The sequence below is a fragment of the Martinezella rhizogenes genome (assembly GCF_007002745.1).
GTDB classification, from domain to species: Bacteria; Pseudomonadota; Alphaproteobacteria; order Rhizobiales; family Rhizobiaceae; genus Agrobacterium; species Agrobacterium cucumeris.
Genome location: NZ_SGNY01000003.1, coordinates 1 through 57,086, shown reverse-complemented (window position 1 = coordinate 57,086; position 57,086 = coordinate 1). Strand labels below are relative to the sequence as shown.

Sequence of the window (57,086 nt, the reverse complement as noted above, 5' to 3'; positions counted from 1 at the left end):
CTGGCGCTGATATCATGCAGCGCCCGCGCCACCACCTCCTTGCCCGCACCGGTATCGCCGACGATCAGCGTATCGGCGTCCGTCGCGCCGATGGCACGGATGCGATACCGCAGATCGACCATGACCTGGGTTCGGCCCGGCAAACGTGTTTCGAGATCGTCATGTTTGCCGGCCACCGCCTTCAGGCGGCGGTTTTCCAGCACCAGCGCCCGCCGGTCATTGGCTCTCTTGATGATGCCGGCGAGATATTGCGGCGTGAACGGCTTTTCGATGAAGTCATAGGCGCCATTGCGCATGGCATTGACCGCCAGCTGCACATCGCCGTGTCCGGTCATGAGGATGACAGGTATTTCCGGGTCAAGCTCCCGCACCTTCTGTAAAAGCGTCATGCCATCCATGCCCGGCATGCGGATATCGCTGACCACGACGCCGTCGAAGCTGTAACCGATGAGTTCGAGCGCATGTTCGGCGCTCGCCAGCATGGTCACGGCGAAACCGGAAAGCTCCAGCGCCTGTGCGGTGGAGAAACGCAGCTCCTCCTCGTCATCGATCAACAGAACCCTCGACATGGTCATTCGGCGGCCACCTCCATACGATAGACGGCGGCCGGTAATTCGATCTCGAACTCTGCGCCGCCATCGGCATGGTTTCGCACACGCAACTGGCCGCCGAAATCCTTGATGATGTTGTAGGAGATGGAGAGGCCAAGGCCGAGACCGCGCCCTACACCCTTGGTGGTGAAGAAGGGATCGAAGATGCGTTCAGAAATCGCCGGCGGCACGCCGGGGCCGCGATCGCGAATGAAAATCGACACTGTCTGGTCATGCTGCACAGCCTGCAGGGAAATGCGGCGATCCTCGCGCCCTTCCACGGCATCGGCAGCATTGGAAATGATGTTGACGAGCACCTGCTGCAGCCGCACTGAGCCGGCCTTCACCGCAAGCGGCACCGGGCCAAGATCGACATCCAGCACCGCATTGGCAGCCTTCAATCGCGCACCGACGATTTCCAGCGTATCGCGAAGCACGGCCTCCAGACCGACCGCCGCCATTTTTTCGTTGGGCTTGCGGGCGAAATTCCTCAAGTGTTTGCTGATGGACGCCATACGATCGATGAGGCCCGAAATGCGTCTGAGATTTTCCGTCACATCGTCCAGACGCCCGCGCTCCACCAGAAGGGAGGCGTTTTCTGCATAGTTCTTGGCGGCGGCAAGCGGCTGGTTAAACTCGTGCGACAGAGCCGCCGACATCTGACCGAGTGCGGCAAGTTTACCCGCCTGTACCAGATCATTCTGCATCTTGCGCAATTGCTTCTCGGTCTGACGGCGTTCGGCGATCTCGTGCTTGATCTCCTGGTTGACCCGGGCGAGATCGGCGGTGCGTTCCTCTACCCGGCGCTCCAGCTCCGCCTGCGCCTCGGCCTGATGCGTCAGGCGCTCACGCAGACGCCGTCGCCTCTGCAGGATCGCGGCGATGAGAGCGGCGGCAAGGCAAAGGCACAGGATGATGGCGATCATCGCCGTCTTGACCTGTGTTCTGACTGAACCCGTATCCATCAGCACGCTGACGGTCCAGCCGGCATCCGGCATCGGCTGGGAAAGGACCATATATTCCCTCTCCCCGTCATTCTGGGTGATCGTCATCAGTTGATGGGAGCCGAAATTGCCGTTTTTCAGCGGCAGCTCCTTCAGTGCAGCATTTGCGTATCGACGGGAGGCCTCCGTGCGCGCCAACCTTTCGGGTGTCAGCGGCATCAAGCCGGAATAGAGCCATTGCGGCGTTCCGGTCATGAAAATGATGCCTTCCGGATCGGAAACGAGAATACGGTTCTCGCCATCACCGAAGGAGGCCTCTATGCCTTCGATATCGACCTTGAAGACGATGACGCCCTTGATCTCCTCATTAAAGAGAATGGGGGCGGAAAAATAATAACCGCGCTTGAAGGAGGTCGTGCCAAGCGCGAAGAATCGCGACTGGAAGCCCTTGGCAGCATCCTGAAAATAGGGGCGATAGCTGAAATTCTCGCCAACGAAGCTGGTCGGTCCATCATAATTGCTGGCCGCGACGGTCTCGCCGTCCAGCGTGATGATGTAGATATCGGAGGATTCCAGCAGGGTGTTGATGGATTTGAGATAGACATTGGCACGCTGGCGCAGCGCCTCATCCTTCGGATGCGCGACCAGTTCCTCAATGTCGTCGTGGTCGGCAATCAGGGCTGGCAGCGGCTCGTAACGGCTCAAGAGCCCGCCGAGGGCCGACACCGCCAGCCGCAGAGTGGTACGCCCCTGATCGGAGACTTCGCCGAAATAGCTTTCCGCGATAATGCCGCCACCCCTTGTCACGGCACCATAACCGAGGCCGAGGCTGAGAAATATCAGCAAAATCCAGCGATATTTCACCGAAGCTCCTCTCCCACATCAGGCTCCCGCTAACTCCCACAGGGAGTGTAGGAGGTGTTATCTTATTTTCCAAGTGACCCGCCTTTGACTGACATCACCTTCAGAAAACAAAAAACCGGCCACGAGGGCCGGTTTTTTGCAAATAAGATTTCAGAAAAGCTTATGCGCTTTCCTTCGGCGTCAGAACCTGACGGCCACGATACATACCGGTCTTCAGATCGATATGGTGCGGGCGGCGCAGTTCGCCGGAGTTCTTGTCTTCAACGTAGGTTGCAGACTTGAGACCGTCAGCCGAGCGGCGCATGCCGCGCTTGGACGGGCTTGTTTTTCTTTTTGGTACAGCCATTTTTGTTACTCCACTTTAGCGGCGAAACAACGGAACCGGCCAGAACCAAAGGCCGAATGTCGGGTGTCTCGATATCGGAAATTTGGCGCGCTTATACATGCCCAAACGGGCTTTGACCAGCCCTGACGCGCATTTTTTCCGATTCAGCGGAATTGGTGCAACGGGCCGCCGTCAGGCGTAGCAAATCATGCCTCACCTCTTATCAAAAACGACAAGCTCCTTGAAGTGGTTCATATCCTTGAATTCACAGAAAGCCGGTGGGCGCATCTCGATGACCGGCGCTGCCGCACGCAGTTCTTCCAGTTCCTCATCGAGCATCGCCTGCCAGCGCGGCAGGCATTCCGGATCGAACCAGCGCGTGATGTAAGACAGCGTAATATGGAACTCATAACTTTCATGGTTGGGATGCCGGTAACCGAAGGCTTCGGCAAACGCATCGCGCCACAACGCAACGATCCGGTTGTCTTGCGCGGTCACACCCTGCATCACCAGTCCTGTGGGCTTGAGGCCAGTCACCTGCATCCTGAAAACCGGAAGGGTGGGAAAGGCCGAAAGACGGTCGCGATAATAGTCCGTCATTGTGTCAATCGGCGTATCGAGCGGCATGTTCTCCGGCCAATAGGGCAGAGCGCGCCGAAATTCGATGATGCCCTGAAACACCGTCATATGCAGGCTGGAAACCGGTGTGAAGGCAAGCTGCGATGCCTCGGGCATATCCAGAAAGCGCTGGCGCGTCCTGATGATCGCGCTTTCGCCCTGCGATCCTTCGACGAGATGGCAAACCACCGTGTTGCCCGGCTCGGGCAGAAATTCGCCGTCCAAATTATAACGGCTGCCAAGATGGCGCGGTGGCATATCGTGGCTGCTGGCGGAGAAATATTCCAGATCTTTCGAGACGAGCGGGGCGTGCATCGGGGAACTCCTTGTGAGAGGCTTCCCCTAATCTGCGCACGCAACAAACCAATGACATTGACCGATCAGATGGCCGGTCAATGCGCCTCGTCCCAATTCTCCGCAGCACGCGCATCCACCTGCAACGGCACCTTCATGGAAATGGCCGGCATGGCCGCGTTTTCCATGACGGAGACGACGACGGGCAGGGTTTTTTCGATTTCCGCTTCTTCGACTTCGAAGATGAGTTCGTCATGCACCTGCAAAAGCATGCGGGCAGAGAGCTTCTCCGCTTCCAGTGCCGGCTCTATACGGACCATCGCGCGGCGAATGATATCAGCGGCAGAACCCTGGATCGGGGCATTGATGGCCGCCCGTTCGTTGAAGGCTTTCACCGAAGGGTTGGAAGAGCGGATTTCCGGATAATGCGCCCGGCGGCCGAAAATCGTTTCGACATAGCCGTTTTCGCGGGCGAAAGCCTTGGTCGCTTCCATGTAATCGCGAATGCCGGGAAACCGCTCGAAATATTTCTTGATATATTCGCCCGCCTCCGAGCGGGCGATACTCAGCTGGTTGGCGAGACCGAAAGCCGAAATACCGTAGATGATGCCGAAATTGATGGCCTTGGCGCGGCGGCGCACTTCCGACGGCATGCCTTCCACCGGCACGCCAAACATTTCCGATGCGGTCATTGCATGGATGTCGATGCCGTTTTCAAAGGCGTTGCGCAGTTGCGGAATATCGGCGACGTGAGCCAGCACGCGCAGCTCGATCTGGCTATAGTCAGCGGACAGAAGCTTGTGACCGGGCGTGGAGATGAAGGCCGTGCGAATCTTGCGACCCTCCGCCGTGCGCACCGGGATATTCTGAAGGTTCGGCTCCGAGGACGACAGACGCCCCGTGGTGGTGGAAGCGAGCGCGTAGGAGGTATGCACCCGTTTCGTCTCGGGATGGATGTATCCCGGCAGCGCATCCGTATAGGTCGATTTCAGCTTCGTCAGCTGCCGCCAGTCAACGATCTTGCGTGGCAGCTCTGCACCTTCCGCTGCCAGATCTTCCAGAACCTGCGCCGATGTCGACCATTGGCCGGTCTTGGTCTTGGAGCCGCCGGGCAAGCCCATCTTGCCGAACAGAATATCGCCGAGCTGCTTTGGTGATCCGACGTTGAAACGCTCGCCCGCCAGCTCGTAGATTTCCTCTTCGAAGGCGGCAGCCTTCTGCGCCAGTTCACCGGAAAGGCGCGACAGGATCTGCCGGTCAACGGTGATGCCGCGTTCCTCCATATGCGCCAGAACCGGCACCAGAGGGCGCTCCAGCCGCTCGTAAACACTGGTCAGCCGCTCGGCGGCGAGCCGGGGTTTCAGGGCCATCCAGAGGCGCAGAGTGACATCCGCGTCTTCCCCGGCGTAAGCCGTCGCCTTGTCGATGTCGACGAAATCGAAGGTGACGCTCGACTTGCCCGATCCCGCTACATCCTTGTAGGCAATCGGCGTGTGGCCGAGCCAGCGTTCGGACAGCGAATCCATGCCATGCGTGGCCTTGCCAGCCTCGAGAACATAAGAAATCAGCATGGTATCGTCAAAGCTCTGCATCACGACGCCATGGCGTTTCATCAGCAGATAGTCATATTTGAGGTTCTGGGCGATTTTCAGAACCGCCGGGTCCTCAAGCAGGCTTTTCAAACGCGCCAGCGCCTCGGCAAATGGCACCTGCCCTTCGGCAAGCTTGATACCATCGCTGAAAAGATCGCCGCCGGAGCCGGTCTTGTGCGTCAAAGGAACATAGGCAGCGCGGATGTCGGTGCCCGAGGCGTCCTTGCCATTGTCGGCGATGGCCAGCGAAAAACCGACAAGTTCCGCCTGCATCGGATCAAGCGAAGTCGTTTCCGTGTCGAAGGCGACGACGCCGGTCTCACGGGCTGCAGCAATCCAGCGGTCCAGTTCTGCAAGGTCTCTGATCGTCGTATAAGCGGTCGTATCGATCTTGGCGGCTGAAAAAAGCGCCTGACGCGCGGCGGCGAGATCGGCAGGCGCGCTGCCATCTCCAGTCAGCTTTCTCGCCGAAACAGAGGGCGAAGCCGAGGCGGCAGTTGCGTTGGCGGCCACGTCACCAATGGCGACGGCCGAAGCAGGCGCATCAAGATCGGGACCATGGGCATCCGCCCCCCACTGCACCGGCACATTGGCGGGGTCGATGGTAGAGGCGTCGCTGTCGGTCGCTTCGGCAACGCGGCGGGTCAGCGTCGTGAATTCCATCGCCTTCAGGAAAGCGATGAGTTTCGGGCCGTTCTGCGGTTCAAGCACCAGCGCCTCAAGAGACTGCTCCAGCGGCACATCGGTTCTAAGCGCCACGAGCTGCCTGGAAAGACGGGCAAGATCAGCGTTGGCGATGATGTTTTCCCGGCGCTTCTGCTGCTTGATTTCGCCCGCCCGCGCCAGCAGCGTATCGAGATCGCCATATTCCTCCAGCAATTGCGCCGCCGTCTTCGGCCCGATGCCGGGAATGCCGGGCACATTGTCGGTGGAATCGCCGGTCATCGCCTGCAGGTCGATCATCTTTTCCGGGCCAACGCCCCATTTTTCGATGACGTCAGGGATGCCGATCTGCTTGTCCTTCATGGCATCGTACATATGCACATTGGCCGTGACGAGCTGCATCAGATCCTTGTCGGAAGAGATGATCGTAACATCGGCGCCGATCGCCTCCGCCTGGCGGGCATAGGTGGCGATGATATCATCCGCCTCGAAGCCTTCGGTCTCGATGCAGGGAAGGTTGAAGGCGCGTGTCGCCTCGCGGATCAGGCCGAATTGCGGAACCAGATCTTCAGGCGGCGCGGAACGGTTGGCTTTGTAGAGATCATAAAGTTCATTGCGGAATGTTTTCGACGAATAGTCGAAAATAACGGCGAAGTGTGTTGGTGTGACGCCGACATCGGTGTTGCGCGCATCCTTCAAGAGCTTCCACAACATGTTGCAGAAGCCGGAGACGGCGTTGACCGGCAGCCCGTCCGACTTGCGGTTCAGCGGCGGAATGGCATGGAAGGCCCGGAAAATGAAACCGGAGCCGTCAACGAGGAAGAGATGATCGCCTTTTTTCATGGCGATATGGATAGCGCGGGGCCGTTTTGGCGTCCACCGAAACTTCGCACAACACACCGCAAAGCACTGGAAACGAGGCGGCCCGAAAAGCGCTGAGAATTCACCCGAACGTTACCGATTTGTAATCAGCTCCTCCCTTGAAAAGCCGTATTTGGAGACACATTTCATAAGGGACGGCGCCTGATCACGCCGTAGTCTGATAGCTGGCTCGTCCCCCGCCGCGTCAGACCGGACAAAGGCCTTTCCCCCTCTCCGGGCCTTTGTCCTCCAATATGACCGCCATGGCCGATCCCTCCCGGCCATGGCGGTTTTATTTTGTGCCGGATTCCGGGCTGGCGCAAACATATCATACGATATATATCGCGCTATCGAATTGCCGGAATGTGCCGGCGGAAATGCTCTACGGACGGAAGAATGGGATTTTCCCGGGACGAATCGGCAATTTATCTCGCCACGAAAATGGCGCGGGAATTCACCATGGCGCTGCAAAAAAGAGCCGCTGCCCTTGGTTTTTCCCCCGGGCAATTCCCCATCCTGATCGAGCTATGGCATGAGGAAGGCCTGACGCAGCGGCAATTGCTCGATAGAATCGACGTCGAGCAGGCAACGCTTGCCAATACGCTCTCACGTATGGAGCGCGACGGGCTGATCATCCGCAAATCCCATCCCAGCGACCGCCGCGCCCAGATCATCGAGCTGACCCAGCGCGGCAGGGATCTGGAGGCGAATGCCATTGCGGCCTCCGAGGCCACCGAAGAGACGCTGCTTAAGGATTTCCGCCGCTTCGAAAGACAGCTTCTGCTGGAATATATGCGCCGGGCGATCGAAAGCGCAAAAAAAGCGAAATAGCATTCGCAACTTGAAACCGCTGCTCATCTGCTCTGAGACCTGTCATCGCCGAGGGTCCGGGGTTTTGTTTATGCGTAATTTCGGATGTAAAACCGCTTCGCAGTTTTCCTGAACTGCTCTATCGTTCCGGCGGCTGCACGTTTGGCGATTCACGACACGTCAGCCCCTTGTTCCCACGCGATGCGCGATGCCCGGATGCCTCGTCCATCGCGGGGTCACGACAGACATGACAGGATCAGCGATGACAGACGTTTCCCCCATTCTTTCCACCGCCGACGACAATCTTACATCCAGCCTCGAGCGGCTGTTCGAACTGGTGCGCATTCCGTCGATTTCCACGGACCCCGCCTATAAGGCAGAATGCCGCAAGGCGGCGGAATGGCTGGTCAGAACGCTTTCCTCACTGGGCTTTGAGGCTTCCGTTCGCGATACGGCCGGTCATCCGATGGTGGTGGCGCATCACGATGCAGCCACCAAGGACGCACCACATGTGCTTTTTTACGGGCATTACGATGTGCAGCCGATCGATCCGCTCAATCTCTGGGAAAATGATCCATTCGAGCCGGCGATCAAGGATATCGGCGCTGGCCGTCAGGTGATTACCGGCCGTGGAACGGCTGACGACAAGGGCCAGCTGATGACCTTCGTGGAAGCCTGCCGGGCTTACAAAGCCGTCAATGGCGGCCTGCCGGTGCGTGTCACCATCCTCTTTGAAGGCGAAGAGGAATCCGGCTCCCCCTCGCTGAAGCCGTTCCTCGAAGCCAATGCAGATGAGCTGAAGGCCGATTATGCGCTGGTCTGCGATACAAGCATGTGGGATCGCGATACGCCCGCCATTGCCGCCGCCCTTCGCGGCCTCGTCGGTGAAGAAATCGTCATCACCGCAGCTGACCGTGATCTGCATTCCGGCCTGTTCGGCGGTGCGGCGGCAAATCCGATCCACATTCTCACCGATATTTTGGCCGGCCTGCATGACGAAACCGGCCGTGTCACACTTTCCGGCTTCTATGACGGCGTGGAGGAAACCCCTGCCAACATCAAGGCCTCCTGGGAAACGCTGGGGCGCACGGCGGAAGCCTTCCTCGGTGAAGTCGGCCTGTCGGTTCCCTCGGGCGAAAAAGGCCGCACCGTGCTGGAGCAGACCTGGGCGCGACCGACGGCGGAAGTCAACGGCATTATCGGCGGCTATACCGGCGACGGCTTCAAAACCGTGATCGCCGCAAAAGCTTCCGCCAAGGTGTCTTTCCGTCTGGTTGGCGAGCAAAACCCCGCAGCCATTCGCGAGAGCTTCCGGGCTTATGTACGCTCGAAAATCCCGGCGGATTGCTCGGTGGAGTTTCATGAGCATGGCGCATCGCCAGCCATCCAGCTTTCCTACGATTCACCCGTGCTGACCAAGGCCAAAAACGCCCTTTCGGACGAGTGGCCAAATCCCGCCGTCGTCATCGGCATGGGCGGCTCGATCCCGATCGTCGGTGATTTCCAGAAGATGCTGGGCATGGATTCGCTGCTTGTCGGCTTCGGCCTCACCGACGACCGCATTCATTCGCCCAATGAAAAATACGACCTGCAGTCCTTCCACAAGGGCATCCGCTCCTGGGTCCGCATTCTCGACGCGCTGGCGGCAAAATAACCAAGAAAAGAGGAGGCGTCGGCTACCCGGCTCCTCCTCCTTTTTTCTGCTTTTGGCCATTTTACGTTTTGGCGCTCAAAAACAAAAAGGCCGGGCAAGCCCGACCTTTCCATCCGTTTTTCGTCAATGCCAGTACATCCGTGGTCAAAGCGTTCAACGGTCTGATGCTTCAGAGCGCGTCGATCATGTCGACGCTGCTTTCACCGTCAGGATCAGCTGTTTCGGTTAATCTTTGGTTAACGCGATCACAGCGGCATTGTCAAAATGCCCGCCCGACAGTTTTCATCCGAAACACTGTTGAACCCTATATTGGTATGCGATCCGTTCTTTTCAAGGCCAGCCCCTTCAGGACCGTCGTCCAAAAGAAAAAGGCCGGAAAAATCCGGCCTTTCCATTTATCTCAATGACCCGTGAGGGCCAAAGCGCTTATCAGGAAACGACGAGTTCGCCTGCGGACATCTTGCCCGAGCGGCGATCCTGCATCAGCTCGTAGGAGAGCTTCTGACCGTCGTTGAGGGCGGTCAGACCAGCGCGCTCAACAGCGGAGATGTGCACGAATACGTCCTGCGAACCGTCGTCAGGCTGAATGAAGCCGTAGCCCTTGGTTGCGTTGAACCACTTTACTGTACCAGTCGCCATAACGATTTCCTTCCGTTGGCAAATTGTATTTGCACTGCGCGCAGTGCGGTCTTGGGTCGAATTTGAAGGAAAGATCGTCGTGTGCACCCAAAAAGGCGCCGAAGCTCTGGTCGTCAAACAAATATCGATGGGCGAACACCTAGGTTGGCAGGGGCTAAAAGTCAAGTTTCTTTGAAAAACGGTGTGATCTTTGTGAAGCGCGGCCAAACCGAAGCCGCTGAAAACAGGGCTTTAAACAGCAAAAACCCGGCGCGGGAGGAGGTGCGCCGGGTTCTTGAAACTGACTGACAATTGGGAGGAGGAGTATTGTCAGTCCAATCGGGCGACGCTGGGAGGAGGAGTGCGTCGCTTCGATGGTTTGAACATACAGGATATCAGCTCAAAAAACAGACACTTCATCGCAGCGCAGCATTGCACAAAATGCATAGCTATCTCCTGGCGTCTTGAAGCTCCCTCGCTTACCGCCTAATAAATACGCATGACTATCGAATCCGTGAGAGCCTTCTTCACCGAGAAATTGCCGGAAGTGACCGTTATCGAAACGGAAGCCAGTTCGGCGACCGTCGCGCTGGCTGCCGAAGCGCATGGCGTCGAGCCGGACCAGATTGCCAAAACAATCTGCCTGAAGGCCGGCGATACCATTCTTCTCGTCGTCACCGCCGGTACGAAGCGGCTCGACAACCGGAAATTCCGTGATCATTTCGGCGTCAAGCCGCGCATGCTGGGGCCGGAAGACGTGGTTGCAGTGACCAGCCATCCCATCGGCGGTGTGTGCCCTTTCGGGCTGCCCTCACCTCTGCCGGTGTTCTGCGACATATCGCTGAAAAACTATGACGAGGTGGTGCCGGCAGCCGGTGCCACCAATGCGGCGGTGCGGATTTCGCCCGATGCCATGGCTGAATTGACGGGAGCGGAATGGGTCGACGTCTGCCAATGACGGCGATTTGATCCCGTCTGGGCTTAACCCCGCCTTAAATTGCCGCATTTAAACTCTTCATCCTGGATTAAGGATCGCGCTGGCATAGAAGCCTGAAGGTCATATGGATGCGCGGTCTCGTGAATTAAGGAGCAATTTCGGCTGGATGGCAGGCAAGGGCAAATCACGTGATCGGGTAGAACCTTCTTTCGGGGATTTCCACGAGTCCGGCGATGACCTGCGCCTCGACGCCAGCGAACGCATCAGCGGAACCGCAAAACAGCCCGCCAGAAAACCGAAGGCCACCACCGGTCGCGCCAAATCGCAGAAAAAAGAAAAGCGCTCACGCAATTCTTCCGGCCGCGGCGCGACGGGCATTGTCCGCTCCCTCTTTTACTGGTGCATCGTGCTCGGTATCTGGGGCGGTATCGGCGTTGCCGGCCTTGTCCTTTATTATGGCGCACGCATGCCAAGCGCCAGCAGCTGGTCCATTCCCGAACGCCCGCCGAATGTGAAGATCGTTTCGGTCAATGGCAGCGTGCTTGCCAATCGCGGCACGACAGGCGGCGAGGCGCTCGCGCTGGAAGACATGTCGCCTTATATTCCCCAGGCCGTCATGGCGATCGAGGATCGGCGGTTTTATTCGCATTTCGGTATCGATCCGCTGGGTCTCGGCCGTGCAATCGTGACGAATGTGCTGACGGGGCGAACAGTGCAAGGCGGCTCGACGCTGACGCAGCAGCTGGCGAAAAACCTGTTCCTCTCTCCCGACCGGACGCTGGAGCGCAAGGTTCAGGAAGTGCTTTTGTCGTTCTGGCTGGAGCATGAATTTACCAAGGACCAGATTCTCGCGATGTATCTCAATCGCGTCTATTTCGGGTCCAATGCCTATGGCGTCGAGGCGGCTTCCCGGCGCTACTTCAACAAATCCGCGCGCGACGTCAATCTGGGCGAAGCGGCAATGCTTGCCGGGCTTCTGAAGGCCCCGTCGCGCCTTTCACCCGCACGTGATCCGCAGGCAGCGGAAGAGCGGGCGCAGGTCGTGCTGCAATCCATGCGCGATGTCGGCTTCATCACGGACGATGAAATCAAGACTGCCATGTCGCAGCCGCCAACCAAGGCGAAACGTTTCTGGTCCGGCGCCGAACATTACGCCGCCGATATGGTTCTGGAGGAAGTGCGCAGCCTGGTTGGCGAGGTCAAGCAGGACATCGTCGTCGATACGACCATCGACCCCAATCTTGAACGCGACGCCGAAAAGGCGCTGACCCATATATTGCAGGGTGATGGCAAGAAGCAGGGCGCTTCGCAGGCGGCGCTGGTCTCCATCGATGGCACGGGCGCGATCCGGGCCGTCGTCGGCGGGGCTGATTATGCCGAAAGCCAGTTCAACCGTGCCGCCAAGGCGAAACGCCAACCCGGTTCGGCCTTCAAACCCTTTGTTTATGTGGCCGCGCTCGAATCGGGGCTTACCCCTTACACCATTCGCAACGACGCACCGGTCCGCATCGGCAACTGGACCCCGGAAAATTACGAGAAGAAATTCCGTGGCGAAGTGACACTCGCCACAGCACTCGCCAATTCGCTGAACACGATAGCCGCACAGCTGGTGATGGAAGTTGGCCCTGACCGGGTGACGCAGGTGGCGCATCGCATGGGCATCGAATCGGAGCTGCAGAACAATGCCTCCATCGCACTCGGCACTTCGGAAGTGTCACTGATGGAGCTGACCGCTTCCTACGCACCTTTCATGAATGGCGGCTACAAGGCGACTCCGCATATCGTCAAGCGTATCACCGATGCCGATGGCAAGGTGCTTTACGAAAACAAATACGACAACCCGCCGCGTGTACTGAGCGAGGAAATCGCCGCAACCATGAACAGTATGCTGTCGCGCGTCATTACCGAAGGCACAGGCAAGGCTGCACGCCTGCAAGGCTGGCAGGCAGCGGGAAAATCCGGCACCACTCAATCCTTTCGCGACGCACTTTTTGTCGGCTACACAAGCAATCTGACCACGGGCGTCTGGTTTGGCAATGACGACGGCACCTCGATGAAAAAGGTTACCGGTGGCGGTCTTCCGGCAAGAGCCTGGAAGGATTTCATGACCGCCGCCCATTCCGGGCTTTCGCCTTCGCCACTCTTCGGCCTTGGCGCAGGTGCCGTGCCGCCGCTTGGGGAAATGCAGCAACCGGCGCCCGAAAACGCGCCCTCTTCCATCGGCGACATCATTTCCAATGCGCTGGGCGGCGGAACAACGGACCCCCGCGCCTATCCCGATGCACCCGCTTCGCCGAACCCGAATCAGCCGGGCATGGCCATGCCGCCGGCGAACATCCCCTCCCGCGACATCGAACCCGGCTATCAGGCCGGCAATGGACCTGTGCCGCCAGCGGATATAGGCGGTCAATCCCCTGCGACATCCGGGCCGAAACAGACGACCCTGCTCGACATTCTGATGGGAAATTGACCCCGCATCGGGTATGAGCCGGCCGGTTTAATGACCGATAGTAGGTTCGGCAGCCATAGGCTCACTTTCCGCAAAGTCCCCGTTTTTCCAGAGGCTTGGTGCTTCAAATCCGCATCCATGAGCGGAGACGCCCTAAAGCCGCAACATATGCGTGCACCAGCATTAACCCTAGATTGCCTTTTGCGCCGAGGCGGCTACATTTCGGGTGACTTTTTACGGTAAATGAATTATTAATTGTTCATATAAATTAATTTTCTTGTTTCAAAATAACTTTTCAGGGTTCCATATTATGCTGGGTACTAAAGGCTCATCGCATGCCGTTTTTTACGGTGCTCCCTATCCTGCGGCCGCCAGTTTCGAAACGGCGGAAATGCAGACTTCCTTTTTAGAAAAAAACCCATCTGCGTTGCAGCGCGGCCAGTTCGCGCTCAAAAGAACAATCGACATTGCAGGGGCGTCCATCGCCCTTGTCGCGCTGGCACCCGTATTGCTGACGGTTGCGGCGCTGGTGAAGTTGGACAGCAAGGGGCCAGTCCTGTTCTCACAAATCCGCTGGGGCATGAACGGGCGAAAAATCCGCGTCTTTAAATTTCGCTCCATGCGGACCGAACTTGGCGACGCCACCGGCGTGGCACAAACGGTGAAGAACGACCCGCGCATAACCCGTATCGGCGCCGTTCTCCGCCGCACCAACATCGATGAATTGCCACAGCTTATCAATGTGCTGAAAGGCGATATGTCGCTTGTCGGCCCGCGCTGCCATGCCATCGGCATGCTGGCGGCCGGCCGACCTTATGAAGAGCTGGTTCCTCATTATCATATGCGGCACCAGATGCGGCCGGGCATTACCGGCCTTGCACAGATGCGCGGGCTGCGCGGCCCGACGGATCGTAGTGACAAGGCGCGGGCACGGATTGTTTCCGATCTCTATTACGTCGACAATTTTTCGGTCTGGCTGGACATCAGGATCATGGTCGGAACCGTGATTTCCGAATTGCGTGGCGGCAAGGGCTTCTGATCGTTTAAGAACTGCCATGCCACAGAATGAAAAAGCCCGGCATCGCTGCCGGGCTTTTTTGTATGAATCAGATTTGCTCAGTTCGTCGGCGCGGGAGCAGCTGCCGGATCCGGCAGCGGTGCCGGGTTTGCCGACAGCGTACGCAGATAAGCGATCAGATCGGCTCTCTCCGTTTCTTTCTTCACACCCGCAAAACCCATGGCCGTTCCGGGAACGTGTTTCTTCGGAGCTTCGAGAAAGAAGCTGAGATGATCGTAATCCCAATGCACGGAACCGCCCTTGGAGAAATCCTTCATGCCTGCGGAATAGCTGAAACCTTCGTGGCTGGCGATCGGCCGGTTGACGATATCGAAGAGATTGGGGCCGACCTTGTTTGCACCACCACTCTCTCCGGTATGACAGCTCGTACACTTCTTGAAGACCGTTTCGCCCTTGGCGGCATCGGCGTTCGCAAGCAATTGCGCGATTGGCGTCGCTGCGGCAGCCGTTTCTCCACCGGCTGCTTCACCGCCGCTTTCTGCAGCAGCAATGGCGTAACCTTCCTTCTCGGGCGTAGGCGCATGAAAAATGCCCTCAGAAGCAATTGACACCGACATCAGGACAAAAACCGTACCCAGCAACGCCCCAACGCCCATATTTACATAAGAATTCATCTATATGCGCTCCCTCGCATCCGCTCCATATAACCGGGCATCTTGAAATTACTCGAAAGCTATGGCTTTTGCACAGCCTGCGCAACTTGAATAATGGTCCCCACTCCGTGACGTTTTGACACTTTTCGGACGGGATTTGAAGGGTGTCGGATGAAGAATCGGGATTTCGAGAAAGCTGTCGTCCTCATACCGGCGCGGATGGCATCCACACGCCTGCCGGGCAAACCGCTTGCGGATATTGGCGGCAAGCCGATGATCGTTCAGGTGGCGTTGCGTGCACGAGAAGCGGGTGCCGAACGAATCGTCGTTGCTGTCGATGACGAACAGGTTTTTTCGGCGGTTCAAAATGCCGGTTTCGACGTGATGATGACCCGGGACGACCACCAGTCCGGTTCGGATCGCATCTTCGAAGCGCTGCAAAAGGCCGATCCTCACGGCAACGCCGAATACGTCATCAATGTCCAGGGCGATCTGCCGACCATCGAGGCGGAGACGATCCGCGCCTCTCTGCGCCCGCTGGAGAACCCCGCCGTCGATATCGCCACGCTGACGGTGGAAATCACTGACGAAGACGAAAAAACCAATCCGAACGTCGTGAAAGTCGTGGGCAGCCCGCTCTCCGAAACTCGGCTGCGCGCCCTTTATTTTACGCGTGCGACCGCGCCTTCTGGCGACGGCCCGCTTTATCACCATATCGGGCTTTACACCTATCGCCGCGCCGCACTTGAGACATTCGTGAGCCTTCCGCCCTCGCCGCTGGAAAAGCGCGAGCGGCTGGAACAGCTACGGGCGCTGGAAGCCGGCATGCGCATCGATGCGGAAATCGTCCGCTCCGTGCCGCTCGGCGTCGACACGCCGCACGACCTCGAAAAAGCCCGCAGCATTCTTGCAAGCAGAACTCTCTAACGGATAATGTCATGACCTTGAGCACAAATCGCATTGCCTTTCAGGGCGAATTCGGCGCGAATTCCGACATGGCCTGCCGTGACATGTTCCCGGATATGGAGCCTCTGCCGTGCCCGACGTTCGAGGATGCCTTCAACGCCATTGAAAATGGCGAAGCCGATCTCGGCATGATCCCGATCGAAAATACGCTGGCCGGCCGTGTCGCCGATATTCACCATCTGCTGCCGGAATCGCGTCTGCATATCATCGGTGAATATTTCATGCCGATCCGCTTCCAGCTGATGGTCATGCCGGGTGTAAAAAAAGACGAGATTCGCACCGTCCACAGCCACATTCATGCGCTTGGCCAGTGCCGCAAGATCATCCGCTCCAACGGCTGGAAACCGGTTATCGCCGGCGATACCGCGGGTGCGGCCAAGCAGGTTTCGGAAAAGGGTGACCGCAGCATGGCAGCGCTCGCACCACGCCTTGCGGCTGATCTCTATGGTCTCGATATTCTGGCCGAAAATGTCGAGGATTCGGAAAACAACGTCACCCGTTTCGTCGTGCTGTCGCGTGATGAAAACTGGGCCAAACGCCAGTCTGACGACAAATCTACCGACGAAATCATCGTCACCACCTTTGTTTTCAACGTCCGCAACATTCCGGCCGCGCTCTACAAGGCCATGGGCGGCTTTGCGACGAACGGCATCAACATGACGAAGCTGGAGAGCTATCAGCTCGGTGGAAAATTCGTCGCGACGCAGTTCTATGCCGATATCGAAGGCCATCCGGATGACGAGCCGGTACGGCATGCGCTGGACGAGTTGCGCTTCTTCTCAGAAAAAGTCCGTATTCTCGGCGTCTACAAGGGCCACGCAATGCGCGGCAAGCTCAACCAGAGCTGAGCCTGCCGCAACGCGGTTCATTTCGTCCATTCCACCCAGTCGCGCATCAGCCGGTGCGCGATGGCGCCGCCCGGAGGGGCGGAAAAGCCTTCGCCCGGCGCCGTCTCCAGCATCGCGGCCACCTCGGTGCGTGTAAACCACCGGCAATCCTCCAGTTCGATCTCGTCACGGGCGATATCGAAAGAGAGCGCTTCGGCATAACAGCCGATCATCAGCGTATGCGGCATCGGCCAGGGCTGGGAGGCGTGATAGCGCACGCGGCCGATGTCGACACCGGATTCCTCATGCGTTTCGCGGCGGACGGCCTGCTCGATGGTTTCACCCGGTTCAACGAAGCCGGCGAGGCAGGAATACATGCCCGGCGCAAAATGGGCGCCACGACCAAGCAGGCAAAGATCACGCTCGATATCGATCGTCATCATGATGACGACAGGATCGGTTCGCGGAAAAATAGTGTGGTTGCAGGCGGCGCAGATCCGCTTGTAGCCGCCGATTCGGAGCTCCATGCTCCCGCCGCACTTCCCACAAAAGCGATTGTCGCCATTCCAGTGCGTGAGACTGACAGCCTGAGCAACTTCACTGAGCAATTCCTCATCGAGCAGATGATCGCGGTAAAGCGTACGGGCGTCGGCGAGCTTGTAATGGCTCGCCAAGTGGTCTTCGGCGACGGCAACCGGCACGGCTATTCTCGGCTCGCCGGTCTCACGGTATCCAAGCAGCACGGCATTGTCGAAATCCGGCTGCAACTCGGCCAGTTCATAGGCGGAGAACAGCGGATCGATGACCTGATCATCGTGCTTCAGGACAAGCCGGTTACCGGAGAAAGCAAAAATATGGGTGCCATCGATTTTCAGCGCATCGGCAACGCACTCTTCCGTCCGCTTCTCGGCGAAACGGTCGAGGGCATTTTTTGAAAAGGCTGTCAGCAGACTTGCTTCGGGATGGGGGGCGTTGGTTTCGAAAATCGTCATTGACATCATCAGAGCGCGCCAGAGATTTTTTTCATCAAAGTTTCCTTTTCACCCGCCGCATAAGGCACCGGCGTTCCGTGCCCCCAGATGGGGCCGGGCCAGCAGGTGTCGCCTTCGTTGCGGGCGATAATATGAACATGAAGCTGCCGGACGATATTGCCCAGCGCACCGACATTGATCTTGATGGCCCCTGTGACGTCTTTCAGCGCAGCGGCGACGAGATTGGTCTCAAATGTCAACATGGCCTGATCGAGCGGGGTGAGATCGAACAATTCGCTGACACCGTCTCGCTGCGGCACCAGCACCAGCCAGGGCCAGCGGCTGTCATTCTGCAAACGCAATTCGCATAGCCCCAAACGCGTCACAAGCACGCTATCGCGTGCCAGCCTGTCGTCCAGCCGGAATGTCTCCAAGGTGTCCTCCATGTTTGTTTTCATTGTGATAGCAGTTTTTTGAAGGCTTGGCTTGCATTTGCTGTCGATATTGCCGATATGTGGCCCCGGGAGGTTGGTGGTGGACGAGCCACTCGCCAACCGGGTCAGGTCCGGAAGGAAGCAGCCCTAACGAGCCCGGCACGGGTCGCCGTGCCAGCCTCCCACCTTTTTTAAAAGACGTGCTCAGCTTTCGCCGGGCCAGTTCAGCGCCCCAAGACAAACTGGCAAAACAAACTGGCGAGGCAATGAGCGACACCGTACCCACCACCACAAGCGAATCCCAGGTCGGGACCGGCTATCGGGTATTGGCGCGCAAATATCGCCCGAAGGATTTTTCCGATCTGATGGTCGGCCAGGAGCCGATGGTCCGCACGCTGACCAATGCGTTCGAGACCGGCCGCATCGCGCAGGCCTATATGCTGACCGGCGTCCGCGGCGTGGGCAAGACCACCACAGCCCGCATTCTTGCCCGCGCGCTGAATTACAAGACAGATACCATCGACAAGCCGACCATCGACCTGCGTATCCCCGGCGAACATTGCCAGGCGATCATGGAAGGCCGGCATGTCGACGTGATCGAGATGGACGCCGCCTCCCATACCGGCATCGACGATATCCGCGAGATCATCGAGCAGGTGCGGTATCGCCCGGTCTCGGCGCGCTACAAGGTCTATATCATCGACGAAGTGCACATGCTGTCCACGCAGGCGTTCAACGGTCTTCTGAAGACCCTGGAAGAGCCGCCGGAGCATGTGAAATTCATCTTCGCGACCACCGAAATTCGCAAGGTTCCGATCACCGTTCTGTCGCGCTGCCAACGCTTCGACCTGCGCCGCATCAGCGCTGCCGATCTCGTCGGCCTGTTCACCGCGATTGCCGGCAAGGAAGGTTTTGAGGCTGAGCCGCAGGCGCTGTCGATGATCGCCCGTGCAGCCGAGGGTTCGGCGCGTGACGGCCTTTCCCTGCTCGATCAGGCAATTGCCCATGGCGGCGGCCGCGTGGAGGCCGAAGCCGTGCGCGGTATGCTGGGCCTTGCCGACCGGGCGCGCATCGTCGATCTTTTCCAGCATGTCGTCAAAGGCGATGTCGCGGCAGCTCTTTCGGAATTCAACGGGCAATATGAGGCCGGCGCGAACCCTGTCGTGGTGTTGAACGACCTTGCCGATTTCACCCACCTTGTCACCCGCATGAAATATGTGCCTGACGCGGCAGACGATCCTTCTCTTTCCGAAATCGAACGTGTGCGTGGCGCGGAATTTGCCGAAACCATCGCCGTAACCGCGCTGTCTCGCATCTGGCAGATGCTGCTGAAGGGCATTCCGGAAACGGAAAATGCTTCGCGGCCTGCGGGTGCTGCTGAAATGGTGCTGATCCGGCTTTCTCATGCCGCCAATCTGCCTGCGCCCGAAGATGCGGCGCGGCGGCTGCTTGAGCTTTCCAACGGTGATGGCGGCTATGCCAACGGCGCGCCTTCCGGCGGCGGTAATGGTGGCGGGGCGCGGGCCTATTCGTCAGCGCAAACCGTGGCTGCGGCAAGACCCGTCGATCTTCCCGCACAGCGCCCGGCAACACCGCAGACATCTGCGATGTTGCGCGCCGTTCCCGATAGCCGCCCGCACGACATGCAGATCGCCGCACCGAAGAGCGAAGAACGGCCGGAGCCGAAGGTTCCGGTCAATTCGATGCAGGATATTGCCGATCTCTGCCAGAAAAATCGCGATCCCGTCATGCGGGCGAAGGTGCGCAACTTTGTCCGGCTGGTCCGGCTGGAACCAGGCCGGCTCGATATGCGCCTTGGCGATGGCGCCCCCGGCTCGCTGCCCGGCGAGCTTGGCGTGAGGTTGAAGGAGTGGACCGGTATCCACTGGATCGTCAGCCTCAGCAAGGAAGAGGGCCAGCCGACGCTGGTGGAGGCCGAGGGCAACGCCCGCGACGCCCGCCTTGTCGATGCGAGGCAGGATCCTGACGTCGTGGCCATTCTCCAGCAATTCCCCGGCGCAAAGATCACCGACGTGCGCATCAGGACTGTCGAACAGGACGAGGCGGACGAGATCGCTCCGCCATCGGTTGCCGAATCGAGCGAAGGCGACATCCTTCCCGGCGACGACATCGAGTTTTAATATACAACAAAAACAGGAGTTTGGCACATGCGTGACATCATGGGCATGATGGGCAAGGTCAAGGAAATGCAGTCCAAGATGGAAAAGGTGCAGGAAGAAATCGCCGCCCTTGAAGTCGAAGGCAGGGCCGGCGGCGGTCTGGTGACCGTCGTTCTCAACGGCAAGGGCGAAATGCGCAGCCTGAAAATCGATCCTTCGCTGTTGAAGGAAGACGAGGTGGAAATTCTCGAGGACCTGATCGTGGCGGCCCATAAGGACGCCAAGGGAAAGGGCGAAGCACAGGCGCAGGAAAAGATGGCGGGCCTGACCGCCGGTCTGCCGCTGCCGCCGGGCATGAAGTTGCCGTTCTGATATCATATCGACTGACAGGATGGCGAAACGCTGCTGAGCATTCGCCGTCCTCGTCTCAAGGCAGAATTTAGGCCTCCAGCATCGCGCGAAACCGGCTGGCAAGTGGCGTTTCCAGATAGGCCATGCGCTCGGCTGCATTAAGCTGCATGGGGCGAAAGCGCTGGAGAATAGTTGGTATCGGCAGTTTCGTTCCCTGATAGGGTTCGAAGGCGATATCCTCGCCGGCGGCAAGCATTCCGCCTTTCAGCACCCGGCAATAAAAGCCCGGCTGGCCCGCCTGCCTGAAGCGCGGGGCGAAATCGGGATCGCCGATCCGGGCCGAGAGTGTAGCGCAAGGAATGCGGGCAGCGGTTACCTCCAGCATGACTTCGCAGGCTGAAAACCTGTCACCCACATGCAGCTTTGCGCTGTCGACACCCTCCAGGACGAGGTTTTCGCCGAAAAATCCGGGCTCGACCACAAAGCCCAATATCCGCGACCAGAAGTCGAGATCAATGGAGCCCATGACGTAAATCGCCTGATCCGGCCCGCCGTGATGTTTGCGATTGCACACGGCGTCGCTGACAATGCCCTCGGCATCCACCATGACCGGGCCTTGCACGGGATGTTTGAAGATGCCCGTCTTCATCGTCTTTCCCGGCAGTTTTTTGGCCTCGCCCCGGCACACCGCCTGTATTTTCATGAACTGCCCTTCGTGCTTCATGATTCCCGTTTCCCGATTTATGCAGTAGAAAGCGCTCATGGCAAAACGAGTCACCGGTCCGGAAATCGAAAAACTGATCCAGCTTCTGGCAAAAGTGCCGGGGCTTGGCCCCCGCTCGGCGCGGCGGGCGGCGCTGCATCTCATCAAAAAGAAGGAGCAGCTTCTCGGGCCGCTGGGCCACGCCATGGGCGAGGCCTATGACAAGGTGAAAATCTGCTCCTGCTGCGGCAATGTCGATACCATCGACCCCTGCACCGTTTGCGCCGACGACCGGCGCGACCAGTCGGTCATCATCGTTGTCGAGGATGTTTCGGATCTGTGGGCGCTGGAACGGGCGGGCGCCATGAACACCGCCTATCATGTGCTGGGCGGCACGCTGTCGCCGCTCGACGGTGTGGGGCCGGAAGATCTGAACATCAAGGGGCTGATCGACCGTGTCAGCGTCGGTGGCATTCGCGAGCTTATCATCGCCGTCAATGCGACAGTTGAGGGGCAGGCAACCGCCCATTATATCACCGACCGCCTCTCCGATCTCGGTATCAAGATCACCCGGCTTGCACATGGCGTGCCGGTGGGCGGCGAGCTGGATTATCTCGACGAAGGCACATTGACGGCGGCGCTTCGGGCCCGCACGACGATCTGACACCTTCCTTCACTCCCCGCGACCCAAAGAGGAGACCGAATGCGAAACCGATTTGATTGTTTGTCCTGGCGCATTTCCGGACGGAAAACCGAGCTCCACTTTTCCTGGAAAAGCTTCAAGGCACTGGCTGCCATTCTTTCCGTTTTTTCAGCGACGGCGGCCATGGCGCAATCTGTGCCAACCCGTGCAGCCGCCGCCCGATACGACGCCGAATTCAATACATGGCTGAAAAAGGAAGTCTGGCCGGAAGCACGCAAGGCGGGTATTTCGCAAAAGACGCTCGATGCTGCGCTCACCGGTCTTTCCATCAACTGGAAGCTGCCTGATCTCGTCATCCCCGGCCAGAAACCGCCGAAGGAACAAAGCCAGAGCCAGGCCGAATTCTCTTCACCGGGCGCCTATTTCTCCGAGAAGCGATTGCAGGGGCTTGCCGGCACCGGTCGGTCGCTTGCCGCAACCCATGCAGCCACCCTTCGTCGCATCGAAGCGAAATATGGCGTGCCCGGCGATATCATCGTCGCGATCTGGGGCCGCGAATCCGGTTTCGGCCGCGCGAAACTGCCGCATTCGGTGGTCGATGTGCTGGCTACGAAGGCCTATATGTCCACCCGCAAGGAGATGTTCCGCACCGAGCTGATCGACGCACTGAAGATCGTCGAAAGCGGCGATGTTGCAGCTTCACGCATGATGGGCTCCTGGGCCGGGGCGCTCGGTCAGCCGCAATTCATGCCGTCGAGCTACCTCAAATATGCGGTGGATTTCGATGGCGACGGCCGGCGGGATATCTGGAACTCCGTACCGGACGCATTGGCATCCATAGCGAACTATCTTTCTCAGCGCGGCTGGCAGCGCAATCGCGACTGGGGCTTCGAAGCCTGGATCCCGGCCAATGTCTCCTGCGCGCAGGAAGGCCCGGACCTTGCACGGCCGGTGGCCGACTGGGCGAAGATGGGCATCACCCGCATTTCCGGAAAAGCCTTTCCGGCCAATGACCTTACCGCCGATGGCATGATGCTGGTACCAGCCGGGCGGCATGGGCCGGAATTCGTGGTGACGCCGAATTTCTACGTCATCAAGGAATACAACAATTCCGATCTCTACGCCCTGTTCATCGGCAATCTCGCCGACCGCATCGCCCATGGGGCGGGGCCATTCAAGGCGGAATGGGGCAATGTCGGCTCTATGCTGCGCTCGGATGTTCTGGCCATGCAGAAGGCACTGGTTGCCAAGGGTTACGACGTCGGCAAGGCGGACGGGTTGGCCGGCTTCAAGACGCGCCGTTCACTTGGCGACTGGCAGGCGAAAAACGGTCTTTCACCGACGTGTTTTCCCGATGCGACGCTGAAGGCGACGCTGAGATAATCCGCTTTTAGCCCTCGCCTCTCAATGCTGATCGGTATGCGGCTTGTGGAAGATATCGTCGGTCGGCGGAATGGTCTGCCGCTCGATCATCCGGTGCACGCGCGGCCGTGTCTTGCCGCGATGAAGCTCCAGCAACCGGTCCCAGGCCTCGGCATCCGCCTGGGTGCGGCGGTGGTTATGGCGGACATATTCCACCCATGTCGGCACATGGTAGCTCTCGGTCCAGATGTCAGGATTTTCGAGATCGCGCATCAAATTCCAGTTGCGTGCGCCATCCCGGATGCGGATGCGGCGACGCTCGGCCATCAGCGGCAGGAATTCGCCGAGATCCTCGTCATGGATTTCATAATCGATGAGAATGGCGATCGGGCCGCTGCGCGGCTTGATATCAAGCCTCAACGGCGGCTCGACAAAGCGGTTGAGCGGATCGAGATTGAGCGAGGCGAAGGCTGGCATGGCGAGCTTGAGGCCAACGACGACGCCGAGCAGCATCAGCACGCAGGAACAGAGAAGCGAATAGGAAATACCGTAATCTTCGGCCAGTTCACCCCACAGCCAGCTGCCGACCGCGATGCCGCCGAAGGTCAGTGTCTGATAAAGCGACAGCGCCCGGCCCACCACCCAGCGCGGGGTGGAAAGCTGGACGATGGTATTGAACAGGGAAAGCGCCAGCACCCAGCAGGCGCCGGCGACGGTGAGAACCAGCGAGGTGATGATCGCGCTCGTGCTGATTGCCGTTATGCCGGAACTGAAGGCGAAACCTAAAAAGGCGACACGCACGATCCATTCGCTGGACATGACTTCCCGCAGCCGGGCACTGATGAGCGCGCCACCAATGGCGCCAACGCCGAACGCGCCCAGCATGACGCCATAGGTCAACGGACCGCCCTCGACCAGATCGCGGGCAACGATCGGCATCAAGGCTAGGATGGCACTGGCGGAGAGACCGAAGAGAAAGCCGCGCACCAGCACCTTGCCGATATTGGGCGACATCGCCACATAGCGCATTCCGGCCGATATGGCGGCAAGAAGCTGCTCGCGCGGCAAGGTCGAGGCGTGTTTGGGCGGCTGCCAGCGAAACAGGGCGTAAAGCAGGGTGAAGTAGCTGAGCGCATTGACGAAAAACGCGGCAGCGGCACCGGCGGCAGCGACGATGATACCGCCGATGGCGGGGCCGACGCTGCGGGTGATGTTGAAACCAACGCTGTTCAGCGTTACGGCGGCGGGCAAATCTTCGCGCGGCACCATTTCACCGACGGAGGCCTGCCAGGACGGATTGTTGAGCGCCGTGCCGCAGCCGATCATGAAGGTGAAGAACAGCAGCAGCCAGGGCGTGAGCCAGCCGGACCAGGCAAAAACCGTCAGCAGCACGGAGGCCGTCAGCATCAGGAGCTGCGCCGAGATCATAATGCGGCGACGATCAAAACTGTCGGCCAGCGCGCCGGAAATCAGCGAAAACATCATGATCGGCAGCGAGGTGGAAGCCTGCACCAGCGCGATCATGTTTTCAGAACTCGAAAGCGAGGTCATCATCCATGCGGCGCCCACCGCCTGGATCAGTCCGCCGAAATTCGAGGCAAGGCTGGCGACCCAGATTCGTCTGTAAGTCAAATGCCTTAAAGGCGCGAGTGGCGATTTACGGTCAGGCACGCTCTGTCCACTTGATGCAACTGCGATTTGTTAAACGGCAACTATAGACAGTGCCCAGAATGATGCCACCCCTTCCGACACGGTGAAGGTGAAAATGTGGCTGCGGACGCCATTGAAGCAGGAGCGCCCGCGAAAACCTTGCAATCCCGCCCCGATGGGTCTATATGACCCCTGAAATTCTTGATCGCTTGATGAAGAGTGGGGCCGCAAGGCTCCGCTCTTTTTCGTTAGGCGAACCGGAAACCACGGGCCAGGAGCCCGGTGAAAATCAGAGACCGGAAGGCCAGATGGCAGACACCGCACAAGAATCGCGACTGATAACTGAAACGGGCATCGACCAGCGCATTGCCGAGATCATCGAGCCTGTTTTGGCGGGTATGGGATATCTTCTGGTGCGCGTGCGGCTCTCCAACCAGAACGGCATGACGCTGCAGGTGATGGCCGAGCGCGAAGACGGCACCATGACCGTCGAGGACTGCGAAGCGATCTCCATGGCCATTTCACCGGTTCTTGATGTGGAAGATCCGGTCGATAAAGCGTATCATCTCGAAGTTTCCTCGCCCGGCATTGACCGGCCGATGGTTCGCAAATCGGATTTCACCCGCTGGCAGGGTCATCTGGTGAAGGTCGAAACCTCCATTCTGGTCGAAAACCGCAAGCGGTTTCGCGGCAAGATCGTCGAGGTCGATGCGGACGGCTTCAAGCTGGAACGCGACCAGATCGCCTATGGCGAGGAGCCGACAGTCATCGTTCCGTTCAGCGCGCTTTCCGATGCGAAGCTTATTCTGACGGACGACCTTATTCGTGATGCGTTGCGGGCAGACAAGGCGGCAAAAGCCGCCGCCGCAAACCAGAACGACGAAAACGAAACAGACGAAGACTAATCCCAACGTAAAGCCCGAAAACGGGCGATCCCCGCAATTATGCGACTTACGGAGATAGAAAAATGGCAGTGAGTGCTAACCGGCTTGAGCTTCTGCAGATCGCCGATGCTGTGGCGCGCGAAAAGGTCATCGACCGCGAAATCGTGCTTGCCGCAATGGCCGACGCTATCCAGAAAGCCGCCCGCTCGCGCTATGGTTCGGAAACCAACATTCGCGCCGACATCAACTCCAAGACCGGCGAAATTCGCCTGCAGCGTCTTCTGGAAGTTGTCGAGGCCGCTGAGGACTATTCGACCCAGATCCCGCTTGAGCTGGCCCGCGACCGCAACCCGGACGCCAAGCTCGGCGATTTCATCGCCGATCCGCTGCCGCCGATGGATTTCGGCCGTATCGCCGCCCAGTCGGCCAAGCAGGTCATCGTTCAGAAGGTTCGTGAAGCCGAGCGTGACCGTCAGTATGATGAATTCAAGGACCGTATCGGCGAAATCGTCAACGGCACCGTCAAGCGCGTCGAATATGGCAATGTCATCGTCGACCTCGGCCGTGGCGAAGGCATCATCCGTCGCGACGAGATGATCCCGCGGGAAAACATGCGTTACGGCGACCGCGTGCGCGCCTACGTCTACGACGTTCGCCGCGAACAGCGCGGCCCGCAGATTTTCCTGTCGCGTACCCATCCGCAGTTCATGGTGAAGCTCTTCACCATGGAAGTTCCGGAAATTTACGACGGCATCATCCAGATCAAGTCGGTCGCCCGTGACCCCGGTTCGCGCGCCAAGATCGCCGTTATCTCGAACGATAGCTCGATCGATCCGGTCGGCGCCTGTGTGGGTATGCGCGGCTCTCGCGTTCAGGCCGTCGTCGGCGAATTGCAGGGCGAGAAGATCGACATCATTCCGTGGAGCCAGGAGCCGGCGTCCTTCATCGTCAACGCCCTGCAGCCGGCGGAAGTCGCCAAGGTCGTTCTGGATGAAGAGTCCGAGCGCATTGAAGTGGTCGTTCCCGACGAGCAGCTGTCGCTCGCCATCGGCCGTCGCGGCCAGAACGTGCGTCTGGCATCGCAGCTCACCGGCTGGGACATCGACATCATGACCGAGCAGGAAGAGTCCGAGCGTCGCCAGAAGGAATTCAACGAGCGCACGGCACTGTTCATGGACGCCCTCGACGTCGACGAGATGGTCGGCCAGGTTCTGGCTTCCGAAGGCTTCGCACAGGTCGAAGAACTCGCTTATGTCGATCTCGGTGAAATTTCCTCGATCGAGGGTTTCGATGAGGACACCGCCGATGAAATCCAGACCCGCGCCCGCGAATATCTGGAACGTCTGGAAGCCGAAATGGATGCCAAGCGCAAGGAACTCGGCGTTGCCGACGAGCTGCGCCAGATCGACGGCCTGACCTCGCAGATGATGGTTGCGCTGGGTGAAGACGGTATCAAGACCATCGAAGACTTTGCCGGCTGCGCCGCGGACGATCTGGTCGGCTGGAGCGAACGCAAGGACGGCGAGACCAAGAAGTTCGAAGGCATCTTCTCCAAGCTCGACGTTTCGCGCGTCGAGGCCGAGAACATGGTGGTGCAGGCCCGTCTTCTGGCTGGCTGGATCACGGCCGAAGATCTCGCTTCCGAAGAGGAAGCCAATGCTGAAGCTGCCGAGGAGGCGGATACCGCCGAGCAGGAATGACATCGCAGGCGCATGAGCCGGACGAGCTGCCCGAGACCGATGAGGACGGGCGGCTTGCAGGCAACGTCAATGGACGTATGTGCATTGTGACACGGCAAAGCGGATCGCCCGATGAGTTGATCCGCTTCGTCGCAGGCCCGGACGGCAGCGTCGTGCCGGATCTGAAACGCCAATTGCCGGGGCGCGGCTGCTGGGTAACACCCGAGCGCGCCCTGATCGAGAAAGCCATCGCGAAGAAGATCTTCGCACGGGCACTCAAACGCGACGTCAAGGCCGGACCGGAGCTTCTTGCTCTTCTCGACCGGCTGATGGCGCAGCAGCTTGCCGGAATGATGAACATGGCGCGCAAGGCGGGCCAGTTCATCAGCGGCGCGACGAAGGTCGATGCCGCCGTCCGGTCCGGGAACGCGATTGCCGTGTTCCACGCGACCGATGCTGCGGCGGACGGCGTGAGAAAACTGGACCAGGCCCGCAGGGCCTGGTCGTTCGGCAGCGATGCCGACAATGAAATTCCGTCCTTCCGGCTCTTCAGTAGCGCCGAAATGGACGAGTTGATGGGCCAGAATGCTTTTATCCATGCTTGCGCGCTTGCGGGGCAGGCGGGTGAGGGTGTAGTGAAGCGCGCAACGATGCTTGAACAGTACCGCCTTGGCGGTCGATCTCAGGCGGAACGCGACGCTGCCCGGACAGAACAATGACGCGGTTAACCGACATGAACGGTCGCCGCGTTCCGATGCAGCAATTGAACGACGAGACCTGATGGACGTCATCCGGTTCTCGTCCGAAGGAACGGGAACGAATGACCGACAACAACGACGACAAGACACTTAACGCGCCGGCCAAGAAGACTCTCACCCTCAAGCCGGGCGGGATGAATCAGGGCACCGTGCGGCAGGATATGGGTCGAGGTCGCACAAATGCGGTTGTCGTGGAAACACGCAAGCGCCGCCCCCTACGTCCCGAAGACGAGAAGCCGGTTCAGCCGATCGCGGCAGCAGCAGCACCTGCACCGAAGCCCGCAGCACCGGCCCCTGCCCCCGTGGCAGCGCGTCCGCAGGCTCCCCAGCCGCGCATTCATCAGCCAGGCGGCCAGCAGCAGCGTCCGGGTTCTTCCCAGTCGCAGCAGCGTCCCGGCTCATCCGCACCCCAGCAGCGCCAGCCTGATCGCCCGCGCGGCAACGTTCTGCACGATCTTTCCGCCGGCGAGATGGAAGCCCGTCGCCGTGCGCTGATGGAAGCGCAGGCTCGCGACGTTGTGGAAGCCAAGCAGCGTGCCGAAGACGAAGCCCGCCGCAAGGTCGAGGAAGAACAGCGCATCGCAGCCGAAAAGGTCGAGGCTGCCAACCGCGCTGCCGAAGAGGCCGCGGCTGCCAAGGCAGCGGCAAGCCAGCCTGCCGCTGAAGTGAGATCCGAACCGGCCAGCGAAAAGCCGGCCGCAGCCTTTGCACTGGCCCCCCGCACTGACGCACGTCCTCAGTCCGCCGCCGCTGCCCCCCGTTCCGCTCCTGCAACGCCCGACGCGGCCGCTCCGCGCGGACGTCGTACCGGTGGCGACGAGGAGGATGATCGTGGTGCCGCGCGTCGTGGCAGCAGCCTTCCGGCTCGCGGCAAGGTCACGGCTCCGGTTCCGGCCAAGCCCGCTGCCCGCCTGAAGACGGAAGAAGAACGCCGTCGCGGCAAGCTTACCGTTACCTCGTCCAATCTGGATGAAGACGGCACGCCGCGTGGTCGCTCCATGGCATCCATGCGCCGCCGGCAGGAGAAATTCCGCCGCAGCCAGATGCAGGAAACCCGCGAAAAGGTTATGCGCGAAGTGATCCTGCCGGAAACCATCACCATTCAGGAACTGTCGCAGCGCATGTCCGAGCGCGCCGTTGACGTCATCAAGTTCCTGATGAAGGAAGGCCAGATGATGAAGCCGGGCGACGTCATCGACGCCGATCTGGCGGAACTGATCGCCGTCGAATTCGGCCACACCGTCAAGCGCGTTTCTGAATCCGACGTGGAAGAAGGCATCTTCAACCAGGCTGACGACGAAGGCGAAATGGTTTCCCGTCCGCCGGTCGTGACCATCATGGGTCACGTCGACCACGGCAAAACCTCGCTGCTCGACGCCATCCGTCAGGCAAACGTGGTTGCTGGCGAAGCCGGTGGCATCACCCAGCATATCGGCGCCTACCAGGTTGAGAAGAACGGTCAGAAGATCACCTTCATCGACACTCCCGGCCACGCCGCCTTCACGGCGATGCGTGCCCGTGGTGCGCAGGCGACCGACATTGCCGTTCTGGTTGTTGCCGCAGACGACAGCGTCATGCCGCAGACGATCGAATCCATCAATCACGCCAAGGCAGCCGGTGTTCCGATCGTCGTTGCGATCAACAAGATCGACAAGCACGAGGCAAACCCTGACAAGGTTCGCCAGCAGCTGCTGCAGCACGAAGTTTTCGTGGAATCGATGGGTGGTGAAGTTCTTGACGTCGAAGTGTCGGCCAAGAACAAGCTCAACCTCGACAAGCTGCTCGAAGCGATCCTGCTTCAGGCGGAAATCCTCGATCTCAAGGCAGATCCAAGCCGCACCGCAGAAGGCACGGTCATCGAAGCCGAGCTGGACCGTGGACGCGGCGCCGTCGCCACCGTTCTCGTGCAGAAGGGTACGCTGAGACCCGGCCAGATCATCGTTGCCGGTGACCAGTGGGGCCGTGTGCGCGCGCTCGTCAACGACAAGGGCGAACACGTCAAGGAAGCCGGTCCGGCCATGCCGGTCGAAATCCTTGGCCTTTCCGGCACACCGTCGGCCGGTGACCGTTTTGCGGTTGTCGAAAACGAAAGCCGCGCCCGCGAGATTTCCGAATACCGCCAGCGCCTGGCACGCGACAAGGCTGTCGCCCGCCAGACCGGTCAGCGCGGCTCGCTAGAACAGATGATGAGCCAGCTTCAGACTTCGGGACTGAAGGAATTCCCGCTGGTCATCAAGGCGGACGTGCAGGGTTCGGTCGAAGCCATTATCGCTTCGCTCGACAAGCTCGGCACAGACGAAGTCCGCGCTCGTGTCGTTCACTCTGGTGCTGGTGCCATCACGGAATCGGATATCTCGCTTGCCGAGGCATCGAACGCCGCGATCATCGGCTTCAACGTTCGCGCCAACGCACAGGCACGTACGGCGTCCGAACGCGCCGGTATCGAGATCCGCTACTACAACATCATCTACGATCTGGTGGATGACGTTAAGGCGGCGATGTCGGGTCTGCTTTCTCCGGAACGTCGCGAGACCTTCCTCGGCAATGCCGAAATTCTCGAGGTGTTCAACATCACCAAGGTCGGCAAGGTCGCGGGTTGCCGCGTCGTCGAGGGCAAGGTGGAACGTGGTGCGGGTGTCCGTCTGGTGCGCGACAACGTCGTCATCCACGAAGGCAAGCTCAAGACCCTCAAGCGCTTCAAGGACGAAGTCAACGAAGTGCCGGTTGGTCAGGAGTGCGGTATGGCATTCGAAAACTACGAAGACATCCGCGCCGGCGACACCATCGAGTGCTTCCGCGTCGAACACATCACGAGAACGCTCTAAGCGTTCTCGCCGCAAAACAGGATTTTTCTGTCGGGCGCCGGCTTACCGGCGCTCGCTCCGTTTGAGGCATTACCCATGGCAAAAGCAACATCATCGGCCCCTTCGCAACGCATGCTGCGTGTTGGCGAACAGGTGCGCGCCGCCCTTACCCAAATTCTCCAGCGTGGCGAAGTCCGCGACGACCTGATCGAAGGCACCGTCATTTCCATCTCGGAAGTGCGCATGTCGCCTGACCTCAAGATCGCGACAGCTTACGTGACGCCGCTTGGCGTTGCGGATCACACCGACATCATCAGCGCGCTGAACCGCCACGCGAAATTCATGCGCGGCCGTCTCGGTCCGCAGCTGCGGCAGATGAAATACATGCCGGAGCTGCGTTTCCGCGACGATACGAGTTTCGACAATTACCAGAAGATCGACGCACTCCTGCGGTCACCGGAGGTGCAGCGCGATCTTGGACCTTCAAACGAAAAAGACGACGAACAGAACTGAAGCATGTCCAAACCACACAAACAGCAGCACCGCAAACCCAAGGGCCGCCCGATCTCCGGCTGGCTGATCCTCGACAAGCCGCTCGATTTCGGCTCCACCGAAGCCGTTTCCAAGATCAAGTGGCTGTTCAATGCCCAGAAGGCAGGCCATGCCGGAACGCTCGATCCGCTGGCTTCCGGCATGTTGCCGATCGCCCTCGGCGATGCCACCAAGACCGTGCCTTACGTCATGGACGGCCGGAAAATCTACGAATTTACCGTCACCTGGGGTGAGCAGCGCGCAACCGACGATCTGGAAGGCGAGGTCGTCAATTCCTCCGATCAGCGCCCGGACGAACAGGCGATCCGCGATCTTCTGCCCAATTATACCGGTGTGATCCTGCAGACACCGCCGCAATTTTCCGCGATCAAGATTGCCGGCGAGCGCGCCTATGATCTGGCGCGTGACGGCGAGACGGTGGAAATCCCGGCACGCGAGGTGGAAATTCACCGCCTGACGCTGCTTGCCTGCCCCGACGCCGATACCGCGCATTTCGAAGTGGAATGCGGCAAGGGCACCTATGTGCGGGCACTGGCACGTGACATGGGAAGCGATCTCGGCTGTTTCGGCCATATTTCGGAACTGCGCCGCACAATGGTCGCCCCGTTTGGCGAAGACATGATGGTGCCGCTCGAAACACTGACTGCGCTGGAAGCCATCGAAGACCGCGACGAGCGGGTCGAGGCGCTGGACGCCTTTCTGATCGACACGGCGCAGGCGCTTTCTTCACTTCCGCATCTCATCATCAACGACGACCAGGCACACCGGCTGAAGATGGGCAACCCCATCCTGCTGCGCGGGCGCGACGCGCCGGCCAATCATCCGGAAGCCTATGCCACCGCGCAGGGCAAGCTGGTCGCGATCGGCGAAATCGGTGAGGGAGAGTTTCGGCCAAAGCGGGTTTTTGGCTGAAATAGACTGTCTTCATGTATTTCCGGACGGAAAACCGCGTGCGTTTTTCCTGGAAATGCTCCGCGAGGCCCAGTCAATCACCTCTTTCAATTGTACCCGGAATAGTTTATAGGCAGCGCCAGCTTGGGCTTTGCCTATGCTGCTGAATGGCCAGAGCTGGACGACATCCCGGCTCTAGGCGTCCCCGTTTTTCCTTAAAACAAGAAAGGATCGTACGATGTCGATTACTGCAGAGCGCAAAGCCGCCCTCATCACGGAATATGCCACCAAGGCAGGTGACACCGGTTCTCCGGAAGTTCAGGTCGCAATCCTGACCGAGCGGATCAACAACCTCACCGGTCACTTCAAGGACCACAAGAAGGACAACCACTCCCGTCGTGGCCTTCTGACGCTGGTTTCGAGCCGTCGTTCGCTTCTCGACTATCTGAAGAAGAAGGACGAAGCCCGTTACACCAAGCTGATCGGTGCTCTCGGCATTCGCCGCTAAAACTTGTGCCCGGCGGGTTTCACAACGATACCCGCCGGTTTTTATATTGGGTCTTCTGAAGGCCGCATGAATTTCCGGGCGTTTGCCGCAGCTGTGGCCCCCGGACGATAAGGGTGACCCGGATGGGCCGGTGCCGCCTTTTCAACCGCAGACCTGTCATGGGGCAGGATTGCCGGATGCTTGCACCTTAAAAGCCTCCCGCTGTCTTGCCCGTGATTGCGTCGTTCTTCGCCCCCCATAAGGCGGGCAAGTACAAACAAGGACAAGATATGTTCAATAAGCACTCCGTGGAAATCGAATGGGCAGGCCGCCCGCTGAAGCTCGAGACCGGCAAGGTTGCCCGTCAGGCTGACGGCGCCGTCATCGCAACCTACGGCGAGACGATGGTTCTCGCGACCGTGGTTTCCGCAAAGTCTCCGAAGCCCGGCCAGGACTTCTTCCCGCTGACCGTCAACTACCAGGAAAAGACCTATGCAGCCGGCAAGATCCCCGGCGGTTATTTCAAGCGCGAAGGCCGTCCGAGCGAAAACGAAACCCTCGTTTCGCGTCTGATCGACCGCCCGATCCGCCCGCTTTTCCCTGAAGGTTACAAGAACGACACGCAGGTTGTCGTGACCGTCATTCAGCACGATCTGGAAAACAACCCCGACATTCTGTCGATGGTCGCCACTTCGGCAGCGCTGACCCTTTCCGGCATCCCGTTCATGGGTCCGATCGGCGGCGCGCGCGTTGGCTACATCAACGGCGAATATGTTCTGAACCCGCATCTGGACGAGATGGAAGAATCCACGCTTGATCTGGTTGTTGCCGGCACCTCCGACGCCGTTCTGATGGTTGAATCGGAAGCCAAGGAACTCAACGAAGAGATCATGCTCGGTGCCGTCATGTTCGGCCACAAGGGCTTCCAGCCGGTTATCGACGCGATCATCAAGCTCGCCGAAGTTGCCGCCAAGGAACCCCGCGAATTCGAACCGGAAGATTTCTCCGCGCTCGAAAACGAAATGCTGGCTCTGGCCGAAACCGAACTGCGCACCGCCTACAAGATCACCGAAAAGGCTGCCCGCTACGCTGCCGTCGATGCCGTGAAGGCGAAGGTCAAGGCCCACTTCCTGCCGGAAGAAGGCGAAGCCAAGTACAGCCCGGAAGAAATCGGCGCCGTCTTCAAGCACCTGCAGGCGAAGATCGTTCGCTGGAACGTTCTCGACACCAAGAGCCGCATCGACGGCCGCGACCTGTCGACCGTTCGTCCGATCATTTCGGAAGTCGGCCTGCTGCCGCGCACGCACGGTTCGGCGCTGTTCACCCGCGGTGAAACCCAGGCGATCGTTGTTGCGACGCTCGGCACCGGCGAAGACGAACAGTATGTCGACAGCCTCACCGGCATGTACAAGGAACGCTTCCTGCTGCATTACAACTTCCCGCCCTACTCGGTCGGTGAAACAGGCCGCATGGGCTCCCCGGGCCGTCGCGAAATCGGTCACGGCAAGCTCGCATGGCGCGCGATCCGTCCGATGCTGCCGACTGCGGAACAGTTCCCCTACACGCTGCGCGTCGTTTCCGAAATCACCGAGTCCAACGGCTCTTCGTCGATGGCAACGGTTTGCGGCACCTCGCTTGCACTGATGGATGCCGGCGTTCCGCTGGCAAAGCCGGTTGCCGGTATCGCAATGGGCCTTATCCTTGAAGGCGAGCGCTTTGCGGTTCTCTCCGACATCCTCGGCGACGAAGACCACCTCGGCGACATGGACTTCAAGGTTGCGGGTACGGCCGACGGCATCACCTCGCTGCAGATGGACATCAAGATCGCCGGTATCACCGAAGAGATCATGAAAATCGCTCTGGAGCAGGCACAGGGTGGCCGCAAGCACATTCTCGGCGAAATGGCCAACGCCATCACCGAGAGCCGCAGCCAGCTCGGCGAATTCGCACCGCGCATCGAAGTCATGAACATCCCGGTCGACAAGATCCGTGAAGTCATCGGCTCCGGCGGCAAGGTCATTCGCGAAATCGTTGAAAAGACCGGCGCCAAGATCAACATCGAAGATGACGGCACCGTCAAGATCGCTTCTTCTTCCGGCAAGGAAATCGAAGCAGCCCGCAAGTGGATCCACTCGATCGTTGCTGAACCGGAAGTCGGCGCCATCTACGAAGGCACGGTCGTAAAGACCGCTGACTTCGGCGCTTTCGTCAACTTCTTCGGCGCCCGCGACGGCCTCGTCCACATCTCGCAGCTCGCTTCCGAGCGTGTGGCCAAGACCTCCGACGTCGTCAAGGAAGGCGACAAGGTCTGGGTCAAGCTGATGGGCTTCGACGAGCGTGGCAAGGTTCGCCTGTCCATGAAGGTTGTCGACCAGGCAACCGGTCAGGAAGTTGCTGCCGACAAGAAGAAGGAAGACGGCGAAGCCGCTGCCGAATAAGGTCGCGCCGCCAGACCCTATCGAGGCGCGGGTTCTGCCCGCGCCTTTTTTCTATCCCGCTTAGATCCTTTGGCTTTCCTTCTCACCGCCAGAGAGATCTAACTCTTTGATTTAACGCATTGTCCAGATGTAAAAGCAGTCCCGCTTTTCCTGGAAATGCCCTAAGGACGCTCCCATGAGCCGCGACGCTGTTAAAACCCTTTTCCACCCCTTTGCCGCAGAAATGCTCGATATGCCGAAAGAGGGCGAACGCGTTCTGTTTCTGGGAGCGGAGGCTGGCCCGCGGCTGGATGGTTTTGACGCGGAGATCATTGCCGTTCAGCATCTTCGGCCACTTTACCGGGCTCTGCAGGCGCAGGGCGCGCAGGTCACCCCGGACATTTCGGGCGAGGATTACGATGCGGCGCTGTTGCTGTGCGGCAAACATCGTGGCGAGAACGAAAACCGCGTCGCGGAAGCACTGTCCCGCGTGAAAGCCGGCGGCCTGATCGTCGCGGCGGGATCAAAGGAAGACGGCATCGTGACGCTGCGCAAGACGCTGGCAAAGCTTGGCATCGAGGCCGACTCGACGCCGAAATACCATGGTGTCGCGCTTTGGTTCAAACGTCCGGACGATGTTTCCTCGGCTCTCTCGAAGCTTGCCCAGAAGCCCGTGACGGTTGAAGGCCGCTTCACCGCCCTGCCCGGCATGTTCTCACATGACCGCGTCGATGACGGCTCGGAGCTTCTCGCATCGCGCCTGCCGACCGATTTTGACGGCAACGCCGCTGATTTTGGCGCGGGCTGGGGTTACCTCTCGGTAATGCTGGCGGAAAAATCGCCGCGCACGGCCCGCATCGACCTGTTTGAGGCGGACTGGAATGCGCTTGAATTTGCGAAGACCAATCTTCTTGAAAACAATCCACGACTGACGGCACGTTTCTTCTGGCAGGATCTGGCGAACGAACCGCCGAAGGAAAAATACGATCTCATCATCATGAACCCGCCTTTCCACGCGGCGGGACAGGCGGCAGAGCCCGCTCTCGGTCAGGCTTTCATCAAGACGGCAGCCGGCGCGCTTCGCAGCGGCGGCAAGCTGCTGATGGTTGCCAATCGCGGCATGCCCTATGAGCCGGTACTGGCAGCGGAGTTCCGCACCAGCGCCGAGGTGTGCCGTAATGCCCGCTTCAAGATCCTCAGCGCCCAGAAATAATCAATTCAGCAGGGCGGTCAGCTCAGCAGCCATGCCCACAGCGACACGGAAAGAACGCCGGTCGCCGTGGAAATGCTGATGGTGGAGGCCGCGACGCTGTGGCCGATACCAAAGCGATTGGCGATCAGCCAGGCATTCACCCCCGTCGGCACCGACGAGGTGAGCACAAGGGCCGCAGTCCATTCCCGGCTAAGGCCAAGAGCGTGGCCCATAGCCCACACGCAGGCGGGCAAGAGCAGCAGTTTGAACACCGTCATGGTAAGGGCTATGCCAAGATTGCCGCGAATGGTGTATTTCGTCAGCGCCATGCCGAGCGAGATGAGCGCTGCAGGCCCTGCCATTGAAGCAATCTGATCGACCACGGTTTTGAGGATGGGTGTCAGCGTCACACCGGAAACATTGGTTGAAAGGCCAATCACAAGGCCAATCACCAGCGGATTGGTAACGAGGTTGCGACCGACCTGTTTGAAGACCGCAGCCATGCTTCGCTTTTCACCCCCGACGGCCTTGTGCGTGGCGTTCTCCATCAGGATCGTGCCGGCAATCATCATGACCGGCAGGTGGATGGCCAGCAGAATGGAAAGCGCCACCAGCCCCTCATCGCCAACGGACCGGCCGACGAGCGGCAGGCCGATGAAGATATTATTGGCGAAGGCCGAGGAAATCCCGGCAATGACAGCGATACGCACATCCTGCTTGAAGACGTAACGGGTGACGATATGTCCGATTGTCCAGGTCACGGCCACGCCGGCGAAATAGGTAATCCAGAGCCGGAAGGGCGACGCACCGTGGAAGTTCGCTTCCGCAAGCGTGCGAAAGATCAGTGTCGGTACGGCGATCTTGAACACAAAATCGCTGAGAATCTCGCCGGCATCGGCACGGAACAGACCGGCCTTGACTGTAAGCCAGCCGATCAGGATGAGAATGAAAATCGGAGCGACGTTAGCGGCAACGGCAGACATGGAGGGAAAGCTTTCGCGGCTTTGCGGGAGATACTCCGCTTTAGAGCGTTTTCCGCCGGAATGGAATCGCGAAAACGCTGAGCGTCTTTGTTTTCGCCCGATTGCGGATCGCATGCCGTGGGAGCCAGACCGGTCAAGCGCCATCACCGGGAATGGTCTTCGCTGCCACATACCCCGCATTCCGCGGCGTCAGCGCAAAGAAAAAGCGGGGTTTCCCCCGCCTTTTATGTCCGTTATACGCCGCCAGTACATCCGTGGCGGAGATAACGGTTGAGCCAGAAGACCATCATGTCTTCCATTCCGGTACGCATTCACACACCTTTTGCTCTGGAAGGAGCAATAGCTTAACCACATTACAGGCAGATGACGCGTTTCTTCCTCTCCAGGGGAGAACCGCATATTTTCCCTTTGGGCTTTTCTTGCCGCCAGAAATGTTTAAGACCGTTTGAAAATACGCACACGCCTCGTGCGAACCGGATAGGGCCCCATGACGAAATTCGACGTACTGACTGTCGGCAATGCCATCGTCGACATCATCTCTCGCTGCGATGACCGCTTCCTTAACGACAATGCCATTACCAAAGGTGCGATGAACCTCATCGATGCGGAACGCGCCGAGCTGCTTTATTCGCTGATGGGGCCGGCTCTAGAAGCCTCCGGCGGCAGCGCGGGTAACACGGCGGCCGGTGTGGCGAATTTCGGCGGCAAGGCCGCCTATTTCGGCAAGGTCGCCGAAGACCAGCTCGGAGAAATCTTCCAGCACGATATCCGTGCGCAGGGCGTCTATTTCGAAACCAAGCCGGAAGGCACGTTTCCGCCCACCGCCCGTTCGATGATCTTCGTGACCGAAGATGGCGAGCGTTCCATGAACACCTATCTCGGCGCCTGCGTCGATCTCGGGCCGGAGGACGTGGAAGAAGACGTCGTGGCGCAGACCAAGGTCACCTATTTCGAAGGTTACCTTTGGGATCCGCCGCGCGCCAAGGACGCCATTCGCGAATGCGCCCGCATTTCGCATGAAAACGGCCGCGAAGTTTCCATGACGCTGTCCGACAGTTTCTGCGTCGGCCGTTACCGCGAGGAATTTCTCGACCTGATGCGCTCCGGCACGGTGGACATTGTTTTCGCCAACAAGCAGGAAGCGCTTTCGCTTTACGAGACCGATGATTTCGAGCTGGCGCTGACGAAAATTGCCGCCGACTGCAAGATCGCGGCGGTGACGATGAGCGAAGAAGGTGCCGTTATCCTGCGTGGTACGGAACGGGTGAAGGTAGAAGCCTATCCCGTGCATGACGTGGTCGACACGACGGGTGCAGGCGATCTTTTCGCCGCCGGCTTCCTGTTCGGTTATACGCAGGACCGATCGCTCGAAGATTGCGGCAAGCTCGGCTGCCTTGCGGCCGCGGCCGTCATTCAGCAGGTAGGGCCGCGCCCGATGTCATCGCTCAAGGCGCTTGGCGCAAAGCACGGCCTTATTTAAAGGCCTCACCGGGATAAGCACCCCAGATTTCGCCCTGCGATACCCAGCCCGAGGCCTGACCGGCCTCGGCGCGGCACCAGTCGCCGTTGCATTCACCGATCCTGAAGACGACGCCCGGCTCCAGCCTGGCGATGACCGAAGCACCCGACTGCGCTTCGCGACGCATGTTCACGTAAACTTCCTTGCCCTTGCCACGCATCCATGGAGCTGCGACGGCCGTGCGCTCGCCGGACAGCAGCGCCTGGTTGACCCAGCCTTCCGTGCCATCGGCATCGCGGATGCGCCGCCAGTTTTCATATTCCTGGATGATTTCGACAGGCATTCCCGATTTCAGATACATCCACGACACGGCATAATCCGTGCTGGGGCCAATGCGCATATTAACACGCTTGGATTTCAGGCTGACGAAACGCGGCAGGGGCAGACCACTTGCGCCCTTGGCGGCACCCTGCGCCATGGCTTCGGTGGCCGCGCCGAGGAGGCCCAGAGACAATGCAATGCAAACGATAGAAACCACACTGCGCATGCCCATTTCCGTTTCCCGCCTTCTGCAAACCGGATGATATTTTAAGGAGGCTCGGTTCCACATGCCTCGAGCCTCGGCGAGTTTTGTTTGTCTTCGCCGGCGGGTCTGGTAGAAACGCCCTGATTGAAAGAAATTATCGCTCTTTCTGGTTAATGACTTCTGAACAAGGCAGCGGCAAACGATGACCCACAAGAAGAGACCGACAGTCTATATCACCCGCAAATTGCCTGACGTCGTCGAGACCAGAATGCGCGAACTCTTCGATGCCGAACTGAACATCGATGATACGCCGCGCAGCGAGGCGGAGCTTGTCGCCGCCATGCAGCGGGTGGATGTGCTGGTGCCGACGGTCACCGACCGCATTACTGCAGCCATGATCGAGAAGGCCGGACCGCAGCTGAAGCTTATCGCCAGCTTTTCCAACGGCATAGACCACGTCGACGTTGATGCCGCGGCCAGGCAAGGCATTACCGTTACCAATACGCCGAATGTGCTGACCGAAGACAGCGCCGATATCACCATGGCACTGGTGCTGGCCGTGCCGCGCCGCATGATCGAAGGCACGCGCGTGCTTGCCAATGGTTCGGACGAATGGCTGGGCTGGTCGCCGACCTGGATGCTGGGGCGGCGCATTTCCGGAAAACGCATCGGCATTGTCGGCATGGGTCGCATCGGAACCGCAGTTGCGCGGCGCGCCAAGGCCTTCGGCCTTTCCATTCATTATCACAACCGCAAACGCGTTAACCCGGCGACTGAGACGGAGCTTGAGGCGACCTATTGGGACAGCCTCGACCAGATGCTGGCGCGCGTGGATATTGTCTCCGTCAATTGCCCCTCGACACCCGCTACCTACCACCTGATCTCGGCGCGGCGGCTGGCGCTGATGCAGCCGACCAGCTACATCGTCAACACGGCGCGCGGCGATATCATCGATGAAGCGGCGATGATCCAGTGCCTGCGCGAAGGAAAAATCGCCGGTGCCGGTCTCGATGTCTATGAGAATGAGCCTGCAGTGAACCCCAAGCTCATCAAGCTCGCCAAGGAAGGCAAGGTTGTCCTGCTTCCCCATATGGGCTCGGCGACGATCGAAGGGCGCATCGAAATGGGTGACAAGGTCATCATCAACATCCGTACGCTGTTCGATGGACACCGTCCGCCGAACCGGGTGCTTCCGGGGCGTAGCTAAATCAGCTAAAGAAATCCTCGTCTGATTATCGCGTGGAGGGAAGGTCAATGGGAATCCCGGCGAAGTTTTTGCTGCTCATCTCCGCCTTGCTTGTTCTGGGCAGCAGCCCCGTCCAAGCCGCTTCACTCTCGCCCGAAGAGACAGCGGAACTTTATTATCGTGCCTGGCTGAATTTTGACCGCAGCAGCATGGCTCGACTGGATAAAGAATGGGGTTCTGCGGATGGCGGTCCGCGTTACGTCGATATGGAACTGGTTGCCGATCCGGTCGCCTGGCAGCTTAAATATAAGAGTTCCAACGCGCCAAATGGGACCACAAGCGAACAGCAGACTGAGTTTGCAAAATTGTGGGTGGCAAGCACGAAGCGCGCGCGCTGCCAGGCTGAACCAGCACGCATCGGAGCGCAGTTGCCCACGGGTGTCTTCCTGGCGCGGATCAAGATGAACTGCGTCGTTCCGGATGCCGAACCGGCCTTCAAAAAGCTGAAGGCGGGCGCAAAGCCGGATGACCTCGGTGACGGTGGCCGCATGCCGTCTGCGCACCTTATGAAACAGATGGCGGAAGCCGCGATGACAGCACCGGTGACGCATAAGGTCACGACGGAAATTCAGCTGGTCAGCGGAGCGGACAAGCGCGTCTGGCGGGTCGGATCAGGCGACGTTCAGCCCGAAACGGGCATCGACCAAGTTTCCGCTGTCTTTATCGCGCAAATGCTGCAATCCGGCCTGCTGCGATAGGCCTTTTCACAATACCGGTTTTGCTGCAACGATTGAAAGGCCTCAGCCGAGGAATTTCGTCATTTCAATCGAGGTTGTGCGATCATAACCGGCATGGGCATTTTCAGCGGTCCTGACGAAACCCCAGGCGGCGAATTTGGCGTGATTGGCACCAAGCTCGATGCGCGTTTCCAAGCGTAGCGCCGGAAGTGCCAATTCGCCAGCCAGTGTTTCAGCTCTTTCAAGCAACATCCTGCCGATGCCCTTTCCCTGCATTTTCGGGGAAACACAAAGCTTGCCGACATAAAGGCAGGCCGGCGGCTCCGGCCGGCAAAACAGGCAGCCCAGCAGCTCATCGCCGTCAAGCGCCACGAAAGCGATCTCCGCCCTCGCCTTCTCGGCAAGATTTTCCAGCGTCAGTCGATGGGCCGACGACGGCGGATCGATGACGCCATCCATATAGGCGAAGGACGCCATGATGAGCGCCAGCAATTCCTGCCAGCGATCGAATTTTTCCCCCACCCTTGCGATCTCGATCATGGTTTCTTTCCCGCTGGCCGGCGCTTGTAACGAACGGTTTCGAAACGGGCCGACAGGGCATCATAAAGAAGCAGGCGGCCGATCAGGGGCTCACCGGCACCTGTTATCAGCTTGATCGCCTCCATGGCCATGATGGTGCCGACCACCCCCGTCAGCGCGCCGACGATGCCGGCTTCGGCGCAATTGGGAATGAGGCCCTGCGGCGGCGGCTCCGGAAACAGATCACGATAGCCCGGCAGAAGAGCGCCGTCGGCGTTGGTTTCATAGGGTTTCAACACGGTAACCGAGCCATCGAAACGGCCGACGGCGCCGGTGACCAACGGCCTCTTCGCCGCTTCCGCTGCATCGGCAGCGGCATAACGCGTATCGAAATTATCCGAACCATCGATCAGCAGATCGAAGGAGGGCAGATGGTCATGCGCCCAGACCTGCGAAAAGCGCTCATCATAAACCAGCGCGCGGACATGTGGATTGAGACGGGCGATGGCCTTGCGGGCGCTTTGCGTTTTCAGCTCACCGATCGTGCCGCTATCGTGAATCACCTGTCGCTGGAGGTTGGACAGGGAAACGACATCGTCGTCAATCATGCCGAGCGTGCCGACACCGGCGGCGGCAAGATAATGAAGGACGGGCGCGCCGAGACCCCCCGCGCCGATGACCAGCACGCGCGCCGCTTTCAGCCGCTGCTGGCCGGCACCACCGATCTCCGGCAGCAGGATGTGGCGCTTGTAGCGTTCGATCTCTTCCGGGCTCAGCGGGTCCATCTCGCCCTCCATCTCTCTATGGTCATCCCGTGACGCTCCCGTGGGAAACATTGAAGAACTGCGCCCGCCCGCCAAGGGCGGAGAACATGGCCGCATCCGTTCCGGTCATGAAACTCTGGCCGCCCAGCGCATGGATGAGATCAAACAGGGCGGCACGTCTGCCCTCATCCAGATGCGCAGCAATTTCGTCCAGGAGCAGAATGGGCGCATGTCCCGTCATATTGGCGGTCAGCTGCGCATGTGCAAGCACCAGCCCGACCAGCAATGCCTTCTGCTCTCCGGTTGAACAGCGTTCCGCTTCCATGTTCTTTTCCGCATGGCGTACGAAAAGATCAACCCGGTGCGGGCCATCCAGCGTGCGGCCTGCCGCCGCGTCCCGATACCGGCCCTCCCGCAGCATCAGACCATATTCATCTTCCAGATCGACAGCCGGCCGATGAAGCCCGCCGTCCATGAAGCCGGAGAGCGCAAGCGCCGCCGACGGGAAAGCAGCGTTGCCGGCCCGTCCCTCAATCAGGGCCTTCAACAGGCCGAGCATTTCATAACGGGCAACCGCCATGGAAATGCCGAGTTCGGCCATCTGTTTTTCGATGCCGTCCAGCCAGACCGGATCAAAACGGCCTTCCGACAGGAGGCGATTGCGGCCGCGCATTGCCTTTTCAAAATCGCTTGCCCGCCTGCCATGGGCGGGATCGAGCGACAGCACCAACCGGTCGAGAAAACGTCGACGGTCTGATGACGAGCCGGTAAAAAGGCCGTCCATGGCGGGCGTCAGCCACAGCACGCGCAGATGATCGGTCAGTTCGTCGACGGATTTTACCGATGTGCCGTTCAGCCGCAGGCGACGCGACACCACTTCGCCATCACCTTCAATCCCGGTGCCGATGGCAACTTCGCCATCCATGCCTTCGACATCAGCGAAGATCGAGAACCCGGCGTCCGCGCCGACGCGGGTAACATCGGACAGGGTGGCCCGGCGGAGGCCCCTGCCGGGTGAAAGAAACGAGACGGCCTCCAGCAGATTGGTCTTGCCTGAGCCATTATCACCGGTCAGCACAACATGGCGATCATCAAGTGTGAGCGACGCCGCCGCATAGTTGCGGAAGTCCGTGAGTTTCAGCCGTAAAAGCGACACCTTGTTCGTCATCTGTACGGCCTAAAACGAACATGGCCGGATGGCAAGAAGGGGAATGCCCATCCGCATGAAAGACCGTCACAGCAAGGCAATTCATTCTCCAGTAGCAACTTTTCGGACGGCCGGTTATTTATGAGCCGTTCCTTATCATCGGTAGCCCATTCATGCGCCTGATCTTTACGCTGTTTCTCACTCTCGGTCTTCTTTCATCCTGTGCAGGCAGGCCGGGGGCGGACGTGCTGCAGGCCATAAACACCAAGACCCACGGCACGAAAATCGTGACGGCCTATGTGGTGAGCACACGGGAGAAAAACACGGACGCAAAAAAGGGGTTTGGCACGGAACGGGCAATGGAGCCGAATTATGCAAGCTTCGACATTTCTATTCCTCCCACTCATAAAAGTGGAAAAATCGAGTGGGCCAGCGGCAAGCCAGACCCGAACAAGGATTTTGTCGTTACCCGCGCCGATATGCTGACGAAGCCGAGCTTCAATGCCGATCTTGGCGACGTCGCCCGGTCCGGCAAGCAGATCGCGCTTTTTGTGCATGGTTATAATTACAGCTATCAGGAAGCCCTGTTCCGCGCCGCGCAAATGGCTGCCGATGCCAAGATGGATGGCGTGCCGCTGGTGTTCTCCTGGCCATCGCAGGCCAACGTCACCGGTTACGTGGCCGACAAGGAATCGGCGACCTTCTCGCGTGATGCGCTGGCGGGTGTGCTGATCGACCTTACCCGGCAGACCCCGCGAAAAAGCGTTGTTGTGTTTGGCCACAGCATGGGTGGCTGGCTGGTCATGGAGGCGCTGCGCCAATTGCGCTTGCAGGGCAGGAACGACGCGCTCGCCAAGCTGCAGGTGGTGCTGGCAGCACCTGACATCGATGCCGATGTGTTTCGCAAACAGATCGAGGTGGTGGGCCGGCTCAACCCGCCGCTCACCGTTCTCGTTTCCAAGGACGACCGCGCCCTTAAGGCTTCCTCCATTTTGGGCGCGGATGTCACCCGCATCGGCGCACTTGACGTGACCGACCCACAGGTACAGGAAGCCGCCCTGAAGGAGGGCGTGCAGTTCATCGACATTTCCAAACTCGAGGCTTCCGATCCGCTCAACCATGACCGCTATGCGGCGCTGGCCTCGATGGTACCGCAGCTGGAATCCAGCAGACGCGGGGGCGACATCAACAGTGCGGGTGCCTTCGTTTTCGATGCGATCGGCGCGACCGTCTCCAGCCCCTTCCGCCTTGCGAGCCAGGTGGTGAACCCGCAGTAGTTTCTGCGGGTTCTTACCGTTCTCCGGTCTCAGAAATCCCAGTCTTCATCTTCGGTGGCAACGGCTTTGCCGATGACATAGGACGAGCCGGAACCGGAGAAGAAGTCGTGGTTTTCATCGGCATTGGGTGAGAGTGCCGAGAGGATCGCCGGGTTGACGCGGCAGGCCTCGGCCGGAAACAGCGCTTCGTAACCCAGATTCATCAGGGCCTTGTTGGCATTGTAATGCAGGAACTGCTTGACGTCCTCGGTCAGGCCAACGCCGTCATAGAGGTCTTCGGTATATTTCGCCTCGTTGTCATAAAGCTCGAGCAAGAGATCGAAGGCGAAGTCCTTGATTTCCTGTCTCTTTGCCTCGCCCAGACGATCCACCGCCCGCTGGAATTTGTAGCCGATGTAATAACCATGCACAGCCTCGTCGCGGATGATCAGACGGATCAAATCCGCCGTGTTGGTGAGCTTGGCGCGGCTTGACCAGAACATCGGCAGGTAGAAGCCGGAATAGAACAGGAAGCTTTCCAGAAACACGCTGGCGATCTTCTTCTTCAGCGGGTCACCGCTGTCATATTCCCGCATGATCAGCGCTGATTTGCGCTGCAGGAACTCGTTTTCCTCAGACCAGCGATAGGCGTCGTCAACGTCAGGCGTGAGGCATAGTGTCGAAAAGATCGACGAATAGGAACGGGCGTGCACGGCCTCCATGAAGGAGATGTTGGAAAGCACCGCCTCCTCATGCGGCGTTGCCGAATCCGCCATCAGCCGCACGGCGCCGACACCGTTCTGGATGGTGTCGAGCAAAGTCAGCCCAGTGAAGACGCGGATCGTCAGCTTCTGTTCTTCGGGCTTCAGCGTTCCCCAGGAAGGAATGTCGTTGGAAAGCGGCACTTTTTCCGGCAGCCAGAAATTCGAGGTCAGGCGGTTCCAGACTTCGAGGTCCTTGTCGTCCTCGATGCGGTTCCAGTTGACCGCGCGGATGCGGGACGCGGTTTTTACGGCGATGTTCATTCTCTTGTCCCTCAAATCAGAGCGTGCAGGAAACGCAGCCCTGAACCTGCGTGCCTTCCAGCGCCATCTGGCGCAAACGGATGTAGTAGATGGTCTTGATCCCCTTCTTCCAGGCGTAGATCTGCGCCCGGTTGATATCGCGTGTCGTCGCCGTATCGCGGAAGAACAGCGTCAGCGACAGGCCCTGATCGACATGCTGGGTAGCCGCCGCATAGGTGTCGATGATCTTTTCAGGGCCGATCTCATAGGCGTCCTGATAATATTCGAGATTGTCGTTAGAAAGATAGGAAGCCGGGTAATAAACGCGGCCGATCTTGCCCTCTTTACGGATTTCGATCTTCGAGACGATCGGATGAATGGAAGAGGTGGAGTGGTTGATATAGGAGATCGAACCGGTTGGCGGTACGGCCTGAAGGTTCTGGTTATAGAGACCCGATGCCATCACGTCCTGCTTCAACGCCGTCCAGTCTTCCTGCGTTGGAATGGCAATGCCGGCTTTTTCGAACAGCTCACGGACCTTTTCCGTCGCGGGCAACCATTCCCGATCGGTATATTTGTCGAAATAGTCGCCCGAGGCATATTTGGAGTTCTCAAAGCCCTTGAAGCTCTGGCCCCGTTCCACGGCCAGCCGGTTGCTGGCGCGGATGGCGTGATAGGTCACGGTGTAGAAATAGATATTGGTGAAATCGACGCCTTCTTCGGAACCATAAAAGATGCGTTCGCGCGCCAGATAACCGTGCAGGTTCATCTGGCCAAGCCCGATGGCGTGGCTCGCATCATTGCCCTTTTCCACCGAAGGAACGGAGGAAATGTGGCTCATGTCCGATACCGCCGTCAGCGCCCGGATGGAGGTCTCGATCGTCTTGCCGAAATCCATCGAATCCATCGCCGAGGCGATGTTCAGCGAGCCGAGATTGCAGGAGATATCCTTGCCCATATGGCTATAGGAAAGATCGGCATTAAATTCGCTTGCCTCGCTGACCTGCAGGATTTCCGAGCAAAGATTGCTCATGCTGATACGGCCGGCGACCGGATTGGCGCGGTTCACCGTATCCTCGAACATGATGTAGGGATAACCGCTCTCGAACTGGATTTCGGCGATCACCTGGAAGAATTCGCGCGCCTTGATCTTCTTCTTGCGGATGCGGCTATCCGCGACCATCTCCTGATATTTTTCGCTGACAGAAATCTCGGTCAACGGTACGCCATAGACCCGCTCCACGTCATAGGGCGAGAACAGGTACATATCCTCGTTGTTGCGGGCGAGTTCGAAGGTGATGTCAGGGATTACCACGCCGAGCGACAAGGTCTTGATGCGGATTTTTTCGTCAGCATTTTCGCGCTTGGTATCGAGGAAACGCATGATGTCAGGGTGGTGGGCATGCAGATAGACTGCGCCCGCGCCCTGACGCGCGCCAAGCTGGTTGGCGTAGGAAAAGCTGTCTTCCAGCAGCTTCATGACAGGAATGACGCCGGAAGACTGGTTTTCGATGTGCTTGATCGGTGCGCCGAATTCGCGAATATTGGTCAGGGACAGCGCCACGCCGCCGCCGCGCTTTGAAAGCTGCAGCGCCGAATTGATGGAGCGGCCGATGCTTTCCATATTGTCTTCCACGCGTAGCAGAAAACATGAGACCAGCTCACCGCGGCTCTTCTTGCCAGCGTTCAGGAACGTCGGGGTCGCCGGCTGGAAGCGGCCGGAAATGATCTCATCCATCAGGTCGCGGGCAAGCTGTTCGTCACCGCGCGCGAGAGCCAGCGCCACCATGCAGACGCGATCCTCATAACGCTCCAGATAACGTTTTCCGTCGAATGTCTTCAGCGTGTAGGAGGTGTAATATTTGAACGCCCCGAGGAAAGTCGGAAAGCGGAACTTCCGGGCATAGGCTTCGTCATAGAGATCGCGGACGAAATTGAAGGAATACTGATCCAGTACCTCCTGTTCGTAATATCCCTCCGTTACCAGATAATCGAGTTTTTCCCTGAGGTTATGGAAAAACACCGTGTTCTGGTTGACGTGCTGGAGGAAATATTGCCGGGCGGCAAGGCGATCCTTGTCGAGCTGGATCTTTCCGTTCTCGTCATAGAGGTTCAGCATCGCGTTCAGCGCGTGGTAGTCCAGTCCCGTATCAACCGGTTTCTGGCTTGCAGCTACCGGCTGTTTGGCGTCCTTGCGCAGCGCGCCTGAGGTCAGCGTGTCCAAAATCGTTCCAATCCATGTTTGACGTTGGCGACATCTTCCTCCGTGCCGAGAAGCTCGAAGCGATAGAGAAACGGCACGGCACATTTGCGCGAGACGATATCTCCGGCGGATGCGAAAGCTGCGCCAAAATTCGTGTTTCCCGCCGCGATGACGCCGCGAATGAGATTTCGGTTGGAGGGCTCGTTCAAGAACCGGATGACCGGCTTTGGCACGGCCCCTTTCGTGCCGCCGCCCCCATAGGTGGGGGTGACGAGCACATAGGGCTCAGACACATGAGGCACATCCTCCTCGGCGCCGAGTGGCAGGCGCAATAATCGCCGCCCCAGTTTCAGAAGGAAACGATGCGTGTTTTCAGAGCGGCTGGAATAATAAACGATCAGCCCCATCACGCTGCCGCCTTAGCTGATCGCGCCGATCATATCCGGCCGGAAACCCGCCCAATGGCGTTCGCCGGCGACGACCACGGGAACCTGCATGTAACCAAGGCCGCGAACGTGATCGAGCGCATCCGCATCTTCGGAAATATCGACGATCTCATAGCTAACGCCGATGCGGTCGAGTGCGCGATAGGTGGCAGTGCATTGGACGCAGGCGGGCTTGCTGTAAACGGTGACGGTCATAATTTCCTCTTTCGAAGCCGTTCTTGGACACGGCTCAACATTGCCGATTGCAATCGCAATCGGGTGGCGATGGATCTGTCATTCAGGTGGGGCGCACGGCTTAGAGGGTTTGTCACATTTCCGGACGGAAACCGTTTGTCCCGGTTATCCTGAAAACGCTTCTGGCCGCGTAAAATCACTCTCTACGCCGACGAGCGCAGGAACTTAAAAAAATGCACTGGCATGACTTCACCCCGAAGCTTGTTCTGGAAGGGGTCAGAAAAGGGCGAACGCAATTCATTTGCGCCATACCTTCCTTCCGGACACCCCGCCCGTGGACGTTTTCGCTCAAGGCAGGTCTCCTGACTTACGGGTCACAACATCTATCCCGGCCTTCCCGGAGCTTTTGGCTCCAGTGACCCAAATCGGAACGATGCTCGCCGCTTACAGTTGCGGGGGCAGTTTCGGCATTGTTCCGCCATGATGGCGTTGCTCACCGAATTCCCGTCTTAGCTCCCGACGCTTGCGAATCGGGAGAACCTTGAACACCACATATAGTATATGAGGAAATTTTCTCGTCAATAAATAGACACACAAAAGCCCCACCCTATGGATGAAAAAGATTCAACACATGGTCAACAAAGGCTTAACGGCAAATGCGCCTTGCCGCTCAGTGACGAGAAAGCGTTAACCTATTCCCAGATATCGATGTGAATATCGGCAGGGCGGGCGTTCTCGATCACCCTTTTACCGTTGGGAAGATCGTTTTCAAAAAGTTTGGCGTGGATCGCAGCTGCATCGAGGCCGTAGCCCTGCCATCTGCTCCGCAACCTCTCTTCAAGCACGTTGACCGACGGCCCAACGAAAATAGTAAGGTCGAAGCTCTCGGAAAGCGCCGTCCATGGGGCCTCATTCAGCAGCAGATAATTGCCTTCAGCCAGAATGAAGCGTGTCTCCGGCGCGATGGCGCGGGCGGACGCAATGGCGATTTCGCGGGAGCGGTCGAAAACCGGGACAAGCACCTCCTGCCCGCCCCTGCGGACGGCAGAGACGATATCGAGGAAGCCACGCACATCAAAGGTTTCGGGCGCGCCCTTGCGCGGCAGCAGCCCACGCTCTTCAAGGATGCCATTGTCCATATGGAAGCCATCCATGGGCAGCACGGCGGCCGTTTCGCCTCGCGCCAGCAAAGCATCACAAAGCGCGTCCGCCAGCGTGGATTTGCCGGCCCCAGGGGGACCGGCAATGGCAATGATAAAACGGGATTTGCCCTCTGCCCGCCGAAGAACGTCTTCAGCGATCGTCTCAAGCTTCAGCGTCATGCGGCAAGCGTTTCCTTCGGCGCTTCCTTGGCGCCGGTCATGAAGGCGACGGCGTCGGACATGGAATAGTCCTTTGGATTGATGACGCACAGGCGCTTGCCCAGCCGGTGAATGTGGATGCGGTCCGCCACCTCGAACACATGCGGCATGTTATGCGAGATCAGAACGATCGGCAGACCGCGCGAACGCACGTCAAGAATGAGTTCAAGAACACGCCGGCTTTCCTTCACGCCAAGTGCTGCCGTCGGTTCGTCGAGGATGACGACCTTGGAGCCGAAAGCCGCCGCGCGTGCTACCGCCACACCCTGCCTCTGGCCGCCAGAAAGGGTTTCCACCGCCTGATTGATGTTCTGGATCGTCATCAGACCCAGTTCCGAGAGTTTCTCGCGGGCGAATTTTTCCATGGCCGGACGATCCAGCGCCCGGAACACGCTGCCCTGAATGCCGGGTTTGCGGATTTCCCGGCCGAGGAACATATTGTCGGCTATGGAAAGTGCCGGCGAGAGCGCGAGGTTCTGATAGACGGTTTCGATACCCGCCTTGCGCGCCTCGATCGGCGAGCGGAACTGCACAGGCTGGCCTTCCAGCCTGATCTCTCCCTCATCCGGTGTCACCGCACCGGAAATCGCCTTGATGAGCGAGGATTTGCCGGCGCCATTGTCGCCAATAACCGCCAGGATTTCTCCGGGATAGAGATCGAAATCGGCATGGTCGAGGGCGGTCACGCGACCATAACGTTTGACGAGATTGCGTGCTGTGAGAATAGGTTCTTTTGCCATCAGCCTGCTACCTTTCTGATCCACTGGTCGATTGCGACAGCCATGATGATGAGGACACCGATCAACAGATAGGTCCATTGCGGGTCAGTTCCGATGAGCCTGAGGCCGAGCGAAAAGACACCAACGATCAGGGCGCCGAAAATCATGCCCATGATCGAGCCGCGCCCGCCGAACAGCGACAGGCCACCGATAACCACAGCCGTGATGGATTCGATATTGGCAAATTGGCCGGCGGTCGGCGAAACCGAGCCGATGCGGCCGATGAGGGCCCAACCGGCGAAGGCGCAGATGAGGCCGGACAGGGTGTAAACGGTCGTCAGCATGCGCTTGACGTTGACGCCGGCCAGTTCGGCAGCATCCGGATCGTCACCCACGGCATAAAGATGGCGGCCCCAGGCGGTGCGGTTGAGCACATACCAGAGCAGAGCAACGAGCAGAACCATGGCAATGACGCCATAGGTAAAGACCGCGCTTCCCAGACGGATGTTATTTCCGAAGAACTGCAGAATGGGCGCCTGCTGAGCGATGTCCTGTGCGCGGATCGTCTCGTTTGCGGAATAGAGGAAATTCGTCGCCAGCACGATCTGCCACATGCCGAGCGTGACGATGAAGGGCGGCAGGCGCATGCGCGAGACCAGAATGCCGTTGATGAAGCCGCAGAATGCGCCGACAGCAAGACCACAGAGAATGGAGAGTTCCGCCGGCAGGCCGTAACGGAAGGTGAACTGTCCCATGATGACGGAGGACAATACCATGATGGCGCCCACCGACAGATCGATACCCGCCGTCAGGATGACCAGCGACTGCGCTGCGCCGACGATGCCGACAATCGCCACCTGCTGCAGGATAAGGGTCAGCGTGAAGGCCGAGAAAAATTTGCCGCCAAGGGTCATGCCGAAGACAGTCAACGACAGCACCAGCACGATCAGCGGCACGGCCGCCGGGCTGGAATGCAGAAAGTACTGGAATTTTTCCAGAACACTCTTGTCGTGCGTGTCGAAAGCGGCGACCTGCGTCGAACTTCCCGAAAGCACATTTTCAAATTCATTATGCGGCTGAGCCCGCACCGGCTGATCGCTCATGGATTTTCCTCCCGATCGCTCTATCGCATCCGCCCTTGAAGCAAGGGTCTATTTCTCAATAAAATGACGCGTAGATTCAAAGTGTTGTGAAGCGGGCCAATCTCGTGTCTGCGGGACGCGCGGCGCGCTCGTTTGTTCCTTTGTCCGATCCCCCGGATCGTGGCTGAAATCATTCTGGTCCAAGGGCGGGGGCAAGAATGCCCCCGCGGGTTTCAATGGAGAGGCATCAGCCCCAGCACTTGTTGAGACCTTCCTTCGTGTCGATCGAGTCGAGGCCCTTGACTGGCTTGTCGGTCACCAGCGTCACGCCAGTGTCGACGAAGCTCTTGCCTTCGGTCGGCTTCGGCTTTTCACCCGTATCGGCGAACTTCTTGACGGCTTCCACGCCGAGAGCCGCCATCAGCAGCGGATATTGCTGCGAGGTCGCGCCGATTACGCCTTCCGCGACGTTCTTGACGCCAGGGCAACCGCCATCGACGGAAACAATCAGAACGTCCTTCTCACGACCAACCGCTTTCAGCGCCTCGTAAGCGCCGGCAGCCGCAGGTTCATTGATGGTGTGAACGACGTTGATGGTCGGATCCTTCTGCAGCAGGTTTTCCATGGCCGAGCGGCCACCTTCTTCGTTACCATTGGTAACGTCATGGCCAACGATGCGCGGATCGGTTTCATCACCGATCTTGTTGATGTCTTTCACGTCGATGCCAAAGCCCTTCATGAAGCCCTGGTTACGCAGCACATCCACCGTTGGCTGGGAGGGGGTGAGGTTGAGGAAGGCGATTTTTGCGTCCTTGGCCTTGTCGCCAAGGGTGCCGGCGGCCCATTTGCCGATCAGCTCACCTGCCAGAAGATTGTCGGTGGCAAAGGTGGAATCGGCGGCATCGACAGGCTCCAGAGGCGTGTCGAGAGCGATCACCAGAAGGCCGGCATCACGCGCCTTCTGCACGGCCGGAACAATGCCCTTGGTGTCCGATGCGGTGATCAGGATACCCTTGGCGCCATCGGCGATGCAGGTCTCGATGGCTGCAACCTGGCTTTCGGAATCGCCGTCGATCTTGCCGGCATAGGATTTCAGCGTCACGCCAAGTTCTTTGGCCTTGGCGGTCGCGCCTTCCTTCATCTTGACGAAGAAGGGATTGGTGTCGGTTTTGGTAATGAGGCACACCGATGTGTCTGCCGCGGACGCGACGGAAGCGAAAGAAACGCCAAGCGCAAGCGCGCCCAGAAGAGCGGAAACAGTGGTCTTCATGAGATCCTCCCAATGGATATTTGAGCACCGTGACGGTTACCCGACGATCTCGTCTCCTCCGAGAACAACGACCGTTGGCCCAGATGGAACCACCAAAGGAAACGCCTGTCAATAAATAAATCCGATTGAATTATTAATTCGGTATGGCATTCTAATGTGCGGCAGGGAGGAATATCGCCACCGTTGTTTACGTTGCGATAGCAAGATTGCCATAAAGCCTGCAGGTATCGGTCGTGACGGATATAGCGGGCGGGAGGATGACATTATGAGACGATCTGTCGAGACGGCGCCGCCTGCGCCGCCCACCATTATGGATATCAGCGGCGGTGCCAACCAGATCGGGGTGCGCGCTTATAATGAGCGGCTGGTGCTGTCGCTCGTTCGCCGCCATGGCGGATTGTCGAAAGCCGAAATCTCCAGGCTTTGCGGCCTTTCGGCGCAAACCGTATCGGTCATCATGCGCTCGCTGGAGAAAGACGGCCTTCTCATTCGTGGTGAAAGACTGCGCGGAAAAGTCGGGCAACCATCGACACCCATGCGTCTCAATCCCGACGCCGTCTTTTCGTTTGGCGTGAAGATCGGCCGGCGCAGTGTCGATCTCGTGCTGATGGATTTTGTCGGCCGGATCAAACTCAAGCTGCGCAAGACTTACCCTTATCCCCTGCCGGAATGGATATTGCCGTTCGTGATCGAAGGGATCACGGAGATCGAATCGAAATTGTCCCCGGCGGAACGGCAAAAAATCACCGGAGTTGGTATCGCCGCCCCATTCGAGCTGTGGAACTGGGCCCAGGAAGTGGGCGCGCCGCAGGCCGAAATGGAACGGTGGCGGGATGTTGATATCCGCTCCGAAATTGCCGAAGGCGTCAACTACCCGGTCTTTCTGCAGAATGACGCGACCAGTGCCTGCGGTGCAGAACTGGTTTTTGGCGCCGGCCAGAACTACCCGGATTTTCTCTATATCTTCATCGGCTCCTTCATCGGTGGCGGCGTCGTTTTGAATTCGGCGCTGTTCTCCGGAAAAACGGGCACCGCTGGCGCAATCGGGCCCCTGCCGGTGCAGGGACAGGATGGCAATACGGTTCAGCTTCTGAAAATCGCGTCGATCTTCGTTCTGGAGAACATGCTGCGCGAAAAGGGTATCGATCCACGTCCCCTTTGGTTCTCACCCGACGAATGGATCGATTTCGGCGAACCGCTGGAAAGCTGGATCAACAAGACGGCCGCCGCGCTGGCGCAGGCCGTCATCGCCGCCGCCTCCATCATCGACTTTTCCAGTGTCATCATCGATGGCGGTTTTCCCGATTGGGTCAGAGCGAGGATCGTCTCTGCCACCCGGCTTGCTCTCAAACACCACGACCTTCAGGGCGTCACGCTGCCGGAGATCATCGAGGGCGCGGTCGGCAGCCAGGCCCGGGCGATCGGGGGGGCAAGCCTGCCCCTGTTCTCCCGTTATCTCATCGATCAGAACGTTCTATTTAAGGACACGACCGGCTGAGTCTTTACCCTTTAACTGACTATCCCCAAAGCTGGTCTTGCCGAATTAATCTACCAGTCACTCGCCAGCGGCGTGCTGCATGATCGCCTCCAGAAAGGCGGGGCCGTAACGCTCCAGCTTGGTGTCTCCGACGCCGGGGATTTGCGCCATCTCCCTCGCCGAGGCCGGTTTCGCAGCAGCGAGTTCGATCAAGGTCTTGTCGTGAAAAATCACATAAGGCGGGACGTTCTGCGCGCGGGCAATTTCCATGCGCTTCGCGCGCAACACCTCGAAGAGACCACGATCCGCCTCCGGCAAAGCTGTCGATGCGGCACTACGCGGCGTCTGCTGTCGGGTCGAGCGGGGCGCAGACGGTATTCTCAGCATCAGGGATGGCTTTTCGCGCAGGAACCGCCTCCCGTCTTCAGAAATCGACAATCCGCCATGTCCGGACAGATCCACCTCGATCAGACGCAGCGCAACCAGTTGCCGTAAAATCGCGCGCCAGGTGCGATTGTCATGCTCTTTGCCGATCCCGTAAGTGGTGATCTGATCGTGCCCGAAACGGGAAATCCGCTCGTCCTCGACGCCCAGCAAGACGCGGATGACATAGGCCTGACCGAAACGTTCCCCGGTGCGGTAAATGCAGGAGAGCAGCTTTTGCGCGGCTATCGCCCCGTCAAACAGATCCGGCGGCTCGGCGCAGGTATCACAGTTACCACAGGGCTCGCATCGATCGCCGAAATAGGAGAGCAATATCTGCCGGCGGCAGCCCGCCGTTTCCGCAAGACCGAGCAGGGAATCAAGCTTCTGGCGCTCCATATGTTTGCGCTGGTCCGCGGCGTCTGATTCTTCAATGAAGCGGTTGCGCAAAGCGATGTCTTCATAACCGTAGAGCATAAGCACGTCTGAGGGCAGACCATCACGACCGGCGCGGCCGGTCTCCTGGTAATAGGCCTCGATGCTACCGGGCAGATCGATATGGACAACGAAACGCACGTCCGGCTTGTCGATGCCCATGCCGAAAGCGACCGTCGCAACGATAATCACCGCCTCACCATGTTGAAAACGGGTCTGGTTCTCTTCGCGGGCGGCCTTGTCCATACCTGCGTGATAGGGCAGCGCATCTCGCCCCTCTTCCCGCAACCACGCTGCCGTCTCATCCACCTTGCGTTTCGACAGGCAATAAACGATTCCGCTTTCATTCTCCCGGCCATTGAGAAAACGTTTCAGCTGGGCGCGGGGATTGTCCTTTTCCATGATCGCATAGCGGATGTTAGGACGGTCGAAGCCGGCGATGAAAGCATCTTTGTCATCGATGCCCAGATGGCCGAGAATCTCGGCGCGGGTGGGCTCGTCCGCGGTCGCCGTCAGCGCCATGCGCGGCGTGTCGGGAAAACGCTCGATCAATGTGTCGAGCTGACGGTAAGGCGGGCGGAAATCATGCCCCCATTGCGACAGGCAATGCGCCTCATCGACCGCGATCAACGACAGGTCAATGGATTGAAGCGCGTCGAGAACATCGGGTTTGAGCAGGGTTTCCGGCGCGGCATAAAGAATATCGACCTTACCGGCCCGCATATCCTGCCAAAGCGCCCTGCGCTCTTCCAGAGAAAGATCGGAATTGAGCGCCTCGGCCCGCACACCAGCCTGACGCAGGGCAGCCACCTGGTCGACCATCAGCGCTATGAGCGGCGATACGATAAGCCCCATTCCCGCCCGTGCAAGCGCCGGGATCTGGTAACAGAGCGACTTTCCTCCACCCGTCGGCATGAGGACGAATGCATTGTTTCCCGCCAAGACATGCTGGATGATCTCACCCTGGCGTCCACGGAATGTATCATAGCCGTAGATGGTCTTGAGTATCTGCAAAGGTTCGGCGGTCACGGCGTCTTTCTTCTGCGTTGGATGATTTGCGCATCATGGCCAAATCCGGATTTATGGCAATCTCGAACGGCTGGATCGGCACAGAAAGAGAGGCAGATTACGACCCAGATGATGCATGGGTATTTGAGTGCTTGGAACGCAAAAGCCCACCGCGGCGGGAGGGGATTTTATTGTATGGTAGTCTTTTAGGGGATTTGGTTGCGGGGGCAGGATTTGAACCTGCGGCCTTCAGGTTATGAGCCTGACGAGCTACCGGGCTGCTCCACCCCGCGTTACCAGCGCAAGTTCGCAGAACTTGTCGCGAG

At 59.0% G+C, this 57,086-nt stretch carries 50 protein-coding genes, 1 tRNA gene, 1 other RNA gene and 1 riboswitch (1 of these 53 running past the window's edge); of the genes, 26 read left to right on the top strand and 26 right to left on the bottom strand.

Going from position 1 to position 57,086, the window contains the following annotated elements:
- From EXN68_RS10345 to polA, 5 genes are all read right to left on the bottom strand, one after another.
- Window positions 1-575, bottom strand: the beginning of a protein-coding gene (locus EXN68_RS10345; protein ID WP_142840751.1) for a sigma-54-dependent transcriptional regulator. The gene continues 772 nt to the left of window position 1, outside the view; 575 of the gene's 1,347 nt are visible here — the first part of the coding sequence; it begins with the start codon at window positions 573-575; its stop codon lies off the left edge, out of view.
- Window positions 572-2,398, bottom strand: coding sequence for a sensor histidine kinase (locus EXN68_RS10340; protein ID WP_142840750.1), 1,827 nt, complete (start codon window positions 2,396-2,398; stop codon window positions 572-574). Before EXN68_RS10340 ends, EXN68_RS10345 begins: the two co-directional genes overlap by 4 nt.
- A gap of 160 nt (window positions 2,399-2,558) precedes the next feature.
- On the bottom strand, window positions 2,559-2,744 hold the full coding sequence (rpmF, locus tag EXN68_RS10335; protein WP_003507205.1) for a 50S ribosomal protein L32: 186 nt from the start codon (window positions 2,742-2,744) through the stop codon (window positions 2,559-2,561).
- 192 nt (window positions 2,745-2,936) lie between these two features.
- Entirely contained in the window at window positions 2,937-3,656 is a 720-nt protein-coding gene (locus EXN68_RS10330; RefSeq protein ID WP_142840749.1) for a DUF1868 domain-containing protein, read from the bottom strand.
- Window positions 3,657-3,733: 77 nt separating this feature from the next.
- Window positions 3,734-6,733 (bottom strand): DNA polymerase I, encoded by a 3,000-nt coding sequence (gene polA / locus EXN68_RS10325; protein ID WP_142840748.1) that lies wholly within the window; start codon window positions 6,731-6,733, stop codon window positions 3,734-3,736.
- Between the two features lie 414 nt (window positions 6,734-7,147).
- On the opposite strand from polA, the gene EXN68_RS10320 reads away from it, so the two are divergent.
- Entirely contained in the window at window positions 7,148-7,582 is a 435-nt protein-coding gene (locus EXN68_RS10320) for a MarR family winged helix-turn-helix transcriptional regulator (RefSeq protein ID WP_046799126.1), read from the top strand.
- Window positions 7,583-7,823: 241 nt separating this feature from the next.
- Window positions 7,824-9,215: a dipeptidase gene (locus tag EXN68_RS10315; RefSeq protein ID WP_142840747.1), complete on the top strand. Its 1,392-nt coding sequence runs from the start codon at window positions 7,824-7,826 to the stop codon at window positions 9,213-9,215.
- Between the two features lie 429 nt (window positions 9,216-9,644).
- On the opposite strand, the gene EXN68_RS10305 is transcribed toward EXN68_RS10315, so the two are convergent.
- On the bottom strand, window positions 9,645-9,854 hold the full coding sequence (locus tag EXN68_RS10305) for a cold-shock protein (RefSeq protein ID WP_046799124.1): 210 nt from the start codon (window positions 9,852-9,854) through the stop codon (window positions 9,645-9,647).
- A 478-nt stretch (window positions 9,855-10,332) separates the two neighbouring features.
- Between EXN68_RS10305 and EXN68_RS10295 the strand changes: the two genes are divergently transcribed.
- The 3 genes from EXN68_RS10295 (at window position 10,333) to EXN68_RS10285 (ending at window position 14,258) form a co-directional block, all read left to right on the top strand.
- The gene (locus tag EXN68_RS10295) at window positions 10,333-10,791 is read left to right on the top strand and encodes a YbaK/EbsC family protein (RefSeq protein ID WP_142840745.1); all 459 of its coding nucleotides are present in this window, start codon (window positions 10,333-10,335) and stop codon (window positions 10,789-10,791) included.
- A 145-nt stretch (window positions 10,792-10,936) separates the two neighbouring features.
- Window positions 10,937-13,240: a transglycosylase domain-containing protein gene (locus EXN68_RS10290; protein WP_142840744.1), complete on the top strand. Its 2,304-nt coding sequence runs from the start codon at window positions 10,937-10,939 to the stop codon at window positions 13,238-13,240.
- Between the two features lie 289 nt (window positions 13,241-13,529).
- Complete coding sequence (locus EXN68_RS10285; RefSeq protein WP_142840743.1) at window positions 13,530-14,258, top strand: sugar transferase; 729 nt, start codon at window positions 13,530-13,532, stop codon at window positions 14,256-14,258.
- Window positions 14,259-14,335: 77 nt separating this feature from the next.
- Here EXN68_RS10285 and EXN68_RS10280 read toward each other — a convergent pair whose 3' ends face one another.
- A complete protein-coding gene (locus EXN68_RS10280) occupies window positions 14,336-14,911 on the bottom strand; it encodes a c-type cytochrome (RefSeq protein WP_142840742.1) in 576 nt (191 codons plus the stop codon).
- A gap of 150 nt (window positions 14,912-15,061) precedes the next feature.
- Here EXN68_RS10280 and EXN68_RS10275 point away from each other — a divergent pair, with 150 nt between their 5' ends.
- Both EXN68_RS10275 and EXN68_RS10270 read left to right on the top strand, forming a co-directional pair.
- A complete protein-coding gene (locus tag EXN68_RS10275) occupies window positions 15,062-15,817 on the top strand; it encodes a 3-deoxy-manno-octulosonate cytidylyltransferase (RefSeq protein ID WP_142840741.1) in 756 nt (251 codons plus the stop codon).
- Window positions 15,818-15,828: 11 nt separating this feature from the next.
- Entirely contained in the window at window positions 15,829-16,704 is an 876-nt protein-coding gene (locus EXN68_RS10270) for a prephenate dehydratase (RefSeq protein WP_142840740.1), read from the top strand.
- A 17-nt stretch (window positions 16,705-16,721) separates the two neighbouring features.
- Here EXN68_RS10270 and nudC read toward each other — a convergent pair whose 3' ends face one another.
- Window positions 16,722-17,681, bottom strand: a complete 960-nt coding sequence (nudC, locus tag EXN68_RS10265) for an NAD(+) diphosphatase (protein ID WP_193559517.1) — start codon at window positions 17,679-17,681, stop codon at window positions 16,722-16,724.
- Between the two features lie 2 nt (window positions 17,682-17,683).
- Complete coding sequence (locus tag EXN68_RS10260) at window positions 17,684-18,112, bottom strand: HIT domain-containing protein (RefSeq protein WP_161991286.1); 429 nt, start codon at window positions 18,110-18,112, stop codon at window positions 17,684-17,686.
- Between the two features lie 65 nt (window positions 18,113-18,177).
- Here EXN68_RS10260 and ffs point away from each other — a divergent pair.
- From ffs to EXN68_RS10245, 3 genes are all read left to right on the top strand, one after another.
- An RNA gene (gene ffs, locus EXN68_RS10255) (signal recognition particle sRNA small type) lies at window positions 18,178-18,274 on the top strand.
- An 80-nt stretch (window positions 18,275-18,354) separates the two neighbouring features.
- Window positions 18,355-20,229 carry a DNA polymerase III subunit gamma/tau gene (locus tag EXN68_RS10250; RefSeq protein ID WP_142840738.1) on the top strand — a complete coding sequence of 625 codons (1,875 nt, stop codon included), beginning with the start codon at window positions 18,355-18,357 and terminating at the stop codon, window positions 20,227-20,229.
- A gap of 27 nt (window positions 20,230-20,256) precedes the next feature.
- Entirely contained in the window at window positions 20,257-20,580 is a 324-nt protein-coding gene (locus EXN68_RS10245) for a YbaB/EbfC family nucleoid-associated protein (protein ID WP_142840737.1), read from the top strand.
- 67 nt (window positions 20,581-20,647) lie between these two features.
- On the opposite strand, the gene EXN68_RS10240 is transcribed toward EXN68_RS10245, so the two are convergent.
- Window positions 20,648-21,283, bottom strand: a complete 636-nt coding sequence (locus EXN68_RS10240) for an MOSC domain-containing protein (RefSeq protein WP_161991285.1) — start codon at window positions 21,281-21,283, stop codon at window positions 20,648-20,650.
- A 37-nt stretch (window positions 21,284-21,320) separates the two neighbouring features.
- On the opposite strand from EXN68_RS10240, the gene recR reads away from it, so the two are divergent.
- On the top strand, window positions 21,321-21,926 hold the full coding sequence (gene recR / locus EXN68_RS10235) for a recombination mediator RecR (protein ID WP_137085629.1): 606 nt from the start codon (window positions 21,321-21,323) through the stop codon (window positions 21,924-21,926).
- A 123-nt stretch (window positions 21,927-22,049) separates the two neighbouring features.
- The gene (locus EXN68_RS10230) at window positions 22,050-23,288 is read left to right on the top strand and encodes a lytic murein transglycosylase (RefSeq protein WP_404944523.1); all 1,239 of its coding nucleotides are present in this window, start codon (window positions 22,050-22,052) and stop codon (window positions 23,286-23,288) included.
- 21 nt (window positions 23,289-23,309) lie between these two features.
- Here EXN68_RS10230 and EXN68_RS10225 read toward each other — a convergent pair whose 3' ends face one another.
- A complete protein-coding gene (locus EXN68_RS10225; RefSeq protein WP_142840735.1) occupies window positions 23,310-24,938 on the bottom strand; it encodes an MFS transporter in 1,629 nt (542 codons plus the stop codon).
- 287 nt (window positions 24,939-25,225) lie between these two features.
- Here EXN68_RS10225 and rimP point away from each other — a divergent pair, with 287 nt between their 5' ends.
- The 9 genes from rimP to EXN68_RS10180 all read left to right on the top strand — a co-directional run bounded on the left by rimP (window position 25,226) and on the right by EXN68_RS10180 (window position 36,602).
- Window positions 25,226-25,822: a ribosome maturation factor RimP gene (gene rimP, locus EXN68_RS10220; RefSeq protein WP_142840734.1), complete on the top strand. Its 597-nt coding sequence runs from the start codon at window positions 25,226-25,228 to the stop codon at window positions 25,820-25,822.
- A gap of 62 nt (window positions 25,823-25,884) precedes the next feature.
- Window positions 25,885-27,501: a transcription termination factor NusA gene (nusA, locus tag EXN68_RS10215; RefSeq protein WP_142840733.1), complete on the top strand. Its 1,617-nt coding sequence runs from the start codon at window positions 25,885-25,887 to the stop codon at window positions 27,499-27,501.
- Window positions 27,498-28,199, top strand: coding sequence for an RNA-binding protein (locus tag EXN68_RS10210; RefSeq protein WP_142840732.1), 702 nt, complete (start codon window positions 27,498-27,500; stop codon window positions 28,197-28,199). Before nusA ends, EXN68_RS10210 begins: the two co-directional genes overlap by 4 nt.
- 101 nt (window positions 28,200-28,300) lie before the next feature.
- Window positions 28,301-31,063 (top strand): translation initiation factor IF-2, encoded by a 2,763-nt coding sequence (gene infB, locus EXN68_RS10205; RefSeq protein ID WP_142840731.1) that lies wholly within the window; start codon window positions 28,301-28,303, stop codon window positions 31,061-31,063.
- Between the two features lie 75 nt (window positions 31,064-31,138).
- Window positions 31,139-31,555 (top strand): 30S ribosome-binding factor RbfA, encoded by a 417-nt coding sequence (rbfA, locus tag EXN68_RS10200; RefSeq protein WP_006309910.1) that lies wholly within the window; start codon window positions 31,139-31,141, stop codon window positions 31,553-31,555.
- 3 nt (window positions 31,556-31,558) lie between these two features.
- Window positions 31,559-32,506 carry a tRNA pseudouridine(55) synthase TruB gene (truB, locus tag EXN68_RS10195; RefSeq protein WP_142840730.1) on the top strand — a complete coding sequence of 316 codons (948 nt, stop codon included), beginning with the start codon at window positions 31,559-31,561 and terminating at the stop codon, window positions 32,504-32,506.
- A gap of 217 nt (window positions 32,507-32,723) precedes the next feature.
- Complete coding sequence (rpsO, locus tag EXN68_RS10190; protein WP_006309908.1) at window positions 32,724-32,993, top strand: 30S ribosomal protein S15; 270 nt, start codon at window positions 32,724-32,726, stop codon at window positions 32,991-32,993.
- A gap of 269 nt (window positions 32,994-33,262) precedes the next feature.
- Window positions 33,263-35,410, top strand: a complete 2,148-nt coding sequence (pnp, locus tag EXN68_RS10185) for a polyribonucleotide nucleotidyltransferase (protein WP_142840729.1) — start codon at window positions 33,263-33,265, stop codon at window positions 35,408-35,410.
- A 175-nt stretch (window positions 35,411-35,585) separates the two neighbouring features.
- Window positions 35,586-36,602, top strand: a complete 1,017-nt coding sequence (locus tag EXN68_RS10180; protein ID WP_142840728.1) for a class I SAM-dependent methyltransferase — start codon at window positions 35,586-35,588, stop codon at window positions 36,600-36,602.
- 17 nt (window positions 36,603-36,619) lie between these two features.
- On the opposite strand, the gene EXN68_RS10175 is transcribed toward EXN68_RS10180, so the two are convergent.
- Window positions 36,620-37,564, bottom strand: coding sequence for an AEC family transporter (locus EXN68_RS10175; protein WP_142840727.1), 945 nt, complete (start codon window positions 37,562-37,564; stop codon window positions 36,620-36,622).
- A 487-nt stretch (window positions 37,565-38,051) separates the two neighbouring features.
- Between EXN68_RS10175 and EXN68_RS10170 the strand changes: the two genes are divergently transcribed.
- A complete protein-coding gene (locus EXN68_RS10170; protein WP_142840726.1) occupies window positions 38,052-39,044 on the top strand; it encodes an adenosine kinase in 993 nt (330 codons plus the stop codon).
- On the opposite strand, the gene EXN68_RS10165 is transcribed toward EXN68_RS10170, so the two are convergent.
- Complete coding sequence (locus EXN68_RS10165; RefSeq protein ID WP_193559512.1) at window positions 39,037-39,570, bottom strand: SH3 domain-containing protein; 534 nt, start codon at window positions 39,568-39,570, stop codon at window positions 39,037-39,039. The two genes, EXN68_RS10170 and EXN68_RS10165, sit on opposite strands and share 8 nt — an antisense overlap.
- A 181-nt stretch (window positions 39,571-39,751) precedes the next feature.
- Here EXN68_RS10165 and EXN68_RS10160 point away from each other — a divergent pair, with 181 nt between their 5' ends.
- A complete protein-coding gene (locus EXN68_RS10160) occupies window positions 39,752-40,756 on the top strand; it encodes a 2-hydroxyacid dehydrogenase (RefSeq protein ID WP_142840724.1) in 1,005 nt (334 codons plus the stop codon).
- Window positions 40,757-40,803: 47 nt separating this feature from the next.
- Window positions 40,804-41,493 carry a hypothetical protein gene (locus EXN68_RS10155; RefSeq protein ID WP_142840723.1) on the top strand — a complete coding sequence of 230 codons (690 nt, stop codon included), beginning with the start codon at window positions 40,804-40,806 and terminating at the stop codon, window positions 41,491-41,493.
- 42 nt (window positions 41,494-41,535) lie between these two features.
- Here EXN68_RS10155 and EXN68_RS10150 read toward each other — a convergent pair whose 3' ends face one another.
- The 3 genes from EXN68_RS10150 to recF are packed head-to-tail and all read right to left on the bottom strand — an operon-like array spanning window position 41,536 to window position 43,923.
- On the bottom strand, window positions 41,536-42,012 hold the full coding sequence (locus EXN68_RS10150) for a GNAT family N-acetyltransferase (protein WP_142840722.1): 477 nt from the start codon (window positions 42,010-42,012) through the stop codon (window positions 41,536-41,538).
- A complete protein-coding gene (locus tag EXN68_RS10145) occupies window positions 42,009-42,776 on the bottom strand; it encodes a molybdopterin-synthase adenylyltransferase MoeB (RefSeq protein ID WP_142840721.1) in 768 nt (255 codons plus the stop codon). Before EXN68_RS10145 ends, EXN68_RS10150 begins: the two co-directional genes overlap by 4 nt.
- Before the next feature lie 22 nt (window positions 42,777-42,798).
- The gene (gene recF, locus EXN68_RS10140) at window positions 42,799-43,923 is read right to left on the bottom strand and encodes a DNA replication/repair protein RecF (protein ID WP_142840720.1); all 1,125 of its coding nucleotides are present in this window, start codon (window positions 43,921-43,923) and stop codon (window positions 42,799-42,801) included.
- A gap of 152 nt (window positions 43,924-44,075) precedes the next feature.
- On the opposite strand from recF, the gene EXN68_RS10135 reads away from it, so the two are divergent.
- Complete coding sequence (locus EXN68_RS10135; RefSeq protein ID WP_142840719.1) at window positions 44,076-45,179, top strand: alpha/beta hydrolase; 1,104 nt, start codon at window positions 44,076-44,078, stop codon at window positions 45,177-45,179.
- A 29-nt stretch (window positions 45,180-45,208) separates the two neighbouring features.
- Here the strand turns inward: EXN68_RS10135 and nrdF are convergent, their stop codons facing one another.
- The 8 genes from nrdF to EXN68_RS10095 form a co-directional block, all read right to left on the bottom strand.
- Complete coding sequence (gene nrdF / locus EXN68_RS10130; protein WP_142840718.1) at window positions 45,209-46,183, bottom strand: class 1b ribonucleoside-diphosphate reductase subunit beta; 975 nt, start codon at window positions 46,181-46,183, stop codon at window positions 45,209-45,211.
- 16 nt (window positions 46,184-46,199) lie between these two features.
- Window positions 46,200-48,386 carry a class 1b ribonucleoside-diphosphate reductase subunit alpha gene (gene nrdE / locus EXN68_RS10125; RefSeq protein ID WP_142840717.1) on the bottom strand — a complete coding sequence of 729 codons (2,187 nt, stop codon included), beginning with the start codon at window positions 48,384-48,386 and terminating at the stop codon, window positions 46,200-46,202.
- A complete protein-coding gene (nrdI, locus tag EXN68_RS10120) occupies window positions 48,374-48,772 on the bottom strand; it encodes a class Ib ribonucleoside-diphosphate reductase assembly flavoprotein NrdI (RefSeq protein WP_142840716.1) in 399 nt (132 codons plus the stop codon). Before nrdI ends, nrdE begins: the two co-directional genes overlap by 13 nt.
- Before the next feature lie 12 nt (window positions 48,773-48,784).
- Complete coding sequence (nrdH, locus tag EXN68_RS10115) at window positions 48,785-49,006, bottom strand: glutaredoxin-like protein NrdH (RefSeq protein ID WP_142840715.1); 222 nt, start codon at window positions 49,004-49,006, stop codon at window positions 48,785-48,787.
- Between the two features lie 314 nt (window positions 49,007-49,320).
- A riboswitch (cobalamin riboswitch) is annotated at window positions 49,321-49,544 on the bottom strand.
- 133 nt (window positions 49,545-49,677) lie between these two features.
- The gene (locus EXN68_RS10110; protein WP_142840714.1) at window positions 49,678-50,307 is read right to left on the bottom strand and encodes a nucleoside triphosphate hydrolase; all 630 of its coding nucleotides are present in this window, start codon (window positions 50,305-50,307) and stop codon (window positions 49,678-49,680) included.
- A complete protein-coding gene (locus EXN68_RS10105; RefSeq protein ID WP_142840713.1) occupies window positions 50,304-51,086 on the bottom strand; it encodes an ATP-binding cassette domain-containing protein in 783 nt (260 codons plus the stop codon). The genes EXN68_RS10110 and EXN68_RS10105 overlap by 4 nt, the downstream gene beginning before the upstream one ends.
- The gene (locus EXN68_RS10100; RefSeq protein WP_142840712.1) at window positions 51,086-52,168 is read right to left on the bottom strand and encodes an ABC transporter permease; all 1,083 of its coding nucleotides are present in this window, start codon (window positions 52,166-52,168) and stop codon (window positions 51,086-51,088) included. The genes EXN68_RS10105 and EXN68_RS10100 overlap by 1 nt, the downstream gene beginning before the upstream one ends.
- 226 nt (window positions 52,169-52,394) lie before the next feature.
- Window positions 52,395-53,417, bottom strand: coding sequence for a sugar ABC transporter substrate-binding protein (locus tag EXN68_RS10095; protein WP_142840711.1), 1,023 nt, complete (start codon window positions 53,415-53,417; stop codon window positions 52,395-52,397).
- Between the two features lie 265 nt (window positions 53,418-53,682).
- On the opposite strand from EXN68_RS10095, the gene EXN68_RS10090 reads away from it, so the two are divergent.
- A complete protein-coding gene (locus EXN68_RS10090; protein WP_142840710.1) occupies window positions 53,683-54,915 on the top strand; it encodes an ROK family transcriptional regulator in 1,233 nt (410 codons plus the stop codon).
- A 57-nt stretch (window positions 54,916-54,972) separates the two neighbouring features.
- Here EXN68_RS10090 and recQ read toward each other — a convergent pair whose 3' ends face one another.
- Window positions 54,973-56,781: a DNA helicase RecQ gene (gene recQ / locus EXN68_RS10085; RefSeq protein ID WP_142840709.1), complete on the bottom strand. Its 1,809-nt coding sequence runs from the start codon at window positions 56,779-56,781 to the stop codon at window positions 54,973-54,975.
- Between the two features lie 195 nt (window positions 56,782-56,976).
- A tRNA-Met gene (locus EXN68_RS10080) sits at window positions 56,977-57,053 on the bottom strand.
- Window positions 57,054-57,086: the final 33 nt, after the last annotated feature.

What these genes read in the sequence shown, in the direction of transcription:
- EXN68_RS10250 (WP_142840738.1), top strand. Translation starts at nt 18,355, where the DNA reads ATGAGCGACACCGTACCCACCACCACAAGCGAATCCCAGGTCGGGACC.
- EXN68_RS10240 (WP_161991285.1), bottom strand. Translation starts at nt 21,283, where the DNA reads ATGAAGCACGAAGGGCAGTTCATGAAAATACAGGCGGTGTGCCGGGGC.
- EXN68_RS10260 (WP_161991286.1), bottom strand. Translation starts at nt 18,112, where the DNA reads ATGAAAACAAACATGGAGGACACCTTGGAGACATTCCGGCTGGACGAC.
- EXN68_RS10330 (WP_142840749.1), bottom strand. Translation starts at nt 3,656, where the DNA reads ATGCACGCCCCGCTCGTCTCGAAAGATCTGGAATATTTCTCCGCCAGC.
- recR (WP_137085629.1), top strand. Translation starts at nt 21,321, where the DNA reads ATGGCAAAACGAGTCACCGGTCCGGAAATCGAAAAACTGATCCAGCTT.
- EXN68_RS10165 (WP_193559512.1), bottom strand. Translation starts at nt 39,570, where the DNA reads ATGCGCAGTGTGGTTTCTATCGTTTGCATTGCATTGTCTCTGGGCCTC.
- EXN68_RS10100 (WP_142840712.1), bottom strand. Translation starts at nt 52,168, where the DNA reads ATGAGCGATCAGCCGGTGCGGGCTCAGCCGCATAATGAATTTGAAAAT.
- rbfA (WP_006309910.1), top strand. Translation starts at nt 31,139, where the DNA reads ATGGCAAAAGCAACATCATCGGCCCCTTCGCAACGCATGCTGCGTGTT.
- nudC (WP_193559517.1), bottom strand. Translation starts at nt 17,681, where the DNA reads ATGTCAATGACGATTTTCGAAACCAACGCCCCCCATCCCGAAGCAAGT.
- EXN68_RS10170 (WP_142840726.1), top strand. Translation starts at nt 38,052, where the DNA reads ATGACGAAATTCGACGTACTGACTGTCGGCAATGCCATCGTCGACATC.
- nusA (WP_142840733.1), top strand. Translation starts at nt 25,885, where the DNA reads ATGGCAGTGAGTGCTAACCGGCTTGAGCTTCTGCAGATCGCCGATGCT.
- nrdH (WP_142840715.1), bottom strand. Translation starts at nt 49,006, where the DNA reads ATGACCGTCACCGTTTACAGCAAGCCCGCCTGCGTCCAATGCACTGCC.
- EXN68_RS10180 (WP_142840728.1), top strand. Translation starts at nt 35,586, where the DNA reads ATGAGCCGCGACGCTGTTAAAACCCTTTTCCACCCCTTTGCCGCAGAA.
- infB (WP_142840731.1), top strand. Translation starts at nt 28,301, where the DNA reads ATGACCGACAACAACGACGACAAGACACTTAACGCGCCGGCCAAGAAG.
- EXN68_RS10290 (WP_142840744.1), top strand. Translation starts at nt 10,937, where the DNA reads ATGGCAGGCAAGGGCAAATCACGTGATCGGGTAGAACCTTCTTTCGGG.
- EXN68_RS10270 (WP_142840740.1), top strand. Translation starts at nt 15,829, where the DNA reads ATGACCTTGAGCACAAATCGCATTGCCTTTCAGGGCGAATTCGGCGCG.
- EXN68_RS10150 (WP_142840722.1), bottom strand. Translation starts at nt 42,012, where the DNA reads ATGATCGAGATCGCAAGGGTGGGGGAAAAATTCGATCGCTGGCAGGAA.
- EXN68_RS10105 (WP_142840713.1), bottom strand. Translation starts at nt 51,086, where the DNA reads ATGGCAAAAGAACCTATTCTCACAGCACGCAATCTCGTCAAACGTTAT.
- EXN68_RS10145 (WP_142840721.1), bottom strand. Translation starts at nt 42,776, where the DNA reads ATGGACCCGCTGAGCCCGGAAGAGATCGAACGCTACAAGCGCCACATC.
- EXN68_RS10210 (WP_142840732.1), top strand. Translation starts at nt 27,498, where the DNA reads ATGACATCGCAGGCGCATGAGCCGGACGAGCTGCCCGAGACCGATGAG.
- nrdF (WP_142840718.1), bottom strand. Translation starts at nt 46,183, where the DNA reads ATGAACATCGCCGTAAAAACCGCGTCCCGCATCCGCGCGGTCAACTGG.
- truB (WP_142840730.1), top strand. Translation starts at nt 31,559, where the DNA reads ATGTCCAAACCACACAAACAGCAGCACCGCAAACCCAAGGGCCGCCCG.
- EXN68_RS10285 (WP_142840743.1), top strand. Translation starts at nt 13,530, where the DNA reads ATGCTGGGTACTAAAGGCTCATCGCATGCCGTTTTTTACGGTGCTCCC.
- EXN68_RS10320 (WP_046799126.1), top strand. Translation starts at nt 7,148, where the DNA reads ATGGGATTTTCCCGGGACGAATCGGCAATTTATCTCGCCACGAAAATG.
- EXN68_RS10135 (WP_142840719.1), top strand. Translation starts at nt 44,076, where the DNA reads ATGCGCCTGATCTTTACGCTGTTTCTCACTCTCGGTCTTCTTTCATCC.
- EXN68_RS10305 (WP_046799124.1), bottom strand. Translation starts at nt 9,854, where the DNA reads ATGGCGACTGGTACAGTAAAGTGGTTCAACGCAACCAAGGGCTACGGC.
- EXN68_RS10175 (WP_142840727.1), bottom strand. Translation starts at nt 37,564, where the DNA reads ATGTCTGCCGTTGCCGCTAACGTCGCTCCGATTTTCATTCTCATCCTG.
- pnp (WP_142840729.1), top strand. Translation starts at nt 33,263, where the DNA reads ATGTTCAATAAGCACTCCGTGGAAATCGAATGGGCAGGCCGCCCGCTG.
- EXN68_RS10275 (WP_142840741.1), top strand. Translation starts at nt 15,062, where the DNA reads ATGAAGAATCGGGATTTCGAGAAAGCTGTCGTCCTCATACCGGCGCGG.
- nrdI (WP_142840716.1), bottom strand. Translation starts at nt 48,772, where the DNA reads ATGGGGCTGATCGTTTATTATTCCAGCCGCTCTGAAAACACGCATCGT.
- EXN68_RS10110 (WP_142840714.1), bottom strand. Translation starts at nt 50,307, where the DNA reads ATGACGCTGAAGCTTGAGACGATCGCTGAAGACGTTCTTCGGCGGGCA.
- EXN68_RS10315 (WP_142840747.1), top strand. Translation starts at nt 7,824, where the DNA reads ATGACAGACGTTTCCCCCATTCTTTCCACCGCCGACGACAATCTTACA.
- EXN68_RS10090 (WP_142840710.1), top strand. Translation starts at nt 53,683, where the DNA reads ATGAGACGATCTGTCGAGACGGCGCCGCCTGCGCCGCCCACCATTATG.
- polA (WP_142840748.1), bottom strand. Translation starts at nt 6,733, where the DNA reads ATGAAAAAAGGCGATCATCTCTTCCTCGTTGACGGCTCCGGTTTCATT.
- EXN68_RS10095 (WP_142840711.1), bottom strand. Translation starts at nt 53,417, where the DNA reads ATGAAGACCACTGTTTCCGCTCTTCTGGGCGCGCTTGCGCTTGGCGTT.
- rpsO (WP_006309908.1), top strand. Translation starts at nt 32,724, where the DNA reads ATGTCGATTACTGCAGAGCGCAAAGCCGCCCTCATCACGGAATATGCC.
- recF (WP_142840720.1), bottom strand. Translation starts at nt 43,923, where the DNA reads ATGACGAACAAGGTGTCGCTTTTACGGCTGAAACTCACGGACTTCCGC.
- EXN68_RS10280 (WP_142840742.1), bottom strand. Translation starts at nt 14,911, where the DNA reads ATGAATTCTTATGTAAATATGGGCGTTGGGGCGTTGCTGGGTACGGTT.
- rpmF (WP_003507205.1), bottom strand. Translation starts at nt 2,744, where the DNA reads ATGGCTGTACCAAAAAGAAAAACAAGCCCGTCCAAGCGCGGCATGCGC.
- EXN68_RS10155 (WP_142840723.1), top strand. Translation starts at nt 40,804, where the DNA reads ATGGGAATCCCGGCGAAGTTTTTGCTGCTCATCTCCGCCTTGCTTGTT.
- EXN68_RS10295 (WP_142840745.1), top strand. Translation starts at nt 10,333, where the DNA reads ATGACTATCGAATCCGTGAGAGCCTTCTTCACCGAGAAATTGCCGGAA.
- EXN68_RS10245 (WP_142840737.1), top strand. Translation starts at nt 20,257, where the DNA reads ATGCGTGACATCATGGGCATGATGGGCAAGGTCAAGGAAATGCAGTCC.
- rimP (WP_142840734.1), top strand. Translation starts at nt 25,226, where the DNA reads ATGGCAGACACCGCACAAGAATCGCGACTGATAACTGAAACGGGCATC.
- EXN68_RS10160 (WP_142840724.1), top strand. Translation starts at nt 39,752, where the DNA reads ATGACCCACAAGAAGAGACCGACAGTCTATATCACCCGCAAATTGCCT.